The organism is Streptomyces sp. NPDC059668, assembly GCF_042734135.1.
Lineage (GTDB): Bacteria > Actinomycetota > Actinomycetes > Streptomycetales > Streptomycetaceae > Streptomyces.
Window position 1 is genome coordinate 1 of the sequence record NZ_JBHWEL010000076.1, and the last position, 42,238, is coordinate 42,238.

General features: G+C 70.0%; 34 protein-coding genes and 1 pseudogene. 12 read left to right on the top strand and 23 right to left on the bottom strand.

What is annotated here, in order from left to right; genetic code table 11:
• Positions 1-992 (bottom strand): cbb3-type cytochrome c oxidase subunit I (locus tag ACFV2J_RS35065; RefSeq protein ID WP_385442483.1); only part of this gene is annotated, 992 nt, incomplete at its 3' end.
• An 852-nt stretch (positions 993-1,844) separates the two neighbouring features.
• On the opposite strand from ACFV2J_RS35065, the gene ACFV2J_RS35070 reads away from it, so the two are divergent.
• Together ACFV2J_RS35070 and ACFV2J_RS35075 are read left to right on the top strand one after the other, a co-directional pair.
• Positions 1,845-6,119 carry a discoidin domain-containing protein gene (locus tag ACFV2J_RS35070; protein WP_385092815.1) on the top strand — a complete coding sequence of 1,425 codons (4,275 nt, stop codon included), beginning with the start codon at positions 1,845-1,847 and terminating at the stop codon, positions 6,117-6,119.
• 281 nt (positions 6,120-6,400) lie between these two features.
• The gene (locus ACFV2J_RS35075; protein WP_385092817.1) at positions 6,401-6,769 is read left to right on the top strand and encodes a PASTA domain-containing protein; all 369 of its coding nucleotides are present in this window, start codon (positions 6,401-6,403) and stop codon (positions 6,767-6,769) included.
• A 220-nt stretch (positions 6,770-6,989) separates the two neighbouring features.
• Here the strand turns inward: ACFV2J_RS35075 and ACFV2J_RS35080 are convergent, their stop codons facing one another.
• Positions 6,990-7,253, bottom strand: coding sequence for a hypothetical protein (locus ACFV2J_RS35080; protein ID WP_385092820.1), 264 nt, complete (start codon positions 7,251-7,253; stop codon positions 6,990-6,992).
• A 154-nt stretch (positions 7,254-7,407) separates the two neighbouring features.
• Complete coding sequence (locus ACFV2J_RS35085; RefSeq protein WP_385092823.1) at positions 7,408-8,250, bottom strand: helix-turn-helix transcriptional regulator; 843 nt, start codon at positions 8,248-8,250, stop codon at positions 7,408-7,410.
• A gap of 295 nt (positions 8,251-8,545) precedes the next feature.
• Here ACFV2J_RS35085 and ACFV2J_RS35090 point away from each other — a divergent pair, with 295 nt between their 5' ends.
• On the top strand, positions 8,546-9,568 hold the full coding sequence (locus ACFV2J_RS35090; RefSeq protein WP_385092826.1) for an aldo/keto reductase: 1,023 nt from the start codon (positions 8,546-8,548) through the stop codon (positions 9,566-9,568).
• A 210-nt stretch (positions 9,569-9,778) separates the two neighbouring features.
• On the opposite strand, the gene ACFV2J_RS35095 is transcribed toward ACFV2J_RS35090, so the two are convergent.
• The 9 genes from ACFV2J_RS35095 to dxs form a co-directional block, all read right to left on the bottom strand.
• A complete protein-coding gene (locus ACFV2J_RS35095) occupies positions 9,779-11,218 on the bottom strand; it encodes an MFS transporter (RefSeq protein ID WP_385442489.1) in 1,440 nt (479 codons plus the stop codon).
• Entirely contained in the window at positions 11,215-11,880 is a 666-nt protein-coding gene (locus ACFV2J_RS35100) for an ArsR/SmtB family transcription factor (RefSeq protein ID WP_385091847.1), read from the bottom strand. Before ACFV2J_RS35100 ends, ACFV2J_RS35095 begins: the two co-directional genes overlap by 4 nt.
• A 133-nt stretch (positions 11,881-12,013) precedes the next feature.
• On the bottom strand, positions 12,014-12,982 hold the full coding sequence (ligD, locus tag ACFV2J_RS35105; RefSeq protein ID WP_385442494.1) for a non-homologous end-joining DNA ligase: 969 nt from the start codon (positions 12,980-12,982) through the stop codon (positions 12,014-12,016).
• Positions 12,983-13,315: 333 nt separating this feature from the next.
• Positions 13,316-14,521: a cytochrome P450 gene (locus tag ACFV2J_RS35110; RefSeq protein WP_385442519.1), complete on the bottom strand. Its 1,206-nt coding sequence runs from the start codon at positions 14,519-14,521 to the stop codon at positions 13,316-13,318.
• Positions 14,522-14,973: 452 nt separating this feature from the next.
• Positions 14,974-16,059 (bottom strand): hypothetical protein, encoded by a 1,086-nt coding sequence (locus tag ACFV2J_RS35115; protein WP_385442497.1) that lies wholly within the window; start codon positions 16,057-16,059, stop codon positions 14,974-14,976.
• A 366-nt stretch (positions 16,060-16,425) separates the two neighbouring features.
• Positions 16,426-17,424 carry a type I glyceraldehyde-3-phosphate dehydrogenase gene (gap, locus tag ACFV2J_RS35120; protein ID WP_385091836.1) on the bottom strand — a complete coding sequence of 333 codons (999 nt, stop codon included), beginning with the start codon at positions 17,422-17,424 and terminating at the stop codon, positions 16,426-16,428.
• Between the two features lie 106 nt (positions 17,425-17,530).
• Complete coding sequence (locus ACFV2J_RS35125; RefSeq protein WP_385091834.1) at positions 17,531-18,487, bottom strand: GlxA family transcriptional regulator; 957 nt, start codon at positions 18,485-18,487, stop codon at positions 17,531-17,533.
• Between the two features lie 91 nt (positions 18,488-18,578).
• Positions 18,579-19,631, bottom strand: coding sequence for a tellurite resistance/C4-dicarboxylate transporter family protein (locus tag ACFV2J_RS35130; protein ID WP_385091831.1), 1,053 nt, complete (start codon positions 19,629-19,631; stop codon positions 18,579-18,581).
• A gap of 341 nt (positions 19,632-19,972) precedes the next feature.
• On the bottom strand, positions 19,973-21,865 hold the full coding sequence (dxs, locus tag ACFV2J_RS35135) for a 1-deoxy-D-xylulose-5-phosphate synthase (RefSeq protein ID WP_385442502.1): 1,893 nt from the start codon (positions 21,863-21,865) through the stop codon (positions 19,973-19,975).
• A 570-nt stretch (positions 21,866-22,435) separates the two neighbouring features.
• On the opposite strand from dxs, the gene ACFV2J_RS35140 reads away from it, so the two are divergent.
• On the top strand, positions 22,436-22,873 hold the full coding sequence (locus ACFV2J_RS35140) for a MarR family transcriptional regulator (RefSeq protein WP_385088574.1): 438 nt from the start codon (positions 22,436-22,438) through the stop codon (positions 22,871-22,873).
• A gap of 159 nt (positions 22,874-23,032) precedes the next feature.
• On the top strand, positions 23,033-23,704 hold the full coding sequence (gene lexA / locus ACFV2J_RS35145) for a transcriptional repressor LexA (RefSeq protein ID WP_385088576.1): 672 nt from the start codon (positions 23,033-23,035) through the stop codon (positions 23,702-23,704).
• A 63-nt stretch (positions 23,705-23,767) separates the two neighbouring features.
• Here the strand turns inward: lexA and ACFV2J_RS35150 are convergent, their stop codons facing one another.
• Both ACFV2J_RS35150 and ACFV2J_RS35155 read right to left on the bottom strand, forming a co-directional pair.
• Complete coding sequence (locus ACFV2J_RS35150) at positions 23,768-24,145, bottom strand: nuclear transport factor 2 family protein (protein ID WP_385088578.1); 378 nt, start codon at positions 24,143-24,145, stop codon at positions 23,768-23,770.
• A 109-nt stretch (positions 24,146-24,254) separates the two neighbouring features.
• Positions 24,255-25,202 carry a helix-turn-helix domain-containing protein gene (locus tag ACFV2J_RS35155; protein ID WP_385088580.1) on the bottom strand — a complete coding sequence of 316 codons (948 nt, stop codon included), beginning with the start codon at positions 25,200-25,202 and terminating at the stop codon, positions 24,255-24,257.
• 126 nt (positions 25,203-25,328) lie between these two features.
• On the opposite strand from ACFV2J_RS35155, the gene ACFV2J_RS35160 reads away from it, so the two are divergent.
• From ACFV2J_RS35160 to ACFV2J_RS35170, 3 genes are read left to right on the top strand one after another with little or no spacing between them, the layout of a single operon-like run.
• Positions 25,329-25,925, top strand: coding sequence for a non-oxidative hydroxyarylic acid decarboxylases subunit B (locus ACFV2J_RS35160; protein ID WP_385088582.1), 597 nt, complete (start codon positions 25,329-25,331; stop codon positions 25,923-25,925).
• A 32-nt stretch (positions 25,926-25,957) separates the two neighbouring features.
• Positions 25,958-27,382 (top strand): non-oxidative hydroxyarylic acid decarboxylases subunit C, encoded by a 1,425-nt coding sequence (locus tag ACFV2J_RS35165; protein ID WP_385088584.1) that lies wholly within the window; start codon positions 25,958-25,960, stop codon positions 27,380-27,382.
• Between the two features lie 40 nt (positions 27,383-27,422).
• Complete coding sequence (locus tag ACFV2J_RS35170; RefSeq protein ID WP_385088586.1) at positions 27,423-27,665, top strand: non-oxidative hydroxyarylic acid decarboxylases subunit D; 243 nt, start codon at positions 27,423-27,425, stop codon at positions 27,663-27,665.
• A gap of 7 nt (positions 27,666-27,672) precedes the next feature.
• Here ACFV2J_RS35170 and ACFV2J_RS35175 read toward each other — a convergent pair whose 3' ends face one another.
• The 3 genes from ACFV2J_RS35175 to ACFV2J_RS35185 all read right to left on the bottom strand — a co-directional run bounded on the left by ACFV2J_RS35175 (position 27,673) and on the right by ACFV2J_RS35185 (position 30,653).
• Positions 27,673-28,689, bottom strand: coding sequence for an NAD(P)-dependent oxidoreductase (locus tag ACFV2J_RS35175; protein WP_385442510.1), 1,017 nt, complete (start codon positions 28,687-28,689; stop codon positions 27,673-27,675).
• Positions 28,690-28,747: 58 nt separating this feature from the next.
• A complete protein-coding gene (locus ACFV2J_RS35180; RefSeq protein ID WP_385088590.1) occupies positions 28,748-29,320 on the bottom strand; it encodes a dihydrofolate reductase family protein in 573 nt (190 codons plus the stop codon).
• Between the two features lie 820 nt (positions 29,321-30,140).
• On the bottom strand, positions 30,141-30,653 hold the full coding sequence (locus ACFV2J_RS35185) for a winged helix-turn-helix transcriptional regulator (RefSeq protein ID WP_385088592.1): 513 nt from the start codon (positions 30,651-30,653) through the stop codon (positions 30,141-30,143).
• An 86-nt stretch (positions 30,654-30,739) separates the two neighbouring features.
• Here ACFV2J_RS35185 and ACFV2J_RS35190 point away from each other — a divergent pair, with 86 nt between their 5' ends.
• Together ACFV2J_RS35190 and ACFV2J_RS35195 are read left to right on the top strand one after the other, a co-directional pair.
• Positions 30,740-31,453, top strand: coding sequence for an SDR family oxidoreductase (locus tag ACFV2J_RS35190; protein ID WP_385088594.1), 714 nt, complete (start codon positions 30,740-30,742; stop codon positions 31,451-31,453).
• A gap of 29 nt (positions 31,454-31,482) precedes the next feature.
• A pseudogene (locus tag ACFV2J_RS35195) lies at positions 31,483-31,837 on the top strand (transposase); the annotation flags it as partial.
• Between the two features lie 69 nt (positions 31,838-31,906).
• On the opposite strand, the gene ACFV2J_RS35200 reads toward ACFV2J_RS35195, so the two are convergent.
• From ACFV2J_RS35200 to ACFV2J_RS35215, 4 genes are all read right to left on the bottom strand, one after another.
• Positions 31,907-32,200: a hypothetical protein gene (locus ACFV2J_RS35200; protein WP_385088596.1), complete on the bottom strand. Its 294-nt coding sequence runs from the start codon at positions 32,198-32,200 to the stop codon at positions 31,907-31,909.
• Between the two features lie 133 nt (positions 32,201-32,333).
• Positions 32,334-33,050 carry an NADPH-dependent F420 reductase gene (locus tag ACFV2J_RS35205; RefSeq protein ID WP_385442513.1) on the bottom strand — a complete coding sequence of 239 codons (717 nt, stop codon included), beginning with the start codon at positions 33,048-33,050 and terminating at the stop codon, positions 32,334-32,336.
• Positions 33,051-33,069: 19 nt separating this feature from the next.
• Entirely contained in the window at positions 33,070-34,101 is a 1,032-nt protein-coding gene (locus ACFV2J_RS35210) for an LLM class flavin-dependent oxidoreductase (RefSeq protein WP_385088600.1), read from the bottom strand.
• Between the two features lie 307 nt (positions 34,102-34,408).
• The gene (locus ACFV2J_RS35215; protein WP_385088602.1) at positions 34,409-34,852 is read right to left on the bottom strand and encodes a VOC family protein; all 444 of its coding nucleotides are present in this window, start codon (positions 34,850-34,852) and stop codon (positions 34,409-34,411) included.
• A 262-nt stretch (positions 34,853-35,114) separates the two neighbouring features.
• On the opposite strand from ACFV2J_RS35215, the gene ACFV2J_RS35220 reads away from it, so the two are divergent.
• Both ACFV2J_RS35220 and ACFV2J_RS35225 read left to right on the top strand, forming a co-directional pair.
• Positions 35,115-37,496: a SpoIIE family protein phosphatase gene (locus ACFV2J_RS35220; protein WP_385094082.1), complete on the top strand. Its 2,382-nt coding sequence runs from the start codon at positions 35,115-35,117 to the stop codon at positions 37,494-37,496.
• Between the two features lie 370 nt (positions 37,497-37,866).
• Positions 37,867-40,344, top strand: coding sequence for an RICIN domain-containing protein (locus tag ACFV2J_RS35225; RefSeq protein ID WP_385442516.1), 2,478 nt, complete (start codon positions 37,867-37,869; stop codon positions 40,342-40,344).
• An 81-nt stretch (positions 40,345-40,425) separates the two neighbouring features.
• Here the strand turns inward: ACFV2J_RS35225 and ACFV2J_RS35230 are convergent, their stop codons facing one another.
• Together ACFV2J_RS35230 and ACFV2J_RS35235 are read right to left on the bottom strand one after the other, a co-directional pair.
• A complete protein-coding gene (locus ACFV2J_RS35230; RefSeq protein WP_385094088.1) occupies positions 40,426-40,812 on the bottom strand; it encodes a nuclear transport factor 2 family protein in 387 nt (128 codons plus the stop codon).
• Between the two features lie 170 nt (positions 40,813-40,982).
• Positions 40,983-41,915, bottom strand: a complete 933-nt coding sequence (locus ACFV2J_RS35235; protein ID WP_385094091.1) for a GNAT family N-acetyltransferase — start codon at positions 41,913-41,915, stop codon at positions 40,983-40,985.
• Positions 41,916-42,238 lie beyond the last annotated feature (323 nt).

Below are 42,238 nucleotides of genomic sequence, written 5' to 3' on the forward strand. Positions count from 1 at the left end.
GAGAAGAACGGGAGGAGCACACCGCCGGTGACGTACATGTGGTGCGCCCACACGGTCACGGACAGGCCCGCGATCGCGATGGTCGCGCCGATCAGCCCCATGTAACCGAACATCGGCTTGCGCGAGAACACCGGGATGACTTCGGAGATGATGCCGAAGAACGGCAGGGCGATGATGTACACCTCTGGATGGCCGAAGAACCAGAAGAGGTGTTGCCAGAGCAGCGCTCCGCCGTTCGACGCGTCGAAGACGTGCGCGCCGAACTTGCGGTCCGCCTCCAGCGCGAACAGCGCCGCGGCCAGTACGGGGAAGGCCAGCAGGACCAGCACACCCGTCAGCAGCACGTTCCACACGAAGATGGGCATACGGAACATCGTCATGCCGGGGGCGCGCATGCAGATGATGGTGGTGATGAAGTTGACCGCGCCGAGGATCGTGCCGAAGCCGGAGAAGGCCAGACCCATGATCCACATGTCGCCGCCGACGCCGGGCGAGCGGACGGCGTCGGAGAGCGGTGAGTAGGCGAACCAGCCGAAGTCGGCCGCGCCCTGCGGAGTGAGGAAGCCGCCCACGGCGATCATCGAGCCGAAGAGGTACAGCCAGTAGGCGAACATGTTCAGCCGCGGGAACGCCACGTCGGGCGCGCCGATCTGCAGCGGCATGATCCAGTTCGTGAAACCGGCGAACAGCGGCGTCGCGAACATCAGCAGCATGATCGTGCCGTGCATCGTGAACGCCTGGTTGTACTGCTCGTTGGAGATGATCTGAATACCCGGCCGGGCCAGCTCGGCGCGCATCAGCAGCGCCATCACCCCACCGATCAGGAAGAACGCGAACGACGTGGTGAGGTACAGCGTGCCGATGGTCTTGTGGTCGGTGGTCGTCAGCCACTTCACCACGACATTGCCGGGTTGCTCGCGCCTGACCGGCAGCTCGCTCTCGTAAGAGTCCTCGGATGCCGTGGCACCACGAGGTTCGTTGCGCATGCTCAAGGCGGGTTGCTCCCCAACTGACAGTGGTCCGACGGCTCTCGTCTGCGGGCCATCCTCGCTGGTCATAGCAAGGGCCTACGCCCTGAGTGGCCGCCATTCAGCCGATCGATCGAGGAAGCAACTCGAATACAGTAGGCATCGGCGTGCGGGGGAACACCTGAGGCTGACTCGTAGGAATTCCGTTCGACATCCATGAGGGGCCGCAACGGTTCGACGCCGTGCCGGTTCCCCCTGACCGACGGCATCGAACGTGGGTGCGAGCGGGTCCGTGCGGGCGTGCGCGACGCGGCGCGAAACGTCTGTGACCGAGCGGTGTGGTCCGCGGGTTGGAGCGCTCAGAACGACGCAGGTGCGCGCAAGAAATTGCGTTTCTTGCGTCTTCTTGCGTCGGGTGATGCAAGGGCTTCCCGTGCGTGGCCTGTCGCCGTGGCCGGGAGCCGCGAGCTCGGGCGCGGGTCGGCTTCCAAAGGGCCTCAAGAGGCTCGCGATATGTCAAGTGCGGGAAATCTGCCGGGAGTAGTGCGCGGGGCGTGTCCTGCTGCCAACTCCTCTCCATGTGTGCTCATTGCCCTGTTCATGGGCCTGGGAGCCGTGTGTGCGGCTTCCAGGCCCATGAGGCGCGGGTGTGGTCGGTGAAACTTGTGGCGTCCTGACAGTAGACGGACTCACAGGCCTCTGCAATATTGCGATGAAAGAGCGCAAGAAGCTGCGCACGGCCGCCCGTGTAGAGATCACGCATCTCTGCGCGGACAGCTCCTGTCGTCCTGTCGTACCGCGCCACCGCTCTGCCCAGGAACGAGCCGACCTCGCCGCCCCCTCCGGCGCGCGAACCTCCGCAGGGAGTGACCCCGCATGACTCCACACAAGCCCAGATCCTGGAGGCGCCGCGCAGCAACCGCTGTGCTCGCCTCCTCCGTCATGGTGCTAGGCATGCCCGCCCTCGCCGCCCACGCGGCCGGCGGTCCCAACGCCGCCGCGGACGCCGCGACCAAGGCCGGCAGCGCCCTCGGCGCTCACGCGGCCACCAGCGTCACCGACGGCGACGCCGACACCTACTGGCAGGCCGGCAAGAAGTCGGCCCAGTGGGTGCAGACCGACCTCGGCCGGACGAAGCGTGTCCGCCAGGTCGTTCTGCGACTGCCCGAAGCCTGGCAGACCCGCAAGCAGACGCTGGCGCTTCAGGGCAGCGCCGACGGAAAGAGCTTCGCCACGCTCAAGTCGTCGGCGCAGTACGTCTTCAGCCCCGGCAACGGCAACACGGTGAAGGTCTCCTTCCCTGCGACCCTCGCGCGATACGTGCGGGCCGACTTCAGCAAGAACTCCGTCGCCTCCACCGCACAGCTCTCCGAGATGCAGGTCCTCACGACCGCCGCCTCGACCCCCAACCTCGCCCAGGGCAAGCCCTTCAGCGAGAGCGGGCACGCCGACGTCTACGGCGCGGCCAACGCCGGTGACGGCAACCGGGCCACCTACTGGGAGAGCACGAACAACGCCTTCCCGCAGTGGCTCCAGGTCGACCTCGGATCCTCGGTCAAGGTGAACCAGGTGGCACTGCGGCTGCCCAGCGGCTGGCCGAGCCGCAGTCAGACGCTCAAGATCCAGGGTTCCACCGACAACCAGAACTTCACCGATCTGACGGCTTCGAAGGCGTACACCTTCGACAGCGGCAGCGACCAGTCGGCGACCATCAGCCTGGACACCACCACGACGCGGTACGTGCGCGTGCTGATCACCGCCAACACCGGCTGGCCGGCGGGGCAGTTGTCGGAACTCGAGGTCTACGGGCCGGCGACCGGCGACACCCAGGCGCCCACCGCTCCGTCGAACCTGAGCTACACCGAGCCGGCCACCGGGCAGATCAAGCTGAACTGGGGCGCCGCGAGCGACGACACGGGCGTCACCGGCTACGACATCTACGCCAACGGCCAGTTGCGGGCGACCGTCGCCGGGAACGTCCTGACGTACACCGACACCCAGCCGGCCGGCAGCGACATCACGTACTTCGTGCGGGCCAAGGACGCCGCGGGCAACGTCTCCGCCAACAGCAACAGCGTCACCCGCAAGGGATCGGGCGGCGACACGCAGGCTCCCACGGCGCCCGGCAACCTCGCCTACACGCAGTCCGGCAGCGACGTGAAGCTCACCTGGCAGGCGTCGAGCGACAACGTCAAGGTCACCGGCTACGACGTCTACGCCAACGACCAGCTCGTCAAGTCCGTCGCGGGTGACGTCCTGACGTACACCGACACCCCGTCCGCGGCGGCCACGGTCACCTATTACGTGAAGGCGAAGGACGCCGCCGGGAACGTGTCGGTGGCGAGCAACAGCGTCACCAGGCCCGGCTCGGGCGGCGGTTCCAACCTGGCCCAGGGCAAGCCCATCGACGCTTCCTCGTCCACCTTCACGTTCGTCGCGACCAACGCCAACGACGGTTTGACCAGCACCTATTGGGAGAGCGGGGGTGGCGCCTACCCGGCCACCCTCACCACCAAACTGGGCGCCAACGCCGATCTCAGCCAGATCGTCGTCAAGCTCAGTCCGGACGCAGCCTGGTCGACGCGCACACAGAACATCCAGGTGCTCGGACGTGACCAGGACGCGACGACCTTCACCAGCCTCGCCGCGGCGAAGGACTACACGTTCTCGCCGGCGAGCGGCAACACCGTGACCATCCCGGTCTCCGGTTCCGCCGCCGACATCCAGCTCAAGTTCACCTCCAACACCGGCGCTCCGGGCGGGCAGGTCGCCGAGTTCCAGGTCATCGGCACCCCCGCCGCGAACCCGGACCTCAAGGTCACCGGCATCACGAACTCGCCCACGGCTCCCGTCGAGTCGGACACCATCAGTCTCACCGCGACCGTCACCAACAGCGGCAACAAGGCGTCCAAGGCCACCGACCTGAACTTCACCCTCGGGGGAACGAAGGTCGCCACGGCGGACGTCCCCGCCCTCGCCGCGGGCGAGACGAAGACGGTCACCGCGAGCATCGGCGCACGGGACGCGGGCAGCTACCCGGTCGGCGCCGAGGTGGACCCGTCGAACAAGGTCATCGAGCAGAACGACGCGAACAACGTCTTCACCCGCTCGGACGCCCTCGTCGTCAAGCCCGTCTCCAGCTCCGACCTGATCGCGGCGCCGGTCTCCTGGACTCCCTCCAGCGCCTCGGCCGGTGACGACGTCAAGTTCACCGTCGCGATCAAGAACCAGGGCACCACGGACTCGGCCTCGGGTGCCCACGGTGTCACCCTGACGGTCCAGGACTCCAAGGGCGCCACCGTCAAGACGCTCAGCGGCTCCTACAACGGCGTCATCGCCTCGGGCCAGACGACCGCCCCGGTCAGCCTCGGTTCGTGGACGGGTGTCAACGGCAAGTACACCGTGAAGACGGTCATCGCCGACGACGCCAACGAACTGCCGGTCAAGCGGGCCAACAACACCACCACGCAGTCCCTGTTCGTCGGCCGCGGCGCGGACATGCCGTACGACATGTACGAGGCCGAGGACGGCACGGTCGGCGGCGGCGCCAAGGTCGTCGGCCCGAACCGGACCATCGGCGACCCGGCGGGCGAGGCGAGCGGCCGCAAGGCGGTGACCCTCAACGGGACCGGCCAGTACGTCGAGTGGACCACCCGCGCGGCCACCAACAGCCTGGTGACCCGCTTCTCGATCCCGGACGGCACCGACAGCACGCTCAACGTCTACGTGGACGGCCAGTTCCTCAAGGCGATCGACCTCACCTCGAAGTACGCCTGGCTGTACGGCAACGAGACCGCGCCCGGCAACTCGCCCGGCTCCGGTGCCCCGCGCCACATCTACGACGAGGCGAACCTGCTGCTCGGCAAGACCGTGCCGGCCGGTTCCAAGATCCGGCTCCAGAAGGACGCCGCCAACAACTCCTCCTACTACAACATCGACTTCATCAACACGGAGCAGGCGACCGCCGCCGCGAACCCTGACCCGGCCGCCTACACGGTCCCGGCGGGCTTCGCGCACCAGGACGTGCAGAACGCGCTCGACAAGGTCCGCATGGACACCACGGGCAAGCTCGTCGGCGTCTACCTGCCCGCCGGTGACTACGACACCTCCAGCAAGTTCCAGGTCTACGGCAAGGCGGTCCAGGTCGTCGGCGCCGGACCGTGGTTCACCCGCTTCCACGCTCCCTCCTCGCAGGAGAACACCGACGTCGGCTTCCGGGCCGAGGCGAGCGCCAAGGGCTCGACGTTCGCCGGCTTCTCCTACTTCGGCAACTACACGTCCCGGATCGACGGCCCGGGCAAGGTGTTCGACTTCTCCAACGTCTCCGACATCACCATCGACAACATCTGGGTCGAGCACATGGTGTGCCTCTACTGGGGCGCCAACACCGACAACATGACCATCAAGAACTCCCGTATCCGTGACACGTTCGCCGACGGCATCAACATGACGAACGGCTCCACGGACAACCACGTGGTCAACAACGACGCCCGGGCCACGGGCGACGACAGCTTCGCGCTCTTCTCGGCGATCGACTCCGGCGGTGCCGACGAGAAGAACAACCTCTACGAGAACCTGACGTCGACACTCACCTGGAGAGCGGCCGGCATCGCCGTCTACGGCGGCTACGCCAACACCTTCCGCAACATCCGTGTCGCCGACACCCTGGTCTACTCCGGGATCACGATCTCCTCGCTGGACTTCGGCTACCCGATGAACGGCTTCGGGACCGACCCCACGACGATCGAGAACGTCTCCCTGGACAGGACCGGCGGCCACTTCTGGGGCTCGCAGGTCTTCCCCGCCATCTGGGCGTTCTCCGCCTCGAAGGTCTTCCAGGGCATACGGGTCAACGACGTCGACATCGACGACTCCACCTACGGAGGCGTCATGTTCCAGACCAACTACGTCGGTGGGCAGCCGCAGTTCCCGGTCAAGGACACGATCTTCACCGACATCTCCATCACCAACTCCAAGAAGAGCGGGGACGCGTTCGACGCCAAGTCCGGATTCGGCATCTGGGCCAACGAGCTGCCGGAGCCCGGCCAGGGTCCCGCCGTCGGCGAAGCCACCTTCCGCAACCTGCGGATGAGCGGCAACGCACAGGACGTCCGCAACACGACCAGCACGTTCAAGGTCAACATCGAGTGAGTTCCGAACGGTGACGAACGGTACGGGGTCTCCCTCCGCGAGGGCGGCCCCGTACTGTCGTGCCGGAGCGGACGGAACTGCCGAGAGGCGGACTATCGGAGCCGTCGGCAGGTGTCGCTGGTGCCGTTCTGTCGCAGGAGCCCGGCGATCGCGACGCCGTTCGAGCAGGTGTTCTCGTGGGGTTACGTCCGTCTGCGTATGGCGCCGGGTGACGGCCGCCCGTCACGCTGAGTTCCGGCACGCCACGGAACGTCCATGGGCGTCATTCACGGGGAGTCTCCATGCGCCATGTCCGCCCTCGTCCTGTCCGCCTCGCCGCCCTCTCGGCCGTCGCGCTGCTGCTCGCGCTCGGCTCGCTGGTCGCCTGCGAGGACGACGACGGTAGCTCACCCGCGCCGGCCACCGCCTCCGCCTCCGCGACGTCCCACGACAAGCCGAGCCCCACCGCCGCGAAAGGCGTCGCTCCCGACCTCGTCGGACTCACCGTCGCGGACGCACGGGACCGACTCGCCGAACTGGACTACGGCATGGCCTTCACCGACGACTCCGAGATCGGTGACGACTCGCTCAAGGTGACCGCCCAGTCCCCGGCGCCCGATTCCGCGCTGAAGACCGGTGCCACCGTGACGATCACCGTCCCGGGCCGCTGAGCCGCCGCTCGTCCGCGACGAAGCGGTACGCGCCCGGCCACAGGCGGCACGGGCGCCACCGGTGCGACCAAGCCCAGGACGACGACCGGCCGTCATCCCGGGCCGACCTCATTGTTCCCTCTCCGCGGGGAACCGGAGAACGTCCACAGGGCCCGTTCGGGAGGTCACCGGAGCGGAAGCCGAGGCGAAGGCCGAAGCCAGGCACGGCGCCGACGGCCACCTACACCGCCGCAGGACCGACCGACCACAGGTGGATGTCGGTGATCTGCGCCGAGTCCGCGTCGACCCAGCCGTTCGGGCCGGGCCAGACGCACACGGCTCCGGCCAGACCCAGCGGGATGACCAGGCCGCCGGTCGCGCTGCACTCCGCCGCCGTGACCGGGGCCCGAGTGGCGGCCTGCGCCGTTCCGCCGAGCCCGAGCGTCAGCATCAGGGCCGTGAAGGTGGTTGCCGTGGCGGCCGAAGCCACGAGGCGAGATCGCATGTCTTTGTCCTCCTCCGCGGCGGTCCGTCCGCCGCAAGTGGAGGCTAGTCCGGCCCACACCAGGAAATTTCTAGAAGATGTCCGCACCACGACGGCGGAGCCACGGGCCGACCGGTGCCCAGACTTCGGGCGCACGCGGACCCGGTGCGGCGCTTCAGCCGCGGGTCAGATCCTGGAGGCCGACCACGCGCAGCAGTTCCAGCCGCTCGTGCGATCTGCTGCCCGGACGGGCGGTGTAGACGACCAGCCGTTGGTCGTGCTCCGGGTTCAGCAGTACCTCGCAGTCCAGCTCCAACAGGCCGACGACCGGGTGCAGGAAGCGTTTGACGTCGGCGCGGCGGACCGCGACGTGGTGGGCGTCCCACAGCGCCGAGAACTCCTCGCTGCGGGCGCGCAGCCGGCGTACGAGCTCCGCCAGCCGCGCGTCGTCCGGGCGGCGGGCGAAGGTGGCGCGAAGATCGGCCACGGCCGCGCGGGCGGCACGGTCCCGGTCCTCGGCGGGGAAGAGTTCGCGCGCGGAGGGGTCCGTGAAATAGCGCCAGGCGGCGTTCTGCTCCGTCTCGGGGCGGGCGGACAGGTCGCCGTGGAGCGCCTTGGCCATCGCGTTCTGCGCGAGGACGTCACCGCGGTCGCTCACCACCTGGGCGGGAATGTCGGTCAGCCGGTCGAGGACGAGGAGCAGGCCGGGACGGACGTGCTCCGTCGTGGGCCGGTTACGCGGAGGCTCCTCGCCGGCCAGGTGGAAGAGGTGGTCCCGTTCGTCGCCGGTCAGCCGCAGCGCGCGGGCGACGGCGGCGAGCATCTGGCGCGACGGGCGTGAGCCCCTCGCCTGCTCCAGCCGCGTGTAGTGGTCCGTGGACATGCCCGCCAACTGCGCGACCTCCTCGCGGCGCAGTCCCGGCGTGCGCCGCCGAGCGCCCGATGAGAGACCCACGTCGGCGGGGGCGAGGCGGGTACGGCAGTGACGCAGGAAGTCGGCCAGTTCGGTTCTGTCCACACCTCCACCATGCCCCGGGGCGGCGGACGCAGCCAGGGACCGCCTGTCCCCGGATGAGGACGTCTCTCCCGTCGGCGGTCGTACCGCCGCACGCTGGAGACCGGCTCGAAGGACCGGCGCGCTCCATAGGTACGACGGGACGAGCATCGGAGCCACACCGCGCGCCGCGCGCGGCATCCGCACGACAGCCGCATGCGTCTCCGGCGCACTGACGGCGCACTGACGGCGCATTGGCGGCCCATGGATCGTCGCCGCCGACTGTGCGGAGCTTCTTACGGTGAAAGGGAGAACTCGCATGCAGTACCGCACGCTCGGCCGGACCGGGATCAAGGTCAGCCCCTATGCGCTCGGCGCATTGATGTTCGCCACGTCCGTCGGCAACCCCGACCCCGACGACTCGGCCCGCATCATCCACAAGGCGCTGGACGCGGGAATCAACCTCATCGACACCGCGGACGCCTACGGCGACTCCGAAGAGGTCGTCGGCAAGGCCATCGAGGGGCGACGGGACAACGTCGTCCTGGCGACCAAGGTGAGCCGTCCTATGGGTGACGACCCCAACCAGCAGGGCGCCTCCCGGCGCTGGATCGTGACCGCGGTCGAGAACTCGCTGCGGCGCCTGCGGACCGACCACATCGACCTCTACCAGATCCACCGGCCGGACCCCGCCACGGACATCGAGGAGACGCTCTCCGCGCTCTCCGGTCTGATCCAGAGCGGGAAGGTCCGCGCCATAGGGACGTCCACGATGCCGGCGTCCGACATCGTCGAAGCCCAGTGGGTCGCCGAGCGGCGTGGCCTGGCACGCTTCCACACCGAACAACCGCCGTACTCACTGCTCGACCGTGGTGTCGAGCGCGAGGTGCTGCCGGTCGCCCAGCGCTGTGGGATGGGCACGCTGGTCTGGGGCCCGCTCGGGCAGGGACTGCTCACCGGGCGCGTCCGCAAGGGGCGGCCGAACCGACTCCGGCGCGCCGACTTCTTCCAGCACCTCAACGACGAGCGTCGTCTCGACGTCGTCGAGCAGTTCATCTCGCTGGCCGAGGAGGCGGGCCTGCCGCTGACCCACCTCGCCATGGCCTTCGCGATCGCCCATCCGGGCGTGACCGCCGCGATCGTCGGTACGCGCACGACGGGCCACCTCGACGACGTTCTCGCCGGTCTCGACGTGGCCCTCACCGACGACATCCTCGACCGGATCGACGAGATCGTCCCACCGGGCACCGACGTCGGTGCGCTCGACCAGGCGTATGTGCCCCCGGCCCTCCAGCGGCCGAGCCTCCGCCGCCGGCCCGTCGGCGAACGCACCGGCGCCTGACACCGGGAAGCGGCGCGGAATCCGGCGCGACTCGGACGCGACGGTCCGGGGCAGGAACGGGAACTCCGCCCGGCGACGCGCGCGTAGGCGTTGTCGGCGGCACGCGACCGACTCCCTGCGTGAGACGACGGGAGCGTCACCGAAGAGGCGGACAACCGGGTGGCAAATCGCCTTGCTGCAAGGCCGGTTGCTCCTCCGTTCACCGGCCCCTCAGATCTCCGTGCCGTCCGACCGGGGGCGCACCACTTGGTCTTCGCTCGATGTCCGCGACCCCGCGGCCTCCCGCGGCGCACCCACGGCGGGGCGTACCGGCTCCTGGGCGTCATGCGCACTCGCCGGCCCAACGGCGCCCTCGGTTCGCGACTTGTGGGCTCCTCGCCCATCGACGCGGTCCATCTCGCGCCATTCCGGGCGCAGTCCAGCCAGGTTCGTGGTGAGGAAGTACGCGGCACCGCCGGCGACCAGCACCGGAGCGAGTCCGACGGAGGCCACCGCCGCTCCGGCGATCAGTCCACCGAGGGGGATGCCGGCCCAGGCCAGCGAGTCACCGAGCGCGTTGACCCGGCCCAGCATCCGGCGCGGCACCCGCTCGAACAGGACCGCTCCCAGTACCGGGTTGAGGAAGCCCGATCCGAATCCACTGACGGCGAACACGGCCAGCACCGCCCCCAACGGCGCGTCGGAGGCGAGAATCAGGAATCTCGGCGCTCCGGCGAGCAGGAAGCCGGTGAAGAACACCACCCGGCGCCGCAGCCGGTGCGCCGCCACCGCGGCTATCAGACTTCCGGCGACCGCCGTCGCGCCCATCACACTGCCCGTCAGACCGATCGCGGTCGGCCCGTTGCCGGACTCTCTGGCCCAGACGGGTACGAGCACCGTGGCGAAGCCCGCGTCCAGCAGGTTGGTGATCCCGACCATGACGATGACGGTCAGGAGCAGCAACTCGCCACGCAGGAAGGTGAATCCCTCGCCGAACCGTCGCCAGTACCCCGGCCCTGTCCCGCCGGCCAGCGACGGAGTTTCCTCGATCCCGCGCCCCATCCCGCGGGGGAGCGCCAGCCCGATGATCAACGATCCGAGGGTGAAACAGCCCGCGTTGACGACCAGACCCGTCATGGGGCCGAGCAGTCCCACCAGGGAGCCGCCGGCCGCCGGGCCGACCGTGGACGCGAGCCGCTCGGTCACGCCGGACAGACCGGCGGCTCGCTCCAACGGCACCCGGCCGAGCTCGGCCGCCTCCGGGACCATGACCGTCTTGGCGAGGTCCCCGGGACCGCGGACCGCGCCGATCAGTGCGACCAAGGCCAGCAGAAGCGGAAAGGAGAGCAGGTCCAAGGCGTGGAACAGGGGCACGGCGGCGGCAGCGGTCGCGCTGGCCAGATCGGTGGTCCAGGAGACGGACCGCGGGCCGATCCGGTCCACCAGCGGCCCGGTGAAGGCCTTGACCGCCACGTAGGGGGTCATCTCGCAGAAGGCGACCAGTCCCGTCTGGGTGGCGCTGCCGGTCGTGACGAGTACGAACCAGGGCAGCGCGACGGCGGAGACCCGAGTCCCTGTGAGGGAGACGGCCATGGCCGCGAGGACCCCGCCCAGCGGCCGTAAGGACCGCTCGCCGGGTATGCCGCCAGGGGCAGGGACAGCCACCGTCATGACCGCTCCGTTCCTGGCGCCTCCTGAGGACCGGCATGGGCCTGCGAGGCGTCGGGCGCGTCCAGTTCAGGTACGAGGTGGGTGATGACGGCGACCCGCTCGGCCCCCTCCGGGGCGCTCGCGGCCGCCTCCGGGGTGTCCGCCCGGTAGCGGGCGACGACCGCGTGCAGCTCCTTGCGCAAGGAGGCGGTCTCCTCGGGCGTGAGCCGCAGCGCCCAGTCGCTCATGTCGAAGGTGCCCCGCCAGGCTCGGGGCATCGTCTGGAGCTCGTTGACCGCCCGCTGGGTGCGGAGGGTGTACGTGGCGGCGACGGACTGCAGGTAGGCCAGGGTCGCCTCGGGCTCCCGCTCGGCCAGTTCCGGGTCGTTCAGCTCCGTCGTGTGATGCAGTGAACGCCACCAGCGTTCCCGGGCGTTGCCACGTTCCGTGTCCTCCTCGACGAAGCCGGCCGCTCCGAGCTGGCGCAGGTGGTAGCTGGCCGTGCCGGAGTTCACGCCGAGCCGCTCCGCCAGGCGGGTGGCCGTCGACGGGCCGTACTTCCGTAGCAGCCCGACCAGCTGCACGCGCACCGGGTGGGCCAGGGCGCGCAGCCCCTTGGCGTCCAGAACGACCGAGTCGGCTTCGGGTTGCGGACCTTCCTGTCGCGCGGGGGTGTCAGTCATACGGTGCACCCTAAACCGCAAACAGTTCTTCGCAAAGACTTCTTCGCGAAGAACTCGCTGGGGTTGCGACGGCGGTCCGGTGCCGACCGCTCATGGGTTGTGGGCGGTCGAAGGGGCTCGTGGAGGTCGGCCGTCAGCCCAGCCGGGTCAGATCCGGCCGCAGCCGCTGCCAGACCGGATGACGCAGACGACCGGCGCTGGTCCACTCCGCGGCGGTGATCTCCGCCACCAGGCGCGGTTCGACCCAGTGCGGGTCGGCCACGTCGGCCTGGTCGACGAACGGGGAGGTCGAGCGCGTGATGACCGTGAGATACGCGCTGAGTTCACCGAGCTCGTGCTCCGACATGCCGGATCCGACCGATCCCGCGTACCGCAGCCCGGCCGGCCCCTCCAAGCCCACCAGCACCGCACCCGGCACCCCTTCGGCCGCGCCGCTGCGCTGGGTCCAGCCGCCGATGATCACGTCCAAGGTCTCCAGCCGCCTGGTCTTGCGCCAGTGGGGCGACCGAACGCCCGGCGTGTACGGGGAGGAGAGCTTCTTCGCGACCACACCCTCCAGCCCCTCGCGCATCACGGCGTCCCACACCTGCGCCCCGTGTCCCTGCACGAAGGCCGGCGCCGACCAGTGCGGGCCGTCCAGGCCCAGCAGGGACAGGGCTCCGCGCCGCTCTTCGTAGGAGGAGCCGAGCAGCGTGCGGCCGTCGAGAAACAGGACATCGAAGATCATCAGATGCGCGGGGGAGTCCAGCGCCAGCCGTGCCGCGCGGCGGGCGTTGACCACCCCCATCCGGCGCTGGAGCAGCCCGAAGTCGGAGCGTCCGGACGAGTTCAGGACCACGACCTCACCGTCGAGGACCACGACGCGTCCGCGCAGAACCCCGCCCAGATCCTGAAGCTCGGGATAGGTCACGGTGACGTCGTTGCCCGCCCGTGAGATCAGCCGCACCGCTCCGTCGCCCGTGGTGGTCAGGATGCAGCGCGCACCGTCCCACTTGGCCTCGAACGCCCAGTCCGCGTCGGGCACCGGCAGCGGGCCTGGCACGGCCAGCATGGGTGCGAGCGAAAGGGGCGACCAGGGGACGTCGGAAGAATGCGCATCCATAGTCAAAATGATCGAACGGCTGACGGACATCCGCAGGGCGGGGCGGTGCGCCCGGCCGTTCGGTCACCGGTGGCAACCGGGCGTACGGCCAATCGGGCGTACGGGCGACCGTCGTCCCCACCCCCCGCCCCGGGTTCCGCGCCGGAGCCGGCCGCCTTGAGACACGGTGGGGGAGCGCGGCCGGTTCGACGGGTTCCACGGGTGGGCCGTCGTGGGGGTGCGGAGGCGGAGGACGGACGGGCCCCTGCTCGCCGTGGATCGGTGCGTCCTCCGGGTGGCCAGGGTCCGCGCCGGCCACCCGCGTCATTGGAGCGCGCTCGGTCGCCCGCGGTCCTACCAGGCCACGGGCAGTTCGATGGGGAAGCGCCGGATCGTCTCCGTGTCCCAGCGCAGATCCTCGGGCGCCACCGCCAGCCGCAGCCCGGGGAACCGCTCCAGCAGGCGTCCGATGGCCACCTCCAGCTCCGCCATGGCCAGCGGCACGGCGACACACAGGTGTCCGCCCCAGCCGAAGGTCATGTGAGGCAACGGTGGTCGGTCCGGGTCGATGGTGTCCGGGTTCGGATAACGCTCCGGGTCCCGGTTCGCCGTCAGGTAGGACACGTGGACGAAGTCACCCGCCCGGATCCGTACCCCGTCCATCTCCACGTCCTCCAGCGCCACCCGGGGAATGCCGACCCCCTTGCGGAAGGGGATGAAGCGGAGGAGCTCGTTCAGGACGGCCGTCAGGGTGTCCGGACGGCTCCTGAGCTGTTTCATCAGCTCGGGACGGGTCAGGAGCAGGTAGGTGATGTTGCTGATCTGGCCGGTGGCCGTGTCGTGTCCGCTGAGCATCAGCGTCAGTGCCATGACCGCCAGTTCCCGGTCGTCGAGCGCGTCCTCGCCGTCCTTGGCGGTGGCCAGCACGCTGATCAGGTCGTCGCCGGGGGAGCGCCGCCGTTCTTCGACCAGGGCGCCGAAGTACGCCCGCAGCTCGGACTTGGCTCTCGCGGCGCTCTCGCGGCAGTCGGGGCCCGTGGAGAGCAGCTGGTGGACGTAGCGGTCCATCCGGGGCCAGTCCTCCTCGCCGATCCCGAGGACGTCGCAGATGGTGTGCTGCGGGAGCCGGTTCGACAGATGCCGCGCGAGGTCCGCGGGCGGTCCCTGCGCGGCCATCTCGTCGAGGAGGGTGTCCGCGATGCGGGTGATCCTCTGCCGCATCCGCTCCACATGCCCCTTGGTGAAGGCCTGCGATGCCAGACGCCGCAGACGGCTGCTGTGCGGCGGATCCATCACGTTGATCGACTCCGGGGAGACGATCGGCTCCGGAGTGAGTCGCGGATAGTCGAACCCCATGATCCCCGCCCGGCTGAACCGCTGATCGGTGGTCACCTGCCGCACCGCGTCGAACCCGGTGACCAGCCAGGCGTCGGCGTCGCCGTACGGCAGCCGGATCCGGGTGATGGAGTCGCGGGCCATGAGCGCCGCGAGGGAGGGGTCGAACTCCAGGCCCGCACTAAAATCAAACGGACATGCGACTGCTTTGCTGTTGGGGGGCATGACGCAGTTCTCCAGTTCCACTGCTTTCGCTATCCATCGCTCTTCCATGCATATGTCATTTCCGCGTCGCGCGGTCGTCCGGACAACTCGGCATGCGCTATTTGGCCCCCGCCTCCACCCCGTCACGGAGTGTGACGAATGGGGTGCGAGAGGCCAGGCATCCTGGCCCCGCGGCCTGAGAGGGTGGATACGCTCGGTGACCGACGGCGGAGCAGGTAGCCCGTACGGGCGCCGCACGGCGGAAGGGCCGACGACCGGATGCGGAACGTCGTCCGGCCGCCGACGGTCGCCGGACCGGCAAGGCGCGGCGCTTCGCACGAGGGGATTGCCCGGCGCGGAGATCGCCTGACGCACGGCTTCGGATCCGGCCTCGACCCTGGCATGGGCAGGGCTGCTTCTACCGGCAGGTGAGGGGGGCTTCGCTGCCCACCGTGACCGCTAGGGGAAGGCGCTCACTGCGAGACCTGGTGACCCGCGCGCTCCAGCTCCTGTAGGAGCAGGAGCAGATCGGCGGGGGCCGCGGCCAGGCGGACCGGGGTTTGGGAGTCGAGGAGCTCGGCGACGTACCAGTGGGCCGGCACGCTCCGTTCGGTGAGGCTTCTCGGCCGCCGCAACCCCTGTACCGAGAAACGCCCCACGGGAATCTCCTTGCCACCGAAGCGACCCGGCCCGCCGTGGGGCAGCATCGCCATCGTCCCGGCGCCGACCGCGATGTGGCTGCCCCGCAGGTCGGGATCGACGGGCGCGTCCTGAAGGAAGCGGGCCGGCACGATGACGTCCTGCCCCTCGGGCAGCGGACGCGCCCTGAGGGGCGGCGTGCGGCCGCTCAGCCGCCAGGCCCGCACCACGAGGACGAGCACCGCGAGCAGGCCTACGACCGCCACCGGTATCGCGACGGCCCGGCCCGGACGGGCCCCGGCGAGTGGCACCGCCCACAGGGCGGCGACGCCGATCGGCACCAGGAAATCGAACACGCTCGGCGGCGTCGGTTCGTCCGCGGCGACCGGACGCCCGTCGCGGCGCCGGCGTACCAGGGCGAGGACGGCGAGGCCGCCGGCCGCGAGGACGCAGAAGGTGACACCACCGGCGATGCCCCCGGGGCGCGGTACGTCCTCGTTCGCGGTGTGGTGCCCGCTGGCGACCTTCATCAGGTCGCCGCGCCACCACGTCAGCGTGACGTGGTCGCCGGGTTCGAAGGCGACGGCGGTGTCGTACGAGACGTTCAGCCGCTCCACCGGTGTTCCGCCCGAAAAGTACAGCCAGTCGTCGCGGTGGGACTTGTTCAGCTTGGACTCGGTGCGCTCGATCACCGCGGGCAGCGTCGTCACGCAGTCGGCGCGGACGTCGACCGGTGCCGTGGCCGGGCATGCCGCGGCCGCCCGCCACTCCTGGTCCCGCCGCTCCTCGGAGGACACTCCGACCACGGCGAAGAAGGCCGCCGCCGCGACCGTCACGACGCACAGCAGGAGCGGCAGCAGCCGCGCCCGTACGAAGGTTCCCACCCGTCGGCGCGGGGCCGACTCGCTCATCCCCGACATGGGTCCGATGATCCCACCTCGCGCACCCGCGGACAATGATCTCGAACGAGCCCGGCCTGCCAACTCCCTTGAGTACCCACGCGTTTGGGTCCTGAGCAGGCATGAGAAGCCATGAGCGGGCCTCTCAAGGCGTGGCGAGAGGGCGTTCGACGCGTCGCGCGGTGGAAGCGCGGGACCTCGACCGGTGCGACCGCCGCCTCGCGTCGCGACGCCGGGCCGGCCGAACCCATGGGCCCACTCGTTGCCTTGAGGGTCCAGTCCCGTTGCCCCGATCCCGACGAGGGGAAGGGCAGGGATCACCACCGCCACCGCGTCCGTGGTCACCCAGGGCGGGCGGCACGGTCGCAGTGGCTGGTTAGTGGTCGGTCAGCTGCCGGCCAGCAGTTCGAGCGTGTCGATCACACGGTTCGAGAAACCCCACTCGTTGTCGTACCAGGCGACCACCTTGATGTGGCGGCCGTCGACACGGGTGAGAGCCGAGTCGAAGATCGACGAGGCGGGGCTGCCCGTGATGTCGGAGGAGACGAGCGGGTCGTCCGAGTACTCGAGGATGCCCTTGAGATGTCCCTCAGCCGCGGCACGGTAGGCAGCCAGCACCTCGTCGCGCGTCACCTCGCGGCTGACGGTGGTGTTGAGTTCCACGATCGAGCCCACCGGTACGGGGACCCGGATCGAGTCACCGGACAGCTTGCCCTCCAGGTTCGGCAGGACGAGGCCGATCGCCTTGGCGGCGCCGGTTGTCGTCGGCACGATGTTGACGGCGGCGGCACGGGCGCGCCGGGCGTCACGGTGCGGACCGTCCTGAAGGTTCTGCTCCTGGGTGTAGGCGTGCACCGTCGTCATGAACCCGTGCTCGATGCCGGCGAGCCCGTCGAGGACGGCTGCCAGGGGCGCGAGCGCGTTGGTCGTGCACGAGGCGTTGGAGACGACGGTGTGGGCGGCCGGGTCGTAGGCGTCGGTGTTCACCCCGAACGCGAGCGTGACGTCCGCTCCGTCCGACGGAGCGCTGACGAGCACCTTCCTCGCACCCGCGTCCAGGTGGGCGCGGGCGGCCGTGGCCGACGTGAAACGGCCCGTCGCCTCGAGCACGATGTCCACGTCGAGCTTGGCCCACGGCAGTTGAGCGGGTTCGCGCTCGGCCAGCACCGCGATCCGACGGCCGTCCACGACGAGGGTCTCCCCGTCGACGGTCACCGGGCGCCCGAGCCGACCGGAAGTCGAGTCGAACGCGAGCAGCCGCGCCAGACCGGCAGGCTCCGTAAGGTCGTTGACCGCGACGACCTCGAGGTCGCTGTCGCGCTCCAGCAGCGCGCGCAGCACATTGCGCCCGATGCGGCCGAATCCGTTGATGGCGATGCGAGTCATGAGTGGGGTGTCCTTTCTGTTCACCACCACGATCCCCCGCACGGCCCGCCGGTGGCATCGGCGGGAGCGCCATGGTCCGCAAGGATCACGCCACCCGTCGACCGACCTACTCCCCCCGGGCGAAGGTGCGTCGGTACTCGCTCGGGGTGGTGCCGAGGATGCGCTGAAAATGCATCCGGAGATTCGACCCCGTGCCGAGACCGACATCGGCGGCGATCTGCTCGACGCTCCGCTCCGAGCGCTCCAGCAGCGCACGCGCCTCGTCGATACGAGCGCGCCTGACCCACTCCATCGGCGTGTATCCGGTGTCCTCGCTGAAGCGCCGCAGGAAGGTTCGCGGTGAGACCGCCGCATGGCGGGCGAGGACCTCGAGCGTGAGGGGCTCGCCGAGTCGGTGCAGAGCCCACTCGCGGGTGGCGGCGAACCGTTCGCCGAGAGGCTCGGGCACACTGCGCGGCACGTACTGAGCCTGACCGCCGCTGCGGTAGGGGGCCGCGACCAGGCGCCGGGCCGCGTGGTTCGACGCCGCCACCCCGAGGTCGCCACGGAGAATGTGGAGGCACAGGTCGATGCCCGAGGCGGCGCCGGCCGACGTCAGCACGTTTCCCTCGTCGACGAAGAGGACGTTCTCGTCGACCTGGACGCGTGGATGCTTCGCCGCCAGAGCCCGTGTGTAGTGCCAGTGGGTGGTGGCGCGCTTGCCGTCGAGCAGACCCGTGGCCGCGAGCGCGAAGGCACCCGTGGAGATGGCCGCGAGCCGTGCTCCCCGGTCGCTGGCGGCGACGAGCGCCTCGACGACGGCCCGGGGCGGATCGTCGTCGGCCGGGAACCGGTAGCCGGGAATGAAGACGATGTCGGCCCACGCGAGCGCGTCGAGCCCGTCGGCGACGTGGTACGACAGGCCGTCGCCGCCGGTGACGAGACCGGGCGCCGCGCCGCACACCCGTACCTCGTACGGCATGCTCGCGCGTGTCGTGAACACCTGCGCGGGGATGCCGACGTCGAGCGGTTTCGCACCACTGAGCACGAGGACGGCGACACGGCGCAGACGAGAGGTTGGCACGGGTGTCAGCGTACGCGGAGCACCTGAGGGGGACGGTGGTGATGTGGCCGTCGACCTGCGTGTGGGCCCGGCGCGCGAGGGTGGTGTGCGGCTACCCGGCGGGTCGGTTCGAACCGTCCGCCCGCCCGCTCGTGAGGCGGGGCCGGGCGGCCGCGGCCACCATGGCGGCGATCACCGCGACCCAGACCGCGCCGGCGACCCAGATCTCCCAGCGGCCCAGTGTGGTCAGCCACGACGTCCCGGTGGTGCGCCCCAGTTCGTGGGTGGTGACCGCGTACATACCGATCGGGAAGACCAGGTTCCACCAGCCGAACTCGTAACGGAACGGCACCTTTCGCAGGGCGTGCCGCCATACCCCCAGAGCCAGCAGCAGCGGAATCAGCCAGGTGGCGAACGACCACAGGACGACGGACGATCCGGCGACGGCCGAACGCGACAACAGCATGGTTCCCGGCGGCAATTCGACCAGCCTCGTCCCGGCGAGCACGGTGATCGCCGCCGCGCCCATGCAGATCCACGACGATGTCATGAGGTCTCCCGGAGCCACCGGCCGCGCCAGCAGCCTGCCCAGGACGATCGCGGCGGTCAGCAGGTACTGCATCAGCCCGATGCCCCAGCAGACCAGGGCCAGCACCTGCAACTGCTGGCTCGACGTCAGCCGGGCCAGACCGGCCGCCGCGACCGCCACCGACTGGGATCCGACCGCCCACAGGAACCAGGTGCCGTTGACCTGGTCGAATGACGCGTCCCGCCTGGTGCTGGCGATCAGACCGAGGGGGATCCCGTAGCCGAGCAGCAGCCATGTCACCACACCGAAGGCCAAGAACGCCCCGGCCACCGCGGTATGGCCGTCCGCCACCAGGCGGGCGGCCATCACATCGGAAGCGATGCTGATGGTGAGGAGGGTGAACCCGCGTGGCGCGACGAGATCCGCGACGAAGCGCTGCCGTCGGCGCAGCAGTCGCCAGACATAGGCGGGCAGCAGCACCGCGCAAGCGGCCAGACCCACCACCAGCAGGACGATGGAGGCGGTGTGGGCTCCGTTGATGTTCAGGCCGGTCGACACGATGCCTGTGCCCATGACGAACGCGAACGCTCCAGGGTTGAGGTTCTCGATGCTCCGAGGGGTCGCCTGCTTGCCCATGACGCACCTTTCGCGGGTGGGTGACCAGGGCCGTCGAGGCGATCGGCGCCACCCGCCCACCTGTCCACGCGGCGGGGCGTCCGCCCTGGGTCCGGCCCGCTCCCAGGGACGCTGATGCCGGATTCCGGTGGGCCACGATTCCGAGCGTCGGCGGCGAGCGTCTCCGCACGTCCGCCGTTCTGGTGTGTCCATTCTATGAGGCTTTGATCGAATGGCCCGGTCGGCTGCGTACCGGGCGCGCGCCGAGCGTGCGCCCGGCGCCGCGGCCCCCGGACCGCCCCGCGCGAAGCGCGTCCGGGGCGGTTACCCGGCGTTCCCGTCGGTTCACGGTGCGGGCATGGCTACGTGGGCCCCGGCCCCGCGGAACCGACAGGTACCGCGGTGACGAGGCACTGCGCGATGGCCTGAGCGGTCAGGCCCGCCTCGGCGAGGACTTCGGCACGGGTCCCCTGCGCGGGGAACCCGTCGGTCACCCCGAAGGTGCGCACGGGGACCTGGAGGTCCGCCTCGCGCAGGGACTGGCCCACCGCGGCCCCGACCCCACCGGTACGAAGACCGTCCTCGACCGTGGCGACCAGTACGTGACCGGCGGCCAGACCGAGGAGTCCGTCCGGAAGCGGCTTGACCCACCGCGGGTCCACCACGGTGACCTCCACACCCCGCTCGGCGCAGAGCTCCGCCGCGTCCAGGGCGATGTGTGCCGTCGTGCCGACCGCGATCAGCAGGACGCCCGCGCCGCGAGCCTCGCGCAGCACGTCCACCCCACCGACGCGGCGGATCGCGGGGAGCGCCGGCGGGACCGACCCTCGGGGATACCTCAGCACCGTAGGCGCGTCGCTGATCGAGACGGCCTGCCCCAACTCCTCCTGGAGCGTGGGGACATCACGCGGAGCCGCGATGCGCAGACCCGGGACGGCCTGGAGCATCGCCAGGTCCCACAGCCCGTTGTGGCTGGGACCGTCGTCACCGGTGACCCCGGACCGGTCGAGGACGAGGGTCGCACCGAGCCGGTGGAGCGCCAGGTCCATCAGCACCTGGTCGAGTGCGCGGTTGAGGAAGGTGCCGTAGACGGCGACCACCGGATGCATACCCGCCATGGCCAGTCCGGCGGCCGAGGCGACCGCGTGCTGTTCGGCGATCCCGACATCGAAGAACCGGTCCGGATACCGGGCGGCGAAATCCCCGAGACCGACCGAACCCGGCATGGCCGCGGTGATCGCCACGAGCTCGCGGTTCCGTGCCGCGAGTGACACCAGTTCCCGGCCGAACTCCGCGGACCAGCTCGGGCCGCCGGATCGCAGCGGGCGGCCGGTCTGCGGGTCGATGGGGCCCACGCCGTGCATGTGGTCCTCGTCGTCCCGCTCGGCAGGTTCGTAGCCCAGGCCCTTGCGCGTGATGCAGTGGACGATGACGGGTGCGCCGTGGTCCTTGGCGCGTTCCAGAGCCGCTTCCAGCGCCGGGATGTCGTGCCCGTCGACAGGGCCCACGTACTTCAGGCCCAGATCGGCGAAGAGCGGCTGCGGCGCGAGGGCGTCCTTGAGACCTTCCTTGGCCGCGTGCAGAGTGCGGTAGACGGCGCGCCCCGGTGTTCCGGCGCCCCCCAGGGTCTGCTTGCCCCATCCGAGCAGTCGCTCGTAGCCGGCGTGCGTCCGCAGGGCCGCCAGATGCTGTGCGAGTCCGCCCACGGTCGGTGCGTACGAGCGCCCGTTGTCGTTGACGACGATCACCACGGGCCGCTCCGGTGCCGCCGCGATGTTGTTGAGCGCCTCCCAGGCCAGTCCGCCGGTCAGTGCCCCGTCGCCGACGACGGCGACGATGTGCCGGTCCGTTTCCCCTGTAATCCCCCTGGCCTTGGCCATGCCGTCGGCGTACGACAGGGCGACCGAGGCGTGGGAGTGCTCGATGTGGTCGTGCGCGGACTCCTCCCGGCTGGGGTATCCGGACATTCCGCCGCGCTGGCGCAAGCCGGGGAACTGCCCCGCCCGACCGGTGACGATCTTGTGGACGTACGCCTGGTGTCCGACGTCCCACAGCAGTGTGTCGTGCGGGGAGTCGAAGACCCGGTGCAGGGCCAGGGTCAGCTCCACCGCGCCCAGATTGGGTCCCAGGTGGCCCCCTGTCACCGCCACATGGCGGATCAGGAAGTCGCGGATCTCCCCGGCCAGCCGGAGCAGTTGCGAATTGCTCAGACCACGCAGATCCGCGGGCTGGTTGATGCGTGCCAGCAGCGTCATGCCACCGTTCCTCCTCGATACTGGACTGCGGAGCTCTGACGGCGACCGTCCGCGCCCGGGGGTGACGCCGGTCCCGGACGAACCCCGTTTCCGGGGCCGTGTCGGGGAGTTCCGGGAAGGCCACGTCGAACTCGGCCTGTACGGCGGCCGGTTGCCCATGAGCCCGGCCGGTTCCGACCGGCGCCTCATGACGCCCTCACGGCTTGGAAACGCCCCCCGCCTTCATTCCGAACCCCCAGTGCCTGACCCGGCGGAGCGCTCGTCCGCCCAGTCGACCACGCCTCCGGTCCCCGTTCCGGCGGTCGTCCCGTTCGACCGCGTCACGCTCCGTGATGACGGTACGGCGCCGTGAGAGCCGGCACAGGTGGCCGGGCGTGCCACAACTGCCTCACATCAGGACGTGCGGCCGGTGCCCGCGGGGGAGTGCCGCCCGTCGCGCGGCCGGGCCCGCCGTGCCGTGTCCGGATCCGAGGGTCTCCTGTCCGGCGGGCCAGGGATCGCTGCCGTACGGAACCTGGTTGTGATTCTTCGGTCGCGTACTCGTGGCCGAGTCGACCCCCGGGAACGAACATGACTGATGCCACTACGCCGGACACCGCCCGGCGGCAGGCTCCAGGGATCCTCCGGACCCTGGGCCTCCTGCACGGAGAGTTGCGGGCACGGCATGGGCTGTCGCTCCACGGCTACCTCGTCCTGGGCGTCCTCGCCGAGGCCCCGGGCGGGTCCGCGCCGGTCGCCGAGCTGACGGCGTTCCTCGGGGAATCGGGTGGCCGGATGTCCTACATCCTGAGAGCCATGCAGGCGTCCGGCCTGATCGATCGCGATCGGCGTGATCACGACCGGCGAACCGTGATGGTCGCGCTGACGGACACCGGACGTGACACGTACGCCGACGCCGAGAGGACCGCGCAGGCCATCGTGCGGCGGCACCTTGTGCCCGGCTCCGCCCCGGCCGCCGTCGAACCCCCCGCCCCGGCGCACCCCGTCCCGGCGCCGCCCGCCCCCTGACCGGCGGGCCGGATCATCCCGGCTGGAGCGCCCCCGGGCGCGGTCGAGGGGGGTGCGCGGCCGTCTGTCCGCAGGACCACGACGGCACCGGTGTTCCGTATGCGCCGGATGGCGGGTTAAGGTCGCGTTCTGCGAAGATCTTGTACGGAGGTACCCGGGATGGAGAACAGCGCGCCCGCACGCCGAGGCCGTCCGCCGGGCACCCGGAACGCCGGGGGAGAGCTGACGAGCCGCCAGTCGGCCATCGTCGGTTACATCACGGCGACGGTCGACCGTCAGGGCTACCCGCCGTCGATGCGGGAGATCGGCCAGGCGGTCAACCTCTCCAGCACGTCCTCGGTCGCCCACCAGCTGATGGCCCTGGAACGCAAGGGCGTCCTCTACCGCGACCCGCACCGTCCCCGCGCCTACCGCGTGCGCCCCTCGTGGGCGCCCGATCTGGGCAGCCTGAGCCAGGCGCCGGTCGACGTGCCCCTCGTAGGGCGGATCGCGGCGGGAGCGCCCCTGCTCGCCGAGGAAATGGTCGAGGACGTCTACTCCCTGCCCCGCCAGATCGTGGGCGACGGCGACCTGTTCGCCCTGACGGTCTCCGGCGACTCCATGATCGACGCGGCGATCTGCGACGGTGACATCGTGACCGTCAGACGCCAGGACAGCGCCGACCACGGGGACATCGTCGCCGCGCTCCTGGGGGACGAGGCCACCATCAAGGTGCTGGTCCGCCAGGACGGGCGGGTGTGGCTCATGCCCCGGAACCCGTCCTACGAACCGATCCCCGGCGACGACGCGCAGATCCTCGGCAAGGTCGTCGGCGTCCTGCGCCTGCTCTGAGACGTCGGTCCGGCGCCGCCGGTCCGTCACCCGTCCCGGTGGTGGGCCATGGGCCGCGGCGCCTCAGATGCGCTGGACGTAGGGAGCCCGCCAGGCCGGGGACGGGTCCACGCCGAGTTCTGTCCAGTATTCGCGCCCGCTGGTGATCAGCTGGTGGTGAACGGTCCAGAAGGACACCACCCGGTGGACGCCCATCGTGACGTGCGGGACCTCGACCTCGGAGACGACGTCGTCTCCGGACGGCACGATGCGCAGGACGTTGATCGACCATCCCTCCGGATACTCCGCGTTGATGCGTACGTAGTTCTCGCGGCCGAGGATGCGTTCACCGCTGACCGGCCATTCCACGACCAGGTCGTCCGCCAGCAGTTCACCCACGCCTGCCCAGTCCCGGTCCTGCATGCGGTCCCAGAGCGTCTGCACAGTCTTCGAAGGTTCCATGACCACATCCTGCACCGCGCCACCGACGGTGATGCCCTTTCTCGCACAGGCGCCGTCCGGGGCCCCGCCGGCCACGCGCGGTCAGGACCGATCGCACCGGACGTACCGGCTATCCGCCGGTGACGCGCGGGTCCCGGCCGCGCCCGTGTGTCCGGGAGGAGTTCCCGTGGATCCTGGAGGAGTTGCGGAAGGCGGTCGGGGTCTCACCGGCGAGCTTGCGGAAGAACTTGGTGAAGACCGTGGCCTCCGGGAAACCGATCCGTTCGGCGATCACGCCCGCGGACAGATCGGTGTGGACGAGCAGCCGTTTGGCCTCCAGCAGGACCCGGTCGTCGATGAAGCGTTTGGCCCCGCACCCGGCGGCGTCCCGGGTCGCCCGGGTCAGGGTGCGGACGCTGTAGCCGAGATCCCCGGCGTAGTCGTCCACGCGGTGGCTGCGGGCGAAATCCCGCTCCACGGCCCGCTGGAAGCGGCGGAACGCCTCGGTGCCCCTTCGGCCGTCCGCCGTGTCGCCCGAGGAGGCCTGCTGGTGCGAGAGGTGCAGGACGAGGGCCGCCAGCAGGTGGCGCAGGACCTCGACGCGCGCCTCCAACGGCAGTCCGCCGAGCCCGTGGTACTCGCTGTCCAGCAGGTCGAGAGTGCTCCTCAGCGCCTTCCCCGCGGCACCTGAGGGGGTCAGCGGACGGTAGGGGAAGTACTGGTCGACACGGGCGACCTCGGCGGTGGTGGTGTCCAGGAAGCCGGGCTGGAAGAGGACGACCGTTCCTTCGGCCGCGGCCAGATCCGAGCGGAACTGGTGGATCTGTCCGGGGCGCGCCCACAGCCAGTCGCCCTCGGACAGCTCGTGATCCGTGAAATCCAGCGAGCAGCTCAGCGTGCCGGTCCGGACGGTGATCAGCTCGTGGAACGCGACCCGGACCGGTGAGTAGGGGTCGACTCCGTGACCGCGGGCCCGGGCGGTCAGGTCTGCGAAGCCGAGTACCTCGACCCCCGGCGGAGCTCCGGCGGATGTCCGGTAAGGGACCTCGGTGACGTCAGCGTGTCCGTTTTTATCCATGGCGTGTCTTCATCCTACGGCTTTGACCAGGCAGATCGAACCTACTGTGAAGCGCGGGAGCGGAGTGCTGACCGAGGTGGTCCGTCCCTTCCGTGCCCACTCACATCTACTGAGGAGCTGAGCCGTGTGCGACTGATCGTGGGGATGACGGGTGCGACCGGCTCGGTGCTCGGCGTCCGTCTGCTGGAACATCTCAGCCGCCTGCCCGAGGTGGAGACCCATCTGGTGCTCAGCCGCTGGGCGCGCACCACCATCGAGTTGGAGACCGGACTGTCCGCCCGCGACGTCGGCGCCCTCGCCGACGAGGTGCACGCCCCCGAGGACCAGGGTGCCAAGATCTCCTCCGGGTCGTTCAGGACCGACGGGATGGTGATCGTCCCGTGCTCGATGAAGACGCTCGCCGGAATCCGCAGCGGATTCGCCGACGGACTGATCGGCAGGGCGGCGGACGTGGTGCTGAAGGAGCACCGCAAGCTCGTGCTCGTCCCGCGCGAGACACCGCTGAGCGACGTCCATCTGGAGAACATGCTGGCCCTGTCGCGCATGGGCGTGCGGATGGTGCCTCCCATGCCCGCCTTCTACAACCATCCCGCCTCCGTCGACGACATCGTCGACCACATCACAGCCAGGATCCTCGACCAGTTCGACCTGCCCGCGCCCGCAGCCAAGCGATGGGAGGGCATGCGGGCAGCCCACGTCCGGACGCTCAAGACAGCGCTCTGATGCCTCACCACGACTGTCACCAAGGGGTTCACATGGCCTATGACGATCTGCGCAGTTTCCTCGAAGCCCTCGACAGGGAGGGGCAGTTGCTCCGGATCACCGAGGAGGTGCAGCCGGAGCCGGACATCGCCGCGGCCGCCAACGCGGCGCCACGCCTCGGGGATGCGGCGCCGGCCCTCTACTTCGACAACATCAGCGGCTTCACGGACGCCCGGATAGCCATGAACGTGCACGGCTCCTGGGCCAACCACGCGCTGGCGCTGGGGCTGCCGAAGGAGACCAGGACCAAGGAGCAGGTGGAGGAGTTCATCCGCCGGTGGGCGGAGTTCCCCGTGCGGCCCGAGTGGCGGGAGCACCCCCTGTGGGCCGAGAACACCGTGGACGGGGACGACGTGGACATCTTCGAGGTGCTTCCGCTGATCCGCCTCAACGACGGCGACGGCGGCTTCTACATCGACAAGGCCGCGGTCGTGTCCAAGGACCCGGAGGACCCGGAGAACAGCGGCAAGCAGAACGTCGGCATCTACCGCATCGAGGTGAAGGGGAGGCGCAGGCTCGCCCTCCAACCCGTACCGGTGCATGACATCGCCCAACATCTGCGGAAGGCCGAGGAGTTCGGCGAGGACCTCCCCGTCGCCATCGCCGTGGGCAACGATCCGGTGATCTCGATCGTCGCCTCCACCCCGATGAGGTACGACGAGAACGAGTACGAGTTGGCCGGCGCCCTGCGTGGCGCCCCCGCGCCGATCGCACCGGCGCCCCTGACGGGGCTGCCGGTGCCGTGGGGCAGCGAGGTCGTGATCGAGGGCGTGATCGAAGGCCGCAAGCGGGAGATCGAGGGGCCCTTCGGCGAGTTCACCGGCCACTACTCGGGCGGTCGCAGCATGCCGGTGATCCGGATCGACAAGATCTCCTATCGCAGCAACCCGGTCTTCGAGCATCTCTACCTCGGGATGCCGTGGACCGAGATCGACTACCTGATGGCAGCCAACACCTGCGCCCCGCTCCACGAGCAGCTCACGAGGGACTTCCCCGAGGTCCAGGCGGTCAACGCCACGTACACGCACGGCCTGGTCGTCATCGTCTCCACCAAGAAGCGGTACGGCGGTTTCGCCAAGGCGGTCGGCATGCGCGTCCTGACCACACCGCACGGCATGGGGTACGCCGCCACCGTGATCGTGGTGGACGAGGACGTCGACCCCTTCAACCTGCCGCAGGTGATGTGGGCACTGTCGACCAAGATGAACCCCGCCGGCGACCTGATCACGATTCCGAACCTGTCCGTGATGGAGCTGGGGCCGCAGGCGGACACCCCCGGCATCGTCGACAAGCTCATCATCGACGCCACCACTCCCGTCAGGCCCGACCACCGCGGCAACTACGGCAACCCGGTCCGGGACCTGCCCGAGATGGGGGAGTGGCTCACCAGGCTCCGGCGGCTCGCCGCCGAACACTGACCTCAACTCCCCTTCCCCACAAGCGAAAGGAACCACCGGCATGGACGGCACCGGCATCTGCCCGCGTTGCGCCCACGAGACCGTCGAACAGCTCTTCACCTCTCCCGTGCCCGGGGTGTGGGTCGTGCTGCAGTGCCGGCAGTGTCTCTACTGCTGGCGCACCAGTGAACCGGCCCGCCGCACCGAGCGCGACAGCTATCCCGACAGCTTCAAGGTGACCGTCGACGACATCGCCGAAGCCGTCGAGGTACCGCCCGTTCCCTCGCTGCTGCGGCGCGGCTGAGTCAGCGTCACGAGGTGGGCCGGGACCGCCCGTCGGCCTCGCCGGCGCCGCTGTCGGCGACGGGCGTGTCCGGATGACGCAAGAGAATCCCGGCCTTCTCCTCCAGCAGCGCCACCGCGAGCAGCTCGCCGTCCGCCGGGCCGTAGCGCGCGAGTGCCTCCCCATGGAGATCGCGGACGGTGTCCGCGATGCCGTGGGGTGTGTCGAGTCGCTCCGCCAGTGCGGTCACGGCCGTCAGTTGGCCGTGGATGTGGTCGAGGCCGAAGTCGGTGAGGTAGTCACCGGCCAGGAGGGCGGGCAGGTCGTGGCGGATGAACGCGGTCGAGGCGGGACCGGCGGCCAGGGTCCCGGTCAGTACGGCCAGGTCGATGCCGGCACGCCGGCCGAGGAGGAGGGCCTCCGCGGTGGCGGCGGCCTGCCCGAACCACAGGAGATTGACCAGCAGTTTGGCGACGTAGCCGGTGCCCGGCCCGCCCATGTGCGTGATGCGGTCGGACACCACGGAGAGCAGCGGGCGGTGGTGCTCCAGGAGGGCACCCTCCCCGCCGACGAAGAGCCGTAGCCGGGCCGCCGCGGCGTCCGCGGGCGAACCTCCGATGGGCGCCTCCAGTACACCGATCCCGTGGGCGGCAGCGCGCTTCCAGCAGGGTTCGGCATCGGTCGGCGTGTTGCTGCTCATGTCGATCCAGGTGGCTCGCGACGCCAGGGCCCCGAGTACGGCGTCGTCGACCACGGCCGCCACCTCGGCCGGCCCGGGAAGGACGGTGAGCAGCACGTCCGCGCCCGCCGCCGCGGCCGCCGCCGAATCAGCGGTTCGCGCCCCGTGGGCCAGGGCCGCTTCCCTGCGTTCCGCCAGGACGTCGTACGCCGTCACCTGGTAGCCCGCGCGGACGAGACCGGCGCACAGCGGTTCGCCCATGCGGCCCACACCGATAAGGCAGATCATCGACATCGGTGGATGATATCCGGGCACGGCCCCGGCCCACAGGGTTCGACGGCAGGGTGCGCGCCCGGTGAAGCACACGGGGTCGCGGAGCGTCGGCCGGTGTGTGGGGCGGTAGGGCGGGGGTCCCGGCCCCAGGTCAGCGCACGACGTCCAGGACGTTCATCTGCAGGCCGTTGGCGTACACGGCGTGCTCGACCAGCTTCAGCTTCCGGGTGTCCTGGTCGGTCGCGGGGAACAGACGCTTGCCCGCGCCGAGCAGCAGCGGGAAGACGAGCAGGTGGTAGCGGTCGATCAGGCCGGCGTCCGCGAGACCGTGGTTCAGGGCGACGCTGCCGTGGACGATGATCGGGCCGCCGTCGGTCTCCTTGAGGGCGGCGACCTCGTCGAGGGAGCGCAGGAGGGTGGTCTCGCCCCAGTTCGTGACCAGCTCGGCCTCGGTGAGCGTGGTCGAGACGACGTACTTCGGCATGGTCCTGTACTCGGCGAACTCGGCCATGTCGGGCCACACCGGGCTGAACGCCTCGTAGCTGGCCCGGCCCATCATGACCGCGGCGGACTCGTGCTGCTCCCGCTCCTTGATGGCGAACGCCTCGGGGACGAACTCGATGTCCTTGAAGGTCCATCCGGAGTTGCGGTAACCGGGTTCACCGCCCGGAGCCTCCATGACGCCGTCGAGCGAGAGGAAGGCGGAGCTGATCAAGGTACGCATGCTGGTTTCCTTCGGTGTCCGGTGGACGTCTTCGGTTCCTCGCCGCCGCTTCGATGCGCGTTCGAGGTGGCGGACCTGCGGCGAGGACCGCTCGCGGGCCGCTCCGCGGTGCGCGGTCTTCGATCGGGGCAGGGTCCGGCACGGCTCCAGAATGCGTCCGACAAAATTAATTGTCAAGGCAGTTTGAGTTGTCGGCTGTGGTGTGGGTCGGCGTCGGTCGAGGATGTCCCGGGAGCCGCCGTCGAACGGTCGGCCCGGTGAGGGGGCGCGGCTGGGGTCGGGACGTCCTGCCGGCTGTGGGCGACAGGCGCGGTGGAGTGGGGAGGGGGAGGCCGTCTGGTGGTGGCGAAGGTTGGTCACCCTGGCGGCGGCAGGGTCGTGAGCTCACGACGGTGCGTCCGGTCGACTGAAAGTGGGGGCAGGTGACATGGAGGGCCGGATGTGCTTGGAAGGCTGCCGCCGATCCGCTGGGGACCCGCGCTCCGCGGACGCCGCGAACTCGTGACCGGCTTCGTCCTGGGAGGTGCCCGGTCTAGCGCGGCGACGCTGTGGTGCGGCGCGGGGGCGAGCTCACCGCGGCGCGGGACTCGGGAACCGTGCCGGCACGGGCCGCGGGCGACTGCTCGCGACGGTGCTCGCGCGGCAGCCGGGTGTGCGTGGCGGAAGGCGCCGACCGGTATGACCCCCCCGTCTGCGTCTGCGTCTGCGTCTGCGTCTGCGTCGGCGTCGGCCGGTTCCGGCTGGTTGGTGAGGTACGTCCCCGCCGGTGGTGAGAGCACCCCGGCAGCCCGGCGCCTGGCCGGCTGCCCGGCGGTGACGGTCAGGGCTCGGGCGTCAGCCCCGCTTCCTCCCGCTCGCGCGCGGGACGAGGAACCGTCGTCAGGAAGTTCACGTCAGCCGCGGCGACGACGGCGTCGGTGTCGTCGACGAAGGCCACACGCACGGGGCGGTCGCCGTGCGCGGAGCGCCTCAGGGTGCTGGGCCCGGTCGAGGGCGGCCGGTTCTCGTCGCCCCACTGTTGGAGGGCGGCCAGGACCAGCCGCAACTGCTCACCGGCCGGCGTCAGGTGATAGCTGAAGCGCGTGCGCGCGCCGGGCTCCCGGTAGGGCCGCTTCTCCATGACACCCCCCTCCACGAGGGTGCCCAGGCGCAGCGTGAGGACGTCGGGCGCGATGCCGAGGTGAGAGCGGAAGTCGGCGAAGCGTGTCACGTCCTGCAGCGCCGCCTCGCGGAGGATCAGCATGGTCCAGCGATCTCCGACGACCTCCAGGGAGCGGGCGATCGAGCAGGCCTCTTCGCGGTCGCTCTCCTGCTGTCCGGTCCTGTACGTCATGCAGTCAGCTTACTCCTGAGTTGCGTTTTCACATCCAGCCTGCCTATGTTGGAAATACCTATCCAGCTACTCAGAGATGAGAACTCATGGACATCAGGAACGCAGTGGCGGTCGTGACCGGCGGGAACCGCGGCTTGGGAAGGCACTTCGCCGCCCAGCTGCTCGAGCGGGGCGCCGCCAAGGTCTACGCGGGCGCACGCAACCCGTCGACGGTCGACCTGCCCGGGGCCGTGCCGCTCGAGGTGGACATCACGGACCCCGACTCCGTGGCACGGGCGGCCGAGGCCGCCCCGGACGCGACACTTCTCATCAACAACGCCGGCATCAGCACGCACGTCGGACTCGCCGCTGGCGACATGGGCGACATCCGCCGGGAGATGGAGACGCACTTCTTCGGCTCCCTCAATGTCACCAGGGCTTTCGCCCCTGTGATCGCCGCGAACGGCGGCGGGGCCATCCTGAACGTGCTGTCAGTGCTCAGCTGGGCGCACTATCCGGACTACGGCGGCTACAGCGCGGCCAAGGCCGCCGAGTTGGCCATGACCAACGTGACACGGCAGGAGCTGGCACCGTCCGGCATCGACGTCATCGCCCTGCACGTGGGCTACATGGACACCGACATGGCGGACTACGTGGACGGCTCCGACAAGGTCGACCCCGCGTGGGTGGCCGGGCTCGCGCTCGACGGCATCCAGGACCGTGCGCTCGAAGTGGTGGCCGACGACAAGAGCCGTACCGTTCGCGCCGCGCTCTCCGGCGACCTTGCGAACCTCTACCCGGGGCTGCCTTTGAAGCGCTGACCGTACGCGGCGTCAGTGGGCCGTCGGGGGCGTTCCTGGTCACGCCCGGCCAGTGGGGCGACGCACCTCAGATGATCGAGGTCCTCGACCGCATCCGCGTCTCCCGCCCGCAGGTCGGACGGCCGCGCACCCGGCCGGACCACCTGGGGGGACAAGGCGTACAGCTCACGCCGCGACCGGAGTCACCTGTGAAGACGCCAGATCAAGCACACGATCCCCGAACCGAAGAACCGGCAGGCCAACCGCAAACTGCGCGGCGGCCAGGGCTGCCGGTCCACCGGCTTCGACAGCGAGGTCCACAAACGCCGTAATGAGGTAGAGCGCGCAATCAACCGACTCAAGAACTTCCGGGCCGTCGCCACCCGCTGCGACAGGAGGGCGTAGGTCTTCCCCGTCCCCGTCACCACTGCAGGCGATCCGGCCTTGGCGACGGAGCTGAGCCGACCTGCAGTCTCAGTCGCCGAGGAACCACAGGTACAGGTGCTGTCCGTCGAGCACTGCTTGACCCAGTTCGATCAACTCGCGCATGAACTGATCAGTCAGCACGCCCGCAGGCAGCCGCGGTATCTCCTCCAACAGAGTGGCCACCTGCCGGTGGTTGAAAACGGTGTCTGCGTATGGCAAGAGATGTCCCAGCATCGGAAACGCCGACTGATCGAGACCAGCCAGCTCAGGGCCCCAGACCACACCGTGCCTCGCGCGGGCCTCGATCCTGCCGTTCTCGCTTCGGACCTGGAGATTGATCACGGTCAGACCCTACGACCTCATGATCAGCCGGACAGACGCCAGCCACCCCCTGGGCCGCCGACTTTCCAGCGGACGCCCCGTCTCCCCGGAGCGACCGCTGGTTCCGCGGTGAACCGTCGGAAGGAATCGACCTCTACGCCACGTCGGCGGCCGGGGGCGTCGCAGCGGCGTGGGCTCCGCCGGCCGTCTCGCCGCGTTGCGAGGCGGGGAAACGGTCGATCATGGCGCGCAACTCGTCGGCGCTGACGTTGGCTCCGAAGGGCTCGGTCCCCGGTTGCAGGCGTACCCCTTCGGCGAGCGGGCCGATGGCGACGGGGTCGAAGCCGAAGGCGCTCACGAGGTGGGCGGCGGTGGCCCGGTCGGCGGGATCGTCCCCGGCGACGGCGATCGCCTTGCGGCCGGACGTGCCGACGGGCCGGGCCTCGTCCTCGAGGTCGTGATAGCCCATGTGGTTGAAGGCCTTGACCACACGGGAGTCGGGCAGAAAGGCCTGGACGATCTCGCTGGTGGAGGTGCGGGGGTCGGTGAAGTCGTCGCGCACACCGTCGACCTCCCACCAGTAGTTCATCGCGTCGACGACCAGCTTGCCCCGCAGCGCGTCGGCCGGTAGAGCGCGGTGCTTGCCCAGGGGGAGGGCCAGGATCACGACGTCTGCCTGGGCCGCCACCTCGGCCGCGGTCACCGCGACCGCGCCGGGGGTGAGGACCTCGATGGTGAGCGCGATCTTCTCGGCCTCGCCCGACCCGGCGATCAGCACACGAAAGCCTGCCGCCAGGGCCAGCCGCGCGAGTACGGTTCCCACTTTTCCGGCGCCCAGGATGCCGACGATGCGGACGTCCTCGGTACTCATTCCTTCTCCTTTGTGCGAGTCAGCCGGCGAGGATGTCGCGGACCATGGGAATGACCTTGCTGCCGTACAGCTCGACCGCCCGCAGACGGGCACTGATCGGCTGCGCCCCCGCGGTGTAGATGAGGTCGAACCGGCCGACGTCGAGGCGGCTGACGGCGCCTGCGATCTTCCGGGCGACTGTCTCCGGCGAGCCTATGTACAGGGAGCCGTGCTCGATCTCCGCCTCGTACTCCTCCCGGCGCAGCGGCGGCCAGCCGCGCAGGGCGCCGATACGGTCGCGAATGACCCGGTAGCTCGGCCAGTGCACCTCGCGGGCTTCTTCGTCGGTGTCGGCGATGAAGCCGGGGGAGTGCATGCCCACCGGATGCGCGGAGGTGCCGAACTTGTCGGCCGCGCGCCGGTAGAGGTCGATGTAGGCCGCAAAGCGCTCGGGAGAACCGCCGATGATGGCGAGCATGAGGGGCAGCCCGTACTTGGCGGTGCGGATGACCGACTGGGGTGAGCCGCCGACACCGACCCAGGTGGAGAGGTGTCCGGACTCGGTGGGGGGAAAGACCTCGGCGTCTTCCAGGGGAGCCCGTACGGTCCCCTTCCACGTGACCGGTTTCTCCTCCAGCAGCCTGGAGAACAGCTCGATCTTCTCCTCGAACAGCGTGTCGTAGTCGGCGAGGTCGTATCCGAAAAGCGGGAACGACTCCGTGAAGGAGCCACGGCCGAGGATTACTTCGGCCCGGCCGCCGGAGAGGGCGTCGACGGTAGAGAAGCGCTGGAACACCCGGACGGGGTCGTCGGAACTCAGCACCGTCACGCCCGAGGCGAGCCGGATGCGCGTGGTGCGCGTGGCGATGCCGGCTAGCACGGTCTCGGGCGACGAGATCGAGTACTCCGGGCGGTGGTGTTCGCCCAGCGCGATGACATCGACGCCGAGGTCGTCCGCGAGGACGGCTTCGTCGAGGACCTGCCGGATCGCCCTCGCGTGGGAGACCGGCGCGCCGGAGTCGTCCGTGGGCACGTCGCCGAACGTGTCGAGGCCGAATTCGAGATCAGACATGGATGGGCTCCTTGGTGAGCAGTTCCCCTACCAGCGGGGTGACTTCGCGGCCGGTGGTCCGTGGGCAGCCGGTCGCTCGGAAGTAACTGCTTGACGTGTCAAGTATATTCCCGTGAATCACGCTTGATGCGTCGATCGAGGTGCCGGGATGCATCGCTGGCGCGGACGCACCCCGTGTCCTCGTGGAACGGGTGGACTGCCGGGCCCATCCTAAGTCATCTAGTTTATGTGTCAACTAAACCTCTGGCCCGCGCCCCGGTGGGCGTCCAGGAGTCCGGGCCGGATCGCGCTGACGGTGGGGGAGGCGTCACCTGCCGGGAAGTCGGGTCGTCACTTCCTGGAGCACCCATCCGTTGCCGTCGGGGTCGCTGAAGGCGGTGAACGAGCCGTAGCTGGCACGCCGCGGGTCGGGACCGCTGACCCGGCCTTCGTCGGTGCCGCGATGGAACACCCCGCCGGCGTCGTGGAAGATCTCGCTCATCGCGACACCTCGATCGACGAGTTCGGCGTGGGCGGCCACGATGTCCGAGACGACGAGGTGCAGGCCCTGCGTCGAACCCGGTGCGGCCGTGGTGACCCCGGTGCCGAAGAGGATCGAGCACTGCGAGCCGGGCGGCGTCAGGTGCACCACGCGGTAGCTGTCGTCCGCGACGTAGTCGACGTCCAGGCGGAAGCCGGCCTTCTCGTAGAAGGCCTTCGCGCGGTCGACGTCGGAGACGGGCAGTACGACGACTTCGAGTTTCAGATCCATTGGGCCGGTTCTCTTTCGCGGAGGGAGGCTTGGCGACCTCGTGCGTCACCGTTTGAACAGGTGAGATCATGGCATTCTCGCGCGTCACCGGTCAAGACGGTGACGCGCATGTGTGTGGTGTCCGGCCGCGTGCGGGCCGACGGCGGCCGACCGGCGCGGGGCACCGGTCGGGCGCTCCTGCCCAGGCCGCGCGAAGCAGTTCCGGCTGCGCGAGACTGGAGGCACTGGCCGAGCCGAGGCAGCCCAGAACGGTCGGATGGTCATGAACGGATCGGAAGTCGGCAGCGACAAAGAGGGAAGATCCGCGCCCGATGCGGCCGGCGAGGCATCGTTCCTGGTGGATGGCGTGGGCGTCGTGGTCCGGTGGAGCCCGGCAGCCGAAGAACTGCTCGGCCATCCCGCGCGGTGGGGAGTCGGCCGGGCGGTCACGGAACTGCTCGACCCGTCCCCGCCGGAGCACTCCGAGCAGGCCGACACCGTGTTCAAGCACCGGGACGGACACACGGTCCCCTGCCGGATCCGGGTACGAGCCGAACGGGACCCGGAGTTCGGGGCGTGCTGGAGGATGTATCTGTCACCGGCCACCTCCGAGACGGTCTCCGCAGTCGACCGGGCGCTGCTGGAGGCCCTGTTCACCCGTTCCCCGATCGGCCTCTTCGTCCTGGATCCGCAGCTGCGTCTGACGCGCTACAACGCCACGGCGCAGGGGATGCAGGGCACGCGGGTGACCGAAGGGCTCGGCCTGCGGCCCACCGAGGCGTGGCCCGACTTCAGTTCCGAGATGGCCGAGCGGGTGATGGCCAGGGTGCTGGAGACCGGCGAGCCGGCGATCGCCTTCGAGAAGCGCGGCCGGCCACCAGGTGACCCCGAGCACGAGCACGTCTATTCGGCGTCCGTGTTCCGCCTGCAGGACGCCGACGGACGCATCATCGGCATCGCCGACACCGTGGTCGACGTCACCGACCGTGACCGGGCGCAGCAGCGACTGGCGCTGGCGGGCGAAGCCGGCGCCCGGATCGGGACCACCCTCGACGTGCTGCGCACGGCGCAGGAGCTGGCCGAGGTGGTGGTTCCACGGTGGGCCGACAGCGTGGCCGTGGACCTTCTCGAACCCGTGCTCGCCGGACAGGAGGTGCCGCACGGGCCGGGAGAGGCCGGATGGGCCCTTCGTCGTGCGGCCTGTCGGTCGATCCGCGCGGATGGCGCCGCGCCAGGGGTGTACGCCGTCGGCGAGCCGAGCAGCTACCCCGGTGCCGCGGCCGCCATGCGGGTCCTGGCCGAGCGCAGGGCGTGTCTGGTGCCTACGATCGACGAGGACAGCGCCTGGGTACGCGACGACATGGTCCGTGGCCGGCGGATGCTGGAGGACCGGATCCACACCTTGATGATGGTGCCCCTGGTCGCGCGGGAGACCGTCCTGGGGCTGGTCGCCTTCTACCGCTGGGGCGCCCGGGACGCCTTCGACGAGGAGGACCTCACCTTGGCCAAGGACCTCGTCGGCCGCACCGCCGTCGCTCTGGACAACGCCCGCCGGTTCGTGCGCGAACGAAACGCCGTCCTGTCTCTGCAGCGTGGCATGCTGCCGCAGGACCTTCCCGCTCCGCACACGGTCCGCACGGCGCACCACGTGGTGTACTCCGGTGCGGGCGGCGACTGGGCCGACGTGATCGCGCTGCCTGGAGCTCGCGTCGGCCTCGTGACGGGCAGCGCCCCCGGCCGCGGCATGCGGACGGCGGCCACCATGGGCCGGCTGCGAACAGCCCTGCACATCCTCGCGGCCCTGGACCTGGCGCCCGATGAGGTCATGGCCCGCCTCGACGACGTGGTTCACCAGATGGACGCGGAGAACAGCGACCCGGCGACCGGCAGCGCGGCGTCCGGAGCCACCTGCCTGTACCTGGTCTACAACCCGGTCACCCGCCAGTGCGTCATGGCCACCGCGGGCCGGCCGGGGCTGGCCGTGGCCCACCCGGACGGCACGGTCACCTTCCCCGAGCTCCCGGTGGGGGCACCGCTGGGGCGGCCGGGACCGTCCTTCACCAAGATCGAACTGACGGTACCGGACCGGACCCGCCTGGTGCTCTACACCGCGGGTCTGGTGCAGGCCTTCGGTCCGGAAGCCGGGCACGCCGAGGTCACGCGGCTGCTGGCCAGGTCCCGCCAATCCCCGCAGGATCTGTGCCTGAGTCTCGCCGAGAACCTGATCCCCGTCGATCCCCCGCAGGACGCGGCGGTCCTGGTGGCGCGCACCCGTGCCCTGGACCCCACCCACGTCGCCACCTGGAGTCTCCCCGCCGACCCGGCGGCCGTGGCGACCGCCCGTTCCCTCGCCGCGCGCCAACTCGGTACGTGGGCCCTGGACGAGGAGGTCTTCGCCACCGAGCTCATCGTCAGCGAACTGGTCACCAACGCCATCCGGTACGCCGAACCGCCCGTACGACTGCGCCTGATCCACGATCACGCCCTGACCTGTGAGGTGTCCGACGGCAGCAGCGCCGCCCCGCACCTGAGGCACGCCCGTACCACCGACGAGGGCGGCCGTGGTCTGCTGCTGGTCTCGCAGTTCGCACAGCGCTGGGGCACCCGCTACGAGGACCGGGGCAAGACCATCTGGGCCGAGCAGCCGCTCGCTTCGGCTGCCTGATCCCCAACACGGCCTTCCCGTCCGCCCGTTGGCAGGGCCGGTCGGTAACTTCGCGCGGTGTTTACGCTCTACGCGCAGGAGCACGGGAGGCCGGCCGTCCCGTCCGGAAGCAGCGGAGCGAGGCGAGTGTCTCCGTAGGTGCCGCGGCGGGGGAGTGCCTCGTGCACAACCCTGGACAGTCACGGATCGAGCGTGTTGTCATGTCCACGAGGCTTTCCGTTTACAACGTTGTAAACGATGCCGGGAGGAGCCGCTCCCCACGACCGGTGGCGATGTGCGGCGCGTGAAGTGGCTGGTGTCAGGCGGCCGTTGAGGGTGGGAGGGGCAGCGCGTGGTGAGGACAGGCAGATGGTGGGGCGCGGCTGCCGCCGTGACGTTGCTCAGCGGCCTTCTCGGCGGACCGGCCGTGGCCGAGGTCCCGTCCGTGCCGGCTCCCGTGGCTCCGGCGGGGACATCGTTCCTCGATCACGACGCTCTGTTGAGAGGCGTCCAGGACCCGGCGTGGTTCAAGGCCAACATCCCCTTTCTCGACGTTCCCGACCAGCAGATCCGGGACGTGTACTACTACCGGTGGCAGACCTACAAGGAGCATCTCGTCTACACCGGGCCGGAGTACGGCTGGCTGTCGAGCGAGTTCCTCCAGCCGGTCGGCTACGGGGCTCCGTACGGGGGGATCTCGGCCGCGGCCGGGCATCAGATCACCGAGGGGCGATGGCTGCGCGATCAGACGTACGCCAAGGACGTCGTCGACTACTGGCTCGGCGGTCCGGGACAGTTCGCCAAGCCGCGCACGGACGACGTGAACGCCGACACCTCGGACTGGGCCCACGAGTACAGCTTCTGGGCGGCCGACGCGGTGTGGCAGCAGATGCTGGCCACCGGGGACCGGGGCTTCGCCAAGTCGCAACTGGCGTCGCTGGTCAAGCAGTACAACGGCTGGGGCAACCACTTCAACCAGGCGCTGGGCCTGTACTGGCAGGCGCCGGTGTGGGACGCGACGGAGTACTCCGCCTCGTCGTACGAGTCCTCCGACCCCTACCACGGCGGCCACGGCTACCGGCCGACGATCAACGCCTACCAGTACGGTGACGCGCGGGCGATCGCCGCCATCGCCGCGCTGGCGGGCGACACGGGCACGGCCGACGACTTCCGGGCCCGCGCCGCCGCGCTGCAGAACGCGGTGCAGGCCCACTTGTGGGACGCGGGGCGGCAGTTCTACTACGGCGTGGCCCGGGACGACAATCCGTCACTGGGCAAGACCGGCAGCCGCGAACTGATGGGCTACCTGCCCTGGATGTTCGACATGGCGCCGGCCGCGAACGCCGGGGCGTTCGCCCAGCTCAAGGACTCCAACGGGTTCGCGGCCCCCTACGGGCCGACGACGGCGGAACGGCGCAGCCCCTGGTTCATGTACCAGGCCGGCGGCTGCTGTCGCTGGGACGGCCCCTCCTGGCCCTTCGCCACGTCCCAGACGCTCACCGCGGCGGCGAACCTTCTGCAGGACTACCCGGTCCAGTCGGTGTTCTCCAGTAGCGACTACGTCCAGCTGCTGCACACGTACGCCGCCACTCAGTACCGGGGCGGTGTCCCGTACGTCGCCGAGGCCCATGACCCGGACAGCAGCAGCTGGCTGTACGACGGGAACAACCACAGCGAGGACTACAACCACTCCACCTACAACGACAACGTCATCTCCGGGCTCATCGGCCTGCGGGGCCAGAGCGACGACACTCTCGTCGTCAAGCCGCTCGCGCCCGCCGGATGGGACTACTTCGCGCTGGAGAACACCCCGTACCACGGACACAACGTGACCGTCCTGTGGGACCGCACCGGAAGCCGTTACGGCCAAGGGGCGGGCCTGCACGTGTACGTCGACGGCAGCCAGGTCGCCGCCAGGGCCGGCCTCGGCGCCGTCACGGTCGGCGTCGGCGCGCCGCTCACCCAGCCGGGTACGGACGCGGCGGTGGACATCGCAGCCAACGGCCAGCGCTTCGCGTCCGGTCCGCAGCCCTTCGCCTCCTACACCTCGGGTTACGACAACGTCTGGAACGCCGTCGACGGCATCGTCTACCGGCAGGGCATTCCCGAGAACAGCCGCTGGACCTCGTACGCCACCGGCCACGCCGACGACTACTACGGCGTCGACTTCGGCCGCAACCAGAAGACCGGTGACGTGCGGCTGTACTTCTACGACGACGGCGGCGGCGTGCGTACTCCGGCCACCTACGACCTCCAGTACTGGACCGGCACGGCCTGGGCCACCGTGCCCGGCCAGACCCGCGCCCCCGCCGCACCCACCGCAAACGCCGAGAACAGGATCACGTTCCCGGCACTGACGACCAGCCGGCTCCGCGTCGTGGCGCCGAACGCCGGCGGCGGCACCGGGTGGGGCCTGTCGGAGTTCGAGGTGCGGGCCGCGCCGGTCTTCCAGATCGCCAACGTCAACAGCGGCAAGCTCCTCGCGGTCGAGAACGCCTCGCTCTCCGACAGCGCGGACGTGCAGCAGTACGCGGACACCGGCACCCCGGACCACCTGTGGAAGCTCGTCAGGGCCGGCAGCGGCTGGTACAAGATCGTCAATGTCAACAGCGGTCTGCTGCTCGCCGTGGAGGGCGCCTCGACGGCCCTGAGCGCCCAGGTCCAGCAGTACCACGACAACGGAACCAGCGATCACCTGTGGCGGCTGATCGACGCGGGTGGCGGCCAGTACAAGATCCTCAACCGGAACAGCGGTCTGCTGCTCGGTGTCGACGGCATGTCCACCAGCGACAGTGCGGACGTGGTCCAGTACTCCGACAACGGCACCCCGGACCACCTGTGGACCCTGCGGTCGGCCGCGGCCCCGTAGACCGGAGGTCACTCACCACGTGGGCCCTCGTCCCGGACGAGAGCGATCGGAACAGGCACGCGCGTGGACCGGAAACAGTCGTCAGACGCCGGGCATCGACTCCACCCACTGGGCACGCCAGGCGGGTGGAGCGAACGGATCCGCGAAGTACTGGGTCTCGTGGGCCACCTTGCCGTCGCGGAACTCCATGATGCTGACGGTGGAAGCGCGCTTCCCGTCGTAGTCGATCACGTATTCGGTGACCCAGAGATCCCCGCTTCCGAGAATCCGGCGGATGGTGAACGTGAGCTGGGCCGGGTGGTGCGAGCGCAACGCCTGGAGGTTGCGGCGGCCGTGGATACGCTCACCCGACTGGGGGTAATCGGTGATGACGTCGTCGTGATAGATCTCGTGCTCGGCGTCCTGGTCCCCGGCGGCGGACGCCGCCCAGTGCCGGTCCAGCGCCGCTCGGATCTCCTGGTCGCCCATCGCGTCTCCTCCGACCACAGAAAGCATCGGGCGAGACCCGTTTCCGATGTCCCGGCTTCCTGGCAACCAGCGTAACCCTGGCGGCGCCGGCCGACACGTTCGCTGTGCGGCCGTCCAGCGTCACGGCCCCACGGCGACGTCGTCCGCACCCGTGGGGCCGTGACCCCCGGCTACCGCATGTCGGGCCACGTCATGTTGATCTCCCGGCCGAAGTTGACGTACGAGGCACGGCGGAAGGCGTCCGCCATGGGCGCGTTGCCCAGGTCGGTGGACGCGCGGACGCGGGGCACGTCCTGTCGGGCGAGAACGCGGGTGCCCTCGGCGAGGATGTCGTCGATGTACCCGTGACCGCGGTGCTCGGGGAGCACGGCCAGGTAGGCGATGATCGCGTTGTACCCGTTGTGGGCCGGGACGACGAATCCCACCGGCTCCGCGTCGGGCAGGACCGCCACGCGCCACCAGTCCTTGGGGCTGGCGTAGCGCGCGAGTTCGTCCTCGTAGTGCCTGGCCGCCGTGGCGTCGGCGGACATGCGGGTCAGGTCGTGACGACTGTGCGCGTCCAGGGTGCCGTCCAGGACCCGGGTCATGAGGGTCAACAACTCGTCCTCGTGGGGCGGCCGGAAGGCGAGCCGTCGGCTCGGTTCGGGAATCGGCGATCCTCGCCGCCATTCCAGGCGAAGCCGTTCGACGAACAGCCTGGCGCCGGTGCTCTCCAGGATCGTCATGCGGTCCTCGACCACCCGTCTGGTGACCGTGTCGTCGCGCCAGTCGGGCGGGATGAAGCGGCTGTATTCGGGCGGCGGTGAGCCGTTCGGGACGACGGTTCGCGTGGCCGCGCGCAGGAGGCGGACGCCGATCTCCCTCCGGGTGGAGGCGTCCGGGAGGGTGTCGTCGACATCCAGGATGTCCAGGATGAGGGGGTCGGCTGCTCCGCGCCGGCTCCACCAGGCCGCTCTGGCCAGCAGTCGGTCCCCCAGCACGGCGACCCACATCCATTCCGGACGTCGGCGGCCTTGGACGAGGTCCTCCGCAAGTTCCTCGTTCAGCTGGTAGGGCAGTCGGGAGAAGAGGGCGAGTTCCTCGCGCCCGGTGATCGGACGCATCGTCAGGTTGTTCAGGTCCACGGTCGAGTCATGCTCCAGTGAAGGGTGCTCGCCCGTTCCGGGGTCAGATTCTGTCCGCACCCCGGGAGGGGACGAGCGCGGTGGTCGTGGGAGTCATCCGCCTGTCCCTCCTCTCGTCTTGGCATGTCTTCAGCTTCGGGGCCGAAGCATCGATGACCAGATCTATCCGATCGCGGTCCGCGGCCGCAATCGCTTTTCGGTTCCACGATGTCTGCCGTGCGCGCGGCCGGATGGTGTGCGGCCGCGCGGACCGGGGGGGCCCGCCGGCCGCCGCCGGGGGGGGGCGGGGGCGGGGGCCCCCC

Excerpts from the sequence above, each read along its gene's own strand:
- ACFV2J_RS35070 (WP_385092815.1), top strand. The coding sequence starts at position 1,845 with ATGACTCCACACAAGCCCAGATCCTGGAGGCGCCGCGCAGCAACCGCT.
- ACFV2J_RS35075 (WP_385092817.1), top strand. The coding sequence starts at position 6,401 with ATGCGCCATGTCCGCCCTCGTCCTGTCCGCCTCGCCGCCCTCTCGGCC.
- ACFV2J_RS35080 (WP_385092820.1), bottom strand. The coding sequence starts at position 7,253 with ATGCGATCTCGCCTCGTGGCTTCGGCCGCCACGGCAACCACCTTCACG.
- ACFV2J_RS35090 (WP_385092826.1), top strand. The coding sequence starts at position 8,546 with ATGCAGTACCGCACGCTCGGCCGGACCGGGATCAAGGTCAGCCCCTAT.
- ACFV2J_RS35095 (WP_385442489.1), bottom strand. The coding sequence starts at position 11,218 with ATGACGGTGGCTGTCCCTGCCCCTGGCGGCATACCCGGCGAGCGGTCC.
- ACFV2J_RS35100 (WP_385091847.1), bottom strand. The coding sequence starts at position 11,880 with ATGACTGACACCCCCGCGCGACAGGAAGGTCCGCAACCCGAAGCCGAC.
- ligD (WP_385442494.1), bottom strand. The coding sequence starts at position 12,982 with ATGGATGCGCATTCTTCCGACGTCCCCTGGTCGCCCCTTTCGCTCGCA.
- ACFV2J_RS35110 (WP_385442519.1), bottom strand. The coding sequence starts at position 14,521 with ATGCCCCCCAACAGCAAAGCAGTCGCATGTCCGTTTGATTTTAGTGCG.
- ACFV2J_RS35115 (WP_385442497.1), bottom strand. The coding sequence starts at position 16,059 with ATGTCGGGGATGAGCGAGTCGGCCCCGCGCCGACGGGTGGGAACCTTC.
- gap (WP_385091836.1), bottom strand. The coding sequence starts at position 17,424 with ATGACTCGCATCGCCATCAACGGATTCGGCCGCATCGGGCGCAATGTG.
- ACFV2J_RS35130 (WP_385091831.1), bottom strand. The coding sequence starts at position 19,631 with ATGGGCAAGCAGGCGACCCCTCGGAGCATCGAGAACCTCAACCCTGGA.
- dxs (WP_385442502.1), bottom strand. The coding sequence starts at position 21,865 with ATGACGCTGCTGGCACGCATCAACCAGCCCGCGGATCTGCGTGGTCTG.
- ACFV2J_RS35140 (WP_385088574.1), top strand. The coding sequence starts at position 22,436 with ATGACTGATGCCACTACGCCGGACACCGCCCGGCGGCAGGCTCCAGGG.
- lexA (WP_385088576.1), top strand. The coding sequence starts at position 23,033 with ATGGAGAACAGCGCGCCCGCACGCCGAGGCCGTCCGCCGGGCACCCGG.
- ACFV2J_RS35150 (WP_385088578.1), bottom strand. The coding sequence starts at position 24,145 with ATGGAACCTTCGAAGACTGTGCAGACGCTCTGGGACCGCATGCAGGAC.
- ACFV2J_RS35155 (WP_385088580.1), bottom strand. The coding sequence starts at position 25,202 with ATGGATAAAAACGGACACGCTGACGTCACCGAGGTCCCTTACCGGACA.
- ACFV2J_RS35165 (WP_385088584.1), top strand. The coding sequence starts at position 25,958 with ATGGCCTATGACGATCTGCGCAGTTTCCTCGAAGCCCTCGACAGGGAG.
- ACFV2J_RS35170 (WP_385088586.1), top strand. The coding sequence starts at position 27,423 with ATGGACGGCACCGGCATCTGCCCGCGTTGCGCCCACGAGACCGTCGAA.
- ACFV2J_RS35180 (WP_385088590.1), bottom strand. The coding sequence starts at position 29,320 with ATGCGTACCTTGATCAGCTCCGCCTTCCTCTCGCTCGACGGCGTCATG.
- ACFV2J_RS35185 (WP_385088592.1), bottom strand. The coding sequence starts at position 30,653 with ATGACGTACAGGACCGGACAGCAGGAGAGCGACCGCGAAGAGGCCTGC.
- ACFV2J_RS35190 (WP_385088594.1), top strand. The coding sequence starts at position 30,740 with ATGGACATCAGGAACGCAGTGGCGGTCGTGACCGGCGGGAACCGCGGC.
- ACFV2J_RS35205 (WP_385442513.1), bottom strand. The coding sequence starts at position 33,050 with ATGAGTACCGAGGACGTCCGCATCGTCGGCATCCTGGGCGCCGGAAAA.
- ACFV2J_RS35210 (WP_385088600.1), bottom strand. The coding sequence starts at position 34,101 with ATGTCTGATCTCGAATTCGGCCTCGACACGTTCGGCGACGTGCCCACG.
- ACFV2J_RS35215 (WP_385088602.1), bottom strand. The coding sequence starts at position 34,852 with ATGGATCTGAAACTCGAAGTCGTCGTACTGCCCGTCTCCGACGTCGAC.
- ACFV2J_RS35220 (WP_385094082.1), top strand. The coding sequence starts at position 35,115 with ATGAACGGATCGGAAGTCGGCAGCGACAAAGAGGGAAGATCCGCGCCC.
- ACFV2J_RS35230 (WP_385094088.1), bottom strand. The coding sequence starts at position 40,812 with ATGGGCGACCAGGAGATCCGAGCGGCGCTGGACCGGCACTGGGCGGCG.
- ACFV2J_RS35235 (WP_385094091.1), bottom strand. The coding sequence starts at position 41,915 with ATGCGTCCGATCACCGGGCGCGAGGAACTCGCCCTCTTCTCCCGACTG.